Here is a 56879-nt window from a genome sequence, read left to right as displayed (position 1 = left end):
CTTCGCCCTCGGTCTCGCCCTGCACCGCTTCGAGGACAAGGCGACCCCGTAGAACGAGGCCATCAGATCCTCCCGAGAGGAGAGGAGCCGGCATGCTCTGTGCATGATCGGAACCGGGCCGAGCGGGAACCACTGGCCTTCTGTATCGTCTTCGGCGGCCGAAGCACCAGCTGAACCGGCCTCTGGCGGTTCACGGGCCGATCGGCATGACACGCGGGGCCGCCGGATTCTCACCTCACCGGCAGGCCGGTCACGGCTCGGCCGATGATCAGGCGCTGGATCTCCGACGTCCCCTCGAAAATCGTGTAGATCTTGGCGTCCCGGTGGAAACGCTCGACCGGATGCTCCCGGGTGTAGCCCGCGCCGCCCAGGATCTGGATCGCCTGCTCGGTCACCCACACCGCGCACTCCCCCGCCACCAGCTTCGACATCGAGCCCTCCGCCTGCGTGAACGGCCGGCCGTTGCGCGCCATCCAGGCCGCCCGCCAGGTCAGCAGGCGGGCCATGTCCACCCGGGTGGCCATCTCGGCCAGCAGGAAGGCGATCGCCTGGTTCTCGCCGATCTTGCGGCCGAACTGCTCGCGCTCGCGGGCGTAGTCCCTGGCGTACTCGAAGGCGGCGCGGGCGATGCCCACCGCCATGGCGGCGACCGACGGGCGGGTGGTCTCGAAGGTGCGCATCGCCGCCTGCTCACCGGCGCGCTCCCCGTTGCGGACGCGCGCCAGGCGGGCGTCCAGTTTCTCCCGGCCGCCGAGCAGGCAGGAGTCCGGTACGCGTACGCCGTCGAGGATGACCTCGGCCGTGTGGGAGGCGCGGATGCCGTGCTTGCGGAACTTCTGGCCCATGGACAGGCCCGGCGTGCCGGGCGGCACGACGAAGGTCGCCTGGCCCCGCGTGCCGAGCGACGGGTCGACCGAGGCCACGACGACGTGGACGTCGGCGATGCCACCGTTGGTGGCCCAGGACTTGACGCCGTCCAGGATCCAGTCGCTCCCGTCGGGGACGGCACGGGTGCGGATGGCGCCGACGTCGGATCCGGCGTCCGGCTCGGAGGCGCAGAAGGCGCCCAGCTTGACGTCGTCCGGCGTGCCGAACATCTGCGGCAGCCACTCCCCCAGCTGCTCCGGCGTGCCGCTCGAGGAGACCGCGGCGGCGGCCAGGCCGGTGCCGACGATGGACAGGCCGATGCCCGCGTCACCCCAGAAGATCTCCTCGAACGCCACGGGCACCGCCAGCCCGCTCTCCTCGAACCACTGGGTGGCGAAGAAGTCGAGGGAGTACAGGCCGATCTTGGCCGCCTCCTGGATGACCGGCCAGGGCGTCTCCTCCCGTTCGTCCCATTCGGCGCCGGCCGGGCGGATCACGTCGCGGGCGAACGCGTGCACCCAGTCGCGCACCTCGGCCACATCGTCGCTGAGCTCCGGGCAGAAGCCGCTCATGTGCGCACTCTCCTCGTACGTGGTTACCGGTGGTAATAAGTTACGCGGCAGCGGGGCTCCCCCCGCCCCTCCACTGTGGGTAACATGGCAGTTACTTTACGTTCACGCCCGCGTCCGGGAGGGGTCCGCTGTGAACCACCGGCTCGTCGCGGTCCTCGCCGCCGTCGCCGTCGCGGCTCTCTGCCTGGCGTTCCGGCCCGCGCCCAGGGGGTTCGTGCCGGAGCTGTTCCCGGGGTCCGGCGCCGCGGCCGTCTCCGACCGGTACATAAGGCTCGCGCCACCGGCAGGTCCGGGCCAGGGCAGCGCGCCCGGCCCGGGCCTCTCGCCGTGCTCGCCGCCCGGCCTCACCTCAGGCGGCCTGCCCGGCTGAGGTGGCGGGCTCCGCCGCCGGCCTGGCGGCGCTCCCGGCCGGCCTGGCGGAGATCAGTACGGCCAGCGCCGCCAGTCCCATGCCGATCGCGAGGCCGTACATCAGCGGGGTGAATCCCCCGAACGCGGCGGCCACCTGCGGTCCGGCGCTGCCGCCGACGGCGAGCGCGAAGGAGAACAGCGACAGCGCGGTCCCGCGCGCGCGGCCCGCGCCGGCGGAGACGGCCTCGTTCAGGCTGGGCAGCCCGCCGGTGATGGCGGCGACGTAGACGGCGAGCAGCAGGACGAGCACGCTCGCGCCGGTCAGGCCGACGGCCGCGAGCGCGAGGGCGCCGGCCGCCAGGAACGCGGCGGTCCTGAGCGTCGTGGCGACACGGGCCAGCCACGGCATGAGGAGCGGCACCAGGACCATCGACGGCAGGCCGGCCGCCCGCAGCATGAGGAGGCCCGAGGACGAGGCCACCCCGTAGATCTGCAGACCCGTGTAAACAGCCACGAAGCCCACCATCAACATGACCGTGGCGAGGTAGCGCAGCCCCAGCACCCGGTGGAACAGCAGACCCGGCAGCGCCCGGTAGACCGACAGCAGCGAGCCCGAGCCCTCGCGCGGCAGGTCGGGCAGCACGACCGCCCGCATCCCCGCGAACGCCACCAGGTAACCGGCCGCCGACAGCAGGAACAGCCCGCGCCAGCCGATCGCGTCCACCAGCACCTGCGCGGCCACCTGGAGCACCACGGCGGAGGCGAGGAACGCGCCGGTCACCGCCGCGATCGCGACCACCCGCCGGCGCGGCTCCACCCGTTCGGCCAGGTACGCCAGGGCCGCGGGCGGGAACATCGCCACCGCGAGCCCCTGCACCGCCCGCAACGCCAGCGCCACCTCGGGAGTCGGGCTCAGCGCCACCGCCACCGACGTCAGCGCGGCCAGCGGCAGTCCGAGCATCAGCAACCTGCGCCGCCCGTAACGGTCGGACAGCGGGCCGAACACCAGGAAGCCGGCGCCGTACCCGATGCCGAACGCGGTCACCAGCCAGGTCAGGCCGCCGGGCGAGGTGCCCCAGCCGGTGGCCATGTCGTGCAGGAGGGGGATCACGATGTACAACTGGCCGCTCGCCAGGACGGCGGTGAGGGCGAAGGCCGTGAGGGTGCGACCGAAGGCGGCCGTGGGGGCAGGTGGGGCGGTCATGGCCTCGGTGGTGCTCACGGCCTTCCCGGTGCTCACGGTCTTCCCGGTGCTCACGGCGTTCGTGGTGGCCATGGCCTCCGGAGTCGATGGGGTCGCCGGCTCGCTGGGGAGCGGCGGGCAAGCATTCGTTATCGCCATGTCCCGGGACGGTAGCCAACCAACCAGTTGGATGTCAACCAGCTAGTTGGAATGCAACCAACTGGTTGGTGGCCTATGATGGGCGGCATGGCACCCAAGGTCTCGACCGCCGCCACGCGCGCCGCCCTGCTGGAGGCCGCGCGGGAGGAGTTCGCCGCGTACGGCGTGGCGGGCGCCCGCGTGGATCGCATCGCCGAGCGCGCCGGCGTCAACAAGGAACGCATCTACGGGCATTTCGGCAGCAAGGAGAAGCTGTTCGACGCGGTCATCGAGGAGGCGCTCGACGACCTGACCCAGCAGATCGCCCTTCCCGGCTCCGATCCGGCGGCGTACGTGTCACGGCTGAGGGACTATTACGACGCGCACCCCGAGCTGGTGCGGCTGCTGATGTGGGAGGCGCTCAACTACCGCGGGCCCGAGCTGCTGCCGGGGCAGGAGGTTCGCGTGGAGCGCTGCGGCCGGAAGGTCCATTCGCTGGCGGATGGGCTGGGGGTGGAGCCTTCCGCGCGGGTGGCGCGGATGGTGTTCCTGCTGACGGGGCTCGCGCTGCTGCCGTCGATGCTGCCGCAGCTGGGGCGCATCATCCTGGGGGAGGCCGCGGAGGACCACGAGGCCATGCGCGACCAGATCGCCGAGATCGTGGCGGCCGGCTTCAAGTAACCGCGCCCGCCTGGGGCCCGCCACCGAGGGTGCCGTCCGGCGCGGGCGCCCGACGAGAGGGCGCGGTGCCGACTGCGAGAGGCGCGTCCCCGGAACGGCGCACGTCCGGGACAGCGCGCCCTCGGAGCGGACGGCGCACCTCCGGGACGGCGCCTCTGGGACGGTGCGCCTCTGGGACGGTGCGCCTCTGGGACGGTGCGCCTCTGGGACGGTGCACCTCTGGGACGGTGCGCGCCTGGATCGCCGGGTCGGGCAGGTTTGCCGGGTGGTTACATGGTGAGGGTGATCATGGGTGGGCGTTCGCCGATGCCGACGTCGCGTAGCAGCACGTCGTGCCCCTCCGCCCCTCTCCGGAACTGCGTCAACCGTACGGAGGGCTCGTGGGAGGCGTGGATCTTGCCCTGGCGGCGCAGCCGTGACCAGGCGGCCAGCATGATCTGGGACGCCATCCCCCCGAGCGCCTCGGTCGACTGCGGGGCGTGCTCGCGCGAGCCCAGGTCCACCTGCGCGAACGCGTCCAGCCCCGCCAGTTCCAGCAGGTCGATCAGGAGCCCGAGCTCCACGCCGTACCCCGTGAGGAAGGGCACGCGTTCCAGGGCCGAGCGGCGGCCGGCGTACTCGCCGGCCAGGGGCTGGACGAAGCCGGCCAGTTGCGGCCAGTGGAGGTTGATCAGCGGTCGGGCCACGAGTTCCGTGACGCGGCCGCCTCCGTTGGAGGTGCCGTACAGCGGGCGGTCATAGCATCCCTTGGCGTACACCACGGAGGGATCCGCGAGAAGCGGTCCGAGCAGGCCGAATATCAAGGAAGCGCGAAATTTCCGGATGTCGGCGTCGGCGAACACCACCACGTCGCCCGACGTCACCGCCAGCGACTTCCACAGCGCCTCGCCCTTGCCGTCCAGCGGCTTGAGCTGCGGCAGGATCTCGTCCTGGGCGTGCACGCAGGCGCCCGCGCGGGCGGCCACCAGCGCCGTGTCGTCGGTGGAGCGCGAGTCGATCACCACGATCTCGTCGACGAGCCCGTCGAGCTCGCGCCGGATGACCCCGACGATCTCGCCCACGGTCTCCCGCTCGTCGCGGGCGGGCAGCACCACGCTCACCGTGGTCCGGCCCTTGGCTGCCTTCAGGTCTTGGAGCGGCCAGTCGGCGGCGGACGACGTACGGCGCCGCAACCATCCGCGCACTTCAGGGAGCATGCCACCCCTCCCCCCGTATCCCCACATGTCAGCTTATGTGGTGATGGCGTGCCGCTCCAGGAACGTGTAGACGTCGGCCTCGTCCACCCCGGGGAACGACCCGGGCGGCAGCGCGGCCAGGACGTGGGAGTTGGCGCGGGCGGACGGCCAGGCGTACCCCTCCCAGCGCTCGGCCAGCTCGGCGGGCGGGCGGCGGCAGCAGTCGCCGTTGGGGCAGTCGGACTTGGTGCGGTTGGTGGTCTCGCGCCCCCTGAACCAGCGCGACTCCCGGTACGGCACCCCGAGCGTGATGGCGAAGTCCCGCTCGCGCGACGGATCCACGTGGGCCACGCAGAAGTAGGTCCCGGTGGGCGAGTCGGAGTACTGGTAGTACACCGAGAACCGGTCGGGCGAGGCGAACACCTGCCGCCCCGACCACTGCAGGCACATCCGCTGCCCCTCGATCGCGCCCTGCTCGTCGGCCGGGAAGACGATGCCGTCGTTCTCGTACGCCTTGTAGATGGTGCCGCCGGCGTCGTTGCGCACGAAGTGGCAGACGAGGCCCAGGTGGTGGGTGGCGAGGTTGGTGAAGCGGTGGGCGGCCATCTCGTACGAGACCGCGAAGACGTCGCGCAGGTCCTCCACCGACAGCGCCCGCGCGGCCTTGGCCTCCTCCAGGTAGAGGGCGGCGGCCCGCTCGGGGACGAGCACGGCGGCGGCGAAGTAGTTGGCCTCGGTGCGCTGGCGCAGGAAGTCGGCGAAGTCGCGCGGCTTGTCGTGGCCGAGCGCGAGGTGGCCGAGCGTCTGGAGCAGGATCGTGCGCGGGGTGTGCATGCCGAGCTGCTCGTGCTTGACGTAGATGCGGCGGTTGCGCAGGTCCGTGATGGACCGTACGGACCGGGGCAGGTCCTGGGCGGTGTGCACGGTGTAGCCGAAATGCGTGACGAGGCTCTGGATCATGCTCTGCGACAGCGCGCCCGTACGGTAGCCGACCGCGTCGAGCGCCTTGGCGGCGGCCTGCTCGATCTCGCCGAAGTAGTTTCCCGCCTCGCGCTGCCTGCGCCGCAGCTCGGCGTTGGCGGCCCTGGCCTCCTCAGGGGTGGCGGTGCCGCGGGCCTGCCTGGCGCGCAGCTCGCCGTACAGGCCGAGGATGTGTTCGAGCACGTCGTTCGGCACGCGGGCGGAGACCTTGAGCCGCGGCAGCCCGAGCCCGGCGTAGATGGGGTCGCGCTGCGCCTCCTCCAGCGCGATCTCGAGCTGGGCGCGGCGGTTGGGCGCCTGGCGGCGCAGCAGCTCCTCCACGGGGACGCCCAGGGCGGCGGCCAGCCCCTTGAGCAGCGAGAGCTTGGGCTCGCGCTTGCCGTTCTCCAGCAGCGACAGCTGGCTGGGCGCCCTGCCGACGCGCGATCCGAGGTCGGACAGGGTGAGGCCGCGCTGCTTGCGCAAGTGGCGGAGGCGCTGGCCGAACGCGATCAGATCGAGCTCCTGCGTCAAAGACAGCGGTTGTTCACCCAGCAACGGCGCCATGCGGGCATCATAGGCAGAAATTCAGCCCATTTTCTAGCCTTCGGATCCAGCCCCGGTGACGATGGATTGGTCTAGGCCAACGGGAAAACTATCGAATTCTTCACACCTGAATACCCGCGAGTAATAGCTAGACAGGAAAAATCGGCGATTCTTCTGCCCGCTCTCGACTATGGGCGGGCTCCGCCAGGGCAGAGACTCGGCGTGAGCCCAGGGGACGAGAAGGAGTGAACGATGATCGATCGCCTCAAGGGAGCTGCCGAGCAGCTGCAGGACGAGTGGGACAACGACCCTCGCTGGGACGGCACGGAGCGCACGTACCGGGCGGAAGACGTCATCAGGTTGCGCGGCAGCGTCCAGGAGGAGCACACGCTGGCCCGGCTCGGCGCCGAACGGCTGTGGGACCTGCTGCACACCGAGGACTACGTGAACTCCCTCGGCGCGCTGACCGGCAACCAGGCGGTCCAGCAGGTGAAGGCGGGCCTGAAGGCGATCTACCTGTCCGGCTGGCAGGTGGCCGCGGACGCGAACCTGGGCGGGCAGACGTACCCGGACCAGAGCCTGTATCCGGCCAACTCCGTCCCCGCCGTCGTGCGCCGCCTCAACAACGCGCTGCTGCGCGCCGACCAGATCGCCTGGTCGGAGGGCGACTTCGACGCGCCGTACTGGCTGGCGCCGATCGTGGCCGACGCCGAGGCCGGCTTCGGCGGGGTGCTCAACGCGTTCGAGCTCATGAAGGGCATGATCGCGGCGGGCGCCGCGGGCGTGCACTGGGAGGACCAGCTCGCCTCCGAGAAGAAGTGCGGCCACCTGGGCGGCAAGGTGCTCATCCCGACCGGCCAGCACATCAAGACGCTCAACGCCGCCCGCCTCGCCGCGGACGTCGCCGGAGTCCCCACGCTGGTCATCGCGCGGACCGACGCCCAGGCCGCGACGCTGCTGACCAGCGACGTCGACCCGCGCGACCAGAAGTTCACCACCGGCGAGCGCACCGCGGAGGGCTTCTACCGGGTCAGGAACGGGCTGGAGGCGTGCGTCGCCCGCGGCCTGGCGTACGCGCCGTACTCCGACCTGCTCTGGATGGAGACCGGCACGCCCGACCTGGACGTGGCCCGCGCGTTCGCCGAGGCGATCAAGGCCGAGTATCCCGACCAGATGCTCGCCTACAACTGCTCGCCGTCGTTCAACTGGAAGAAGCACCTGGACGACTCCACCATCGCCAAGTTCCAGCGCGAGCTGGGGCACATGGGGTACAAGTTCCAGTTCATCACGCTCGCCGGGTTCCACTCGCTGAACCACTCCATGTTCACCCTGGCCCAGGGGTACGCCGCCGAGGGCATGCCGGCGTACGTGGAGCTGCAGGAGTCGGAGTTCGCGGCCGAGTCGCGCGGCTACACCGCCACCCGGCACCAGCGCGAGGTCGGGACCGGCTACTTCGACCTGGTCAGCACCGCCGTGGCGCCGGACTCCTCGACGACCGCGTACAAGGGCTCGACCGAAGAGGAGCAGTTCACCCACTGAGCCCCCGAGCTCGCCGGACCGCCCCGGGCATGCGGCGGTCCCCGGCGACGGGCCGCGCCGGCCTCCCCAGCCGCCGGCGCGGCCCCTGTCATGCCACGGGTCATGCAACGGGTCATGCAACAGTTCTCGCGCCTTGTACCTCTCGGAGGTGAAGGAACGACGAAGGGCGAGGACCGTTGGAAGTTGATCCCCGTTTCGCGGAGTTCGTCGCGCAACGCGGCGACGCGCTGCTGCGCTACGGCTACGTGCTGGCCGGAAACCCGCACGACGCCGCGGACCTGGTCCAGGAGGCGCTGCTGAAGCTGCGCGGCGCCTGGCCTCGCCTGCGCTCGAAGGAGAATCCGGAGAGCTACGCGAGGACCACGATGGCCAGGCTGCACATCGCCGCCTGGCGCCGGCGCAGGCGCGAGCTGCTCGCCTGGGACCTGCCGGAGAGCGAGCACCACGACCCGCTGCCGAGCGGCGACGAGCGCAGGATGTGGCAGGCGCTGGCCGGCCTGCCGCGCAAGCAGCGCGCGGTGCTGGTGCTGCGTTATTACGAGCAGCTCGACGACGCGGAGATCGCCGCCGTGCTCGGGATCTCGCGCGGCACGGTCCGCAGCCAGGCGTCGCGCGCGCTCGGCAAACTCCGCGACGCCGTCCCGGCCGAGCCCATGACGAGGGGGCCCATGACGAGGGGGAACGTACGATGACCGAGATCGAGGAGACCCTCCGCAGGACGTTCGGCGAGGCAGCGGGACAGGCGCCGCGCCTGCCCGACCTGCTGCCCGAGCGGCTGGAGCGGATCCACCGGCGCAGGAGGCGGCGCTCCCGGGTGGTGCTGGCCGCGGCGGCGGCCGTGCTGGTCGCGGGCGGGACGGTGGCCGTGGTCCGCGGCGGCGACACCATCACGGCCGTGCCCGCGACGCAGGCGCGGACGCGGGCGGAACGGCCGGCCGCGCCCGTGGAGCAGGTCTGGCCGGACGCGGTGCGGAAGATTCCGGCGAAGGGGCCCGGCGCCGCGCCGTGGCGGCCTGTCACCCTCATCGACGAGCGCACGCTGCTGATGGCGGCGTCGTCCGGGTTCGAGCGGGCGGCCGCTGTCTACGCCTACGACCTCGGCAGCGGCACGGAACGGGAGATCGCCGCCGTCCCGGAACCGGAGGGCACCGTGGCCTTCGCTAGCGGCTTCGCCGTGGGGAGCGGTCACGTGGCGTGGTGGACGGCGACGAAGGACTCCGTCGCGCACTTCTGGGCGGCGCCGCTGGACGGCGGCACGGCGAGGATCGTCGCCGACCAGCCGCTCGGGCCGGTCGACGACGGCTCCGGGATCGACGGACTCGCCGTGGCCGGTGACGAGATCGTGTTCTCCCTGAACGCCGGGGGCGTCTTCACCGTTCCCCTCGGGGGCGGGACGGTGAAGCCGGTCGAGGGGGGTGCCGGGATGCACCTCCTGGCCTGGCCGTGGATCGGCACGCCGGGCGCGAGGAGCGAGCCGGGCGGCACCGGGTTCGCGCGCATCCGGAACGCCGAGACCGGCGAGACCAGGACCGCCGTCACCCACCCGGGCGAGGAGCTCCACCAGTGCGGCGTGACCGTCTGCGTCGGCAGGAGCTCCGACGGCCGGACCTTCTTCCGGCACCGCGACGGCTCGTCGCAGAAGGACGTGCCCGGTAGCGGGTACCAGGGCCGCACGCCGGCCCAGGACCGCTTCTACGCCTCGGCGTACGGGGACGCGGCACCGGAGGGAGTGGGGCTGTACGACCTGGACACCGGCAGGTCGGGCGACCTGGGCATCCAGGCGAAGGGCAGGTCCGTCTCGCTGCCGACCTTCGACACGACCGGCAGGTTCCTCAGCTACCTCGCCGGGGACGAGCTCCATTTGATCGACCTGACGGAGATCCGGTAGGGGACGGCGTCCCGGAGACGGTCACGGAGGGGTCCGGCGACTCGCCGGGCCCCTCCTGAGGGATCTGGGTGATCGTCCGCGAGGGGCGCGGGCAGCCCGGCCGGCCCGCGCGGCCGCGCGCGCAGCCGCCGGGACCGCCCGTGGCCGGTGGGCGGTACGTGTTCTCGGGCGGCGGACTCTCCACGGTGTACCGGCTCGTCGCGGCGTGCGGGCTGTCCGGGGTGTACGGGCTCGTCAGCGTGTCCGGCGTGGTCTTCGTCCGCGTCCGGGTGACGAAGACCGTGGGCGTCGCGGGCGCGGTCGTCCGTGCCCGCGTGGCGGGACCCGAGCCGGCGGGCATGGCCGACGGGCGCACGGTGGAGCCGGCGCTGCCCTGGGGCCGCACGACCGGCGGGTCGCCCGGCAGCAGCGAGCCGCCGCCCGTCCCCGTGCCGCCGCCGCTCGCCGCCGCGATCACCGTGAGGGCCGCGACGGAGACGGTGGCGAGGGCGGCGAAGGTGGCGTGCGACAGCTGCGCCCCGGCCTTCGCCCTGCGCCTGCGCGCCCCGGAACGCTCGGGAGTCCCGGAATGCCCCGGAGACCCGAAATGCTCCGCAGTCCCGGAACGCTCCATTTCCGGCGGCACACCCGACGGCCCGGCATACGCGCCGCCCGGCGGTGGCGCGAGGCGTACGCGGCCCCCGCCCGGCGGGTAGGGCACGGGCGTCCAGATCTCCTCCAGCACCCCCGCCACCGCCTGCCGCAGGTCCCACGGCTCGCCCACGCCCCCGGCCGCCAGCAGCGCCCGCAGCAGGTCGGCCGCCCCGGGGCGGCCGGCGGGGTCCTTGGCCAGCGCCGCCTCCACGGCCGGCCGGAGCATGGCGGGCAGCCCCGCCAGGCGCGGCGGGTCGAACAGGATGCGGCGGGTCAGCACGTCCGCCTCACCGCCGCCGAACGGGTGGTGCCCCGAGGCGGCGAACGCGACCAGGCATCCCCACGCGAACACGTCCGACGCCGGCAGCGCGGCCCCGCCCGTCAGCCGCTCCGGCGCCACCCAGCCGGGACTGCCCATGACCTGCCCGGCCTGGGTGTGGGCGCTCAGCGTGTCGACGTCGCGGGCGATGCCGAAGTCGATGACCCGCGGCCCGAGCGTGGACAGCAGCACGTTGCCCGGTTTGAGGTCCCGGTGCACCAGCCCGGCCTCGTGCACCGCCACCAGGGCCGCGGCCGCGCCCAGGGCCACGCCGTACGCCAGGTCAGGCGTGAGCGGGCCTCTGGCGGCGACGACCTGGGAGAGCGCGGGGCCCGGGATGTACTCGGTGACCAGGTAGGGGCGGTCCTGGTCGGTGCCGTCCTCCACGACGGCCGCCGTACAGAAAGGCACCAATCTTCGCGAGAATGCCACTTCCTCGGCGAAGCGCGCGCGTAACGTGGCATCGTTGAGATGCACCACATGCGGCGTCTTGAGGGCGACCAGGCCACCCTGAGGGTGTTCGGCCAGATACACCACTCCCATCCCGCCTGTGCCGAGGCGGCCCAGGAGCAGGTACCGGCCGATGATGACCGGGTCGCCCACCGTAAGCGGTCGCACGCCGGCAGGCATGCCGCTTCCCCCACGCGCCATCCGGTTCGCCTCTCCTGATCTGGACCACGGCACAGCACACTGTGGCCGGATCGGCGGAGGCTTTCCGCATGTCTGTCATAAGGGGTATCGGAGGTAAGGCGGTCATTCCTCTTTGGTAAGCGGGGTCAGGAAGCGAGCGCCGCTTCCTCCTCGGCCTCCACCTGCCGGTTCCAGTCGCGCTTGACCGCGCGCCACGCCTCGTCGTCGGCCCCGGTCCGCCAGTAGCCGGAGATGGACAGCCGGTCCATCCCGATCCCTCGCTCGATCCGCAGGTGACGCCGCAGCTCCTTGACGAAACCGGCCTCCCCGTGCACGAACGCGTGCACCTGGCCCTCGGGGAACTCCAGCGCCCGCACCGCCTCGACGAGCCGCTCCCCCACGGGCCGGTCGCCCCGGTAGATCCACGTGATGCGCGCGTCGCCGGCCGTTTCGAGCTTCTGCTCGTCCTCGGGCGCGTCCACCTCCACCAGCACGTGCGCCGTCACGCGGTCGGCCAGTCGCTCCAGCGAGGCCGCGATGGCCGGCAGCGCGCTCTCGTCGCCGACCAGGAGGTGCCAGTCGGCCGCGGGGTCGGGCGCGTAGCCGCCGCCTGGGCCGAGCATGAGCAGCTCGTCGCCGGGCACGGCGCGCTCGGCCCACGGCCCGGCCAGCCCCTCGTCGCCGTGCACCACGAAGTCGAGGGTCAGCTCGCGGGTGTCGGGGTCCCAGGCGCGCACGGTGTAGGTGCGCAGCCGCGGCCAGGTCTCGCGCGGCATCGTCTCGCGGCAGGTCTTCACGCTGAACGGCTCGGGGTAGTCGACCCCTTCGTACGGGAAGACGAGCTTGACGTAGTGGTCGGTCATGCCCGCGGTGGCGAAGTCGGCCAGCCCGTCGCCCCCGACCACGACGCGGACCATGTGCCGGGAGATCCGCTCGGTCCGCAGGACGACGCCTTTATGATGATCCGTCGGCTTCTCAGCCATCGAACAGCCCCCTGCTATAAGTTAGGTATACCTAACCTTACACATTGTGGAGACGCCGGCGTAAGCCGATCGCCGCAAATAGGCGGGCCCCGTGGTCATGCCGCCGCGGCGCCCCCCGCGGAGTCGCGGTGCGCGGCCACCGCCCGCAGGAAGTTCCCGATGTGCCGGAACGCCAGCCGCGCCTCGGGCAGCACGTCCGCCAGGATCGGGAAGACGTGCGGCATCCGGTTCCACTCCTCGTACCTGACCTGGACCCCGGCCTGGCGCGCCCGCTCGGCCACCTTCCTGGCCTCGTCGCGCAGCACCTCGGTCGACCCCGTCACGATCATCAGCGGCGGCAGCCCCGTGAAGTCCCCGAGCACCGGCGAGACGAGGGGGTCGCGCGGGTCGAGGCCGTCGGTCCACCGGCGGGCCAGCCACCGCACCCGGCCGGCCGGCAGCATGGGGTCCTGCCAGCGGTTCGCCGTACGCGGGCCGTCGGTCAGATCGGCCCACGGCGACAGGCAGATCGCCGCCGCCGGCAGCGGCAACTCGCGGTCGCGCAGCGCCAGCAGCGTCGCCAGCGTGAGGTGGCCGCCCGCCGAGTCGCCCGCCAGGATGATGTTCTCGGGCGCGTACTCGCGCCCCAGCAGGCAGTCGTACGCGTCGAGCGCGTCGGCCAGCGAGTCCGACAGCTTGTGCACGGGCCCCTGCCGGTAGTCGAGCGCCAGCACCGGGCGCTTGGCCGCCGCCGACAGCCGCCACGTGATGGACCGGTGGGTACGCGGCGAGCACGAGAAGTAGCCGCCCCCGTGGAAATAGAGCACGACCTTGCGCTCGTCGACCCCTGCCCGGCCGCGCACCCACTCGCCCTCGCACGCCGAGAACGCCTCGGTCGTGATCGTGACCTGCTCCGGCTGGGGCACCCGGACCAGCCGCCCGAGGTTGCCGATGCGGGCCGCGCAGACCAGCGCCAGGGGATGGCGCATGAGGATGGTCGAGGCCGGCTTCAGCGTGCCGTACATCAGGCCGGTGAGCGCGCGGGCCTGCCAGCTCAAGGGGTACTCCGGCACCACGTCTCTGTCGATCCGCATATAGACCCTCCGCTTAATCTCCTTCCCCGTACGAGATGCCTCCTACCGGCCGGTAGGTGTCTCTCCACTGTCTTCTGCCCCGGCATCGCCCTCCTTCACGGGGCCACCGGGTCCGTCGCTTATTGCGTTGCGGCGGCTACGGAACCGGACGCATAATGCCGTGCTCCCCATAAGGCAGACCCGTGCGCGGGTCCACGCACGGTGCGTAACCGTGCCCTCACCCCCCGGAGGTGCAAAACCATACCGCTCTATGCCCGGCTCGTCCGGTACGGTTTCCGCAAACACGCCACCTACGTCTGGGCGTCGCTCGCCGGAGCGTTCACCAACAGCGTGTTCGGCGTGCTGCGCGCCTACATCCTCATCGCGCTCTGGCAGGCCCGCCCCGGGCTGGCCGGCTACGACATCACCGACGCCATCACGTTCTGCTTCATCACGCAGGCGTTCATCGGCCCGATGCAGCTGTTCGGCGGCGGGCTCGGCATCCCCGAGCGCATCCGCAGCGGCGACATCGCGCTCGACCTGGTCCGTCCCGCCTCGCTGCAGCTCTGGACGCTGTCAGAGGACCTGGGCAGGGCGGCATACCTGTTCCTGATCCGTGGCCTGCCGCCCATGCTGGTCGGCGCGGCGGTGTTCGGCATCAGGGTCCCCACCGATCTTGTGCAGTGGCTGGCGTTCCTGGCCGGTTTCACCGCCGCCGTGGTCGTCAGCTTCGGCTGGCGCTACCTGGTGGCGCTGTCGGTCTGCTGGCTCGTCGACGACCGTGGCGTCGCGGTCGCCTCGATGATCCTGACGACGTTCTTCTCCGGGATGATGCTGCCGCTGCACCTGTTCCCCGGCTGGCTCGGCGACCTGGCGTTCGCGCTGCCCTGGGCGGCGATGGTGCAACTGCCCGTCGACCTCTTCCTCGGCAAGGCGCCGGCGCCGGACACGTTCGCGGTCCAGCTGTTCTGGGCGGCGGTCCTGCTCGGGCTGGGCGCGCTCGGCACCCGGGCGATCCGCCACAAGGTGGTGATCCAGGGTGGTTAGGACGTACTTCCTGCTGATCTGGACCTGGACCCGCGCGGCGGCGGCGTACCCGGTGTCGTTCACGCTGATGATCCTGTTCGGCATCATCACGTCCGGGCTCGACGTCGCCGTGATCCTGGTCGTCTTCGCCAACACCACCACCCTCGCGGGCTTCTCCCGCGACGAGGTGCTCTTCCTGTACGGCGCCGCCAGCGTGTCGTTCGCGATCTGCGACATGTTCATCAGCAACATCGACCGGGTCAGCCAGCACATCAAGGCGGGCACGCTCGACACGATCCTGATCAGGCCGGTGGGCGCCTGGATCCAGCTCGCCGCCGACCGCTTCACCCCCAACAGGCTCGGCCGGGTCCTCCAGTCGGCGGTGGTGCTCGGCTACGCCGTCGGCGCGCTCGACCTCGACTGGCGGCGGGCCTGGATGATCCCGGTGATGCTGGTCACCGGGATCGTCATCTTCACGGCGGTCTGGACGCTGGGCGGCGCGATGCAGTTCGTGCTGATCGACGCGCCCGAGATATCCAACGCCCTGACGTACGGCAGCCACCAGCTCAACCAGTACCCGCTCAGCATCTACGCCCGCGACCTGGTCAAGGGCGTGACGTACGTGCTCCCGCTGGCCTTCGTCAACTGGCAGCCCGGCCTGTACGTGCTGGGCAGGGACGACCCGTTCGGCACGCCGGAGTTCCTGCGCTTCGCCGGGCCGGTCGCCGCCCTGGCCCTCGCCCTGCTGGCCGCGCTGGCCTGGCGGCAGGGCGTCAGACACTACCGATCCACGGGGAGTTAGACATGATCGAACTGGACGGGGCCGGACGCTCGTTCAAGGTCAGGAGAAGGGTCGTGCACGCCGTACGCGACCTGTCGTTCACCGTGTCGCCGGGAGAGTTCGTCGGCTACCTCGGGCCCAACGGCGCGGGCAAGTCGACCACGATCAAGATGCTCTGCGGCATCCTGACGCCCACGTCGGGCCGGGTCCGGGTGGCCGGGCTCGACCCGTCGCGCAGGCGCACGACGCTGGCGCGGCGGATCGGGGTGGTGTTCGGCCAGCGCACGACGCTCTGGTGGGACCTGCCGCTCACCGACAGCTTCGAGCTGATCCGCCACCTGTACAAGGTCGACCGCGCCACGTTCAGGTCGCGCCTGGACGAGCTGGCCGAGACGCTCGATCTCGGCACGTTCATGCGCACGCCGGTGCGCCAGCTCAGCCTGGGCCAGCGCATGCGGGGCGACCTCACGGCGGCGCTGCTGCACGCGCCGGACGTGCTGGTGCTCGACGAGCCGACGATCGGGCTCGACGTGGTGAGCAAGGCCAGCATCAGGGACTTCCTGCGGCGGCTCAACGCCGAACAGGGCACGACCGTGCTGCTGACCACTCACGACCTGGGCGACATCGAGCGGTTGTGCCGCCGGGTCATGCTGATCGACCACGGGCGGCTGGCGTTCGACGGCACGCTGGACGACCTCATGGCGACGGCGCCCGAGCAGTCGAGCCTGGAGGAGGTGGTCACCCGCCTCTACACCGGCGCCGCACCCGCCCAGTAGCGGCCCAGTAGCGGCCCGGTGGCGCCGTCAGTAGTAGCTGCCCTCCGGCGTGGTCTCGTAGTCCTCGTCCAACTCGTCGTGCGGGCGCGACCAGCGCGACGGCATGAGCACGGGGATGAACAGCGCCACGCCGAGCAGGGCGTACACGCCTGTCGTGAGCAGCGTCTTGGCGCCGAAACCGGCGTCCCTGATGATCTGGTTGACGGAGGGCTCGCTCGGGATGAGGGAGATCGCCCTGTTGACGTCGAGGGCGTAGACGACGGTCCAGGCCAGCAGGACCATCGACGGCACGAACGTCGCCACCGGCGACACCCGGCCCGCCACCACCAGCCCGACGACGAGGCCGATCGCGGCCATCGCGCCGAGCGCGATCCACATCTTCTGATTGTCGGGGGTGCTCGCCTCCGCGTTGCCGACGACCTGCTGGACGGCCCATCCGCCGCCACCCAGGACGGCCGCCGTCACCACGAGCCCGATGAGGAAACCAGCTAAGTGCCGCAACGTTCTCACCTCTATGTCAACGTGATCGGCACGACCCTAGCCGCAAATGCCATTTTCGGACCAGGCATGGAGCAGCTTCGAACTCTGGGTCTCATTGCTCACTGCCCCGTGAGAGCATGGGACACACCCATGCGAGCGCAACTCCCCTTCAGGCTCGCGCGGACGGCCGCCTTCACCGCTGTCTGCGTGACCCTGGCCGCCCTCGCCCACGTGGTGGGCGGCGGCTCCGCGCCCACGCCGCAGGCCACCGGTCTGGGGCTCGCGGGCGTGTCCGCGCTGGGGCTGGCGCTGTGCGGCCGGGAGCGCTCACCCGCGGCGATCAACGTCGTGCTCATGGGGGCCCAGCTCGGGCTGCACGAGCTGTTCGCGGGCGAGGGCGCGGGCTACTTCACGCTGCACGGCCTGTTCTCCTCCCCCGGCGCCGCCGCTGTGCACACGCACGCCCAGGGCGGCCTGGCCGTCTCCAGCGGGATGCTGCTCACGCACATGACGGCCACCCTGATCACCGGCCTGTGGCTGGCGCGCGGCGAGGCCGCTCTCTGGTCGCTGCTGCGCCTCATCGGCCGGCGGCTCGTGCCGGCGCTGCCGGCGGCGGTCTCCATGCCCGCCGTCCTTGTCGCCGCGCCCGTCGTCATGGCCCGGGTCGTGCCCGTCCAGCCGGACTTCCGGCACCGTGTCGCCAGGCGTGGTCCTCCACTTCCCGCCTGACCCTCTGACACCCCTTTCCCTTTTCCTTCACCAAGTGGAGTTCTCGACATGTCCTTCGTACGCCGTGCGGCCACCGTCATCGCCGCCGCCACCGCCCTCACCGCCGGCCTCGCCCTCCCGGCGCTGGCCCACGTCACCATCCAACCGGGCAGCGCCGAGCAGGGCGGCTTCACCAAGGTCGCCTTCCGGGTGCCCAACGAGCGCGACAACGCCTCGACCGTCAAGGTCGAGGTCAGCTTCCCCACCGACCACCCGCTGGCGTTCGTGTCGGTCAAGCCCGTGCCCGGCTGGGACGTCAAGGTCACCGAGGGCAAGCTGCCCAAGCCGGTCCAGACCGAGTACGGCGAGCTCGACGAGGCCGTGACCAAGGTCGTGTGGTCGGGCGGCAAGATCAACCCTGGGGAGTTCCAGGAGTTCGAGGTGTCCATGGGCAAGCTGCCCACCGACACCGACACGCTGACCTTCCCGACGAAGCAGACCTACTCGGGCGGTGAGGTGGTGGACTGGGCCGACCCGGCCAAGGCCGACGGGACCGAGGCCGAGCACCCGGCGCCCACGCTCAAGCTGGTGCCGGCCGGAGGCGACGACGCCCACGGCTCCGCCGCCTCCGCCTCCGCCTCCGCCGCCCCGGCCGCTGCCACGCCCTCGGTGAGCCCGGTGGCGGCCTCGTCGTCCGCGTCCGACGGCACGGCCCGGCTCCTGGGCGGGGCCGGGCTGGTGGTGGGCGTCATCGGCATCGTGGTCGGCGCCCTCGGCCTCCGCCGCCGCCCCACCTCCTGACCTTTTCCGGCGCGGGCATCCCACCCCCCGGGCCCGGGGCGCCCGCGCCGGGAACGCCCAGTTTTCGGACGTGCTGAGGCGGTGCCCGAACGCAGCGCGCCCGCGCGGCCTGCACGCCCGCCGCCTGAGGTGGCGCGCCCCTCATGGCCACGCCACCGGCGGTCAGCGGCGGAGTGGCGTGGTCAGGAGGTGATGTCCTTGCCGGAGAAGCGGGCCCAGGCGATCGAGCCGAACAGCACGATGTACGCCCCGAACGCCAGCAGCCCCTCCCTCAGCGCCCCCGTGTCGATCGGGCTGCGCAGCACCGCGTCGAAGTTCGTGAACCTGGTCGGCAGCAGGTACGGCGTGATCGAGCCCAGTTCCGGGATCGCCCGGAGCACCTGGCAGACGATGACCAGCACCAGGGTGGCCGCGATGGCGCCGATGGACACCTCGGTGAACGTCGACAGCGCCAGCGCGATCGCGGCCAGGGCGGCCATCGCGGCGCCGACGTACCCGACCGTGATGAGGATGCGCAGCAGGCCGTCGGCGACGGAGACCGTGGTGCCCGACAGCAGCGTCACCGGCCCGGCGGGGAAGAGGATCAGGCCCGTCAGCAGGGCCGACAGCGCCACCACCGCGGTGACCGCGTACGCGAAGACGACCGCGTTGAGGTATTTGACCAGGAGCAGGCGGGTGCGTCCGGCCGGGGCGGCCAGGAGGTAGCGCAGGGTGCCGGCCCCGGCCTCGCCCGCGATCGAGTCGCCCGCCACCACGCTGACCGCGACCGGCATGAGCAGCAGCACGAGGAACGAGAACGAGACGAACGTCAGCATCAGGCTGTTGCCGGCGACGTCCTGGATCATCCCGCCCATCTGCCCGTCGGAGGCGACGACGCGCAGCGCGATGCCGATGATGACGGGCACGGCGCCGAGCACGGCCAGCATCACGAGGTTGCGCGGCCGGCGGAAGGTCAGGCCCAGCTCCGAGCCGAGCAGCCGCCAGAACGCCCACGGCCGGCCCGCCCCCGCGGGAACGGCGCCGGACGGCTCCGGCGGGTGACGTTCGGTGGTGCGCATGGTCTCCGCTACGGGTACGAGGCCGGGGGTGCGCCGCGCCGCGTCCGTCCCCGCCTCCGGGTCCCCGGTGGCCGCGCGCGTGTCAGCCTTCTCAGCCGTCGACATCGAAGCCCTCCCCGGTCAGTCCGACGAACACGTCCTCCAGGCTCGGCCGCACCACGGCCAGCCCCCGTACGGCCACGCCCTCCCCCACGAGCGCGGCGTTGATCCGCTCCGGCGCGTGCCCGCCCAGCTCCGCCGTCACGTCCCCGTCCCCGGGCCGCACGTCGGCCAGGCCGAGTGTGCCGAGCACCCGCGCGGCGTCGGCGGCGTCCGGCGTCTCCACCCTCACGCGCGCCACGAGCCCGGCGCTCAGCGAAGCGATCGTGCCCTGCGCGACGAGCCTGCCGGCACGCATGATCGCCGCGTGCGTGCACATCTGCTCGACCTCGGCCAGCAGGTGGGAGGAGACGAAGACGGTGGTGCCGTCGGCGGCGATCTCCTTGACGAGGGCGCGGACCTCGCGGGTGCCCTGCGGGTCGAGGCCGTTGGTCGGCTCGTCCAGGATCAGCAGCTCGCGCGGCCCCAGCAGGGCAGCGGCGATGGCGAGGCGCTGGCGCATGCCGAGCGAGTAGTTGCGGTAGCGCTTGCCCGCCGCGGCCGACAGGCCCACGCGCTCCAGCGCCTCGGCGATCCGCCGCCCGGCGGTGCCGCGCGCGGCGGTGGGGTCGGCGGCGTCGAAGCGCGCCAGGTTGGCCGTGCCCGACAGGTACGGGTAGAAGGCCGGTCCCTCGACCAGCGCCCCCACCCGGGGCAGGGCCTGGGCCTGGGGCAGGCCGAGCACGGAGTACTCGCCCGACGTCGGCGCGACGAGGCCGAGCAGCATGCGGATCGTGGTCGTCTTGCCCGAGCCGTTCGGGCCCAGGAAGCCGAACACCGAGCCGCGCGGCACGGTCAGGTCCAGCGCGTCCACGGCGACCTGGCCGCCGCGGAACCGCTTGGTCAGGCCCTCCGTGACGATGGCGGGGCCCCCGGAGGGCAGGGCCGCCCCGAAGGGCGCCCCCGCTTCCTGCATGACGGCGGTCACTTGACGCCCGCCGCCTTGGTGATCTCCTCCGGGGTGACCGCGCCGACCAGGAGCCGGCCGTCGTCGGTCAGGAGGGCGGTGACGAGCTTGGTCCTGATCAGCTTGCCGGAGCCCCACGTGCCGCTCACCGGGGTGGCGGACTTCAGCACGCTGTCGACCAGCGCGCCCGGGTCGGCGCCCCGCTCCTGGCCGGCCGGCGCCTCGGTCTTCAGGTTCTCCAGGGAGAACGGCACGACCGCCACGGCCGCCCAGCCCTCACCGACGACCTTCGCCTGGCCGGCGACGTCCTTGGCGTGCTCGGCGCGCTGCTCCTCGTTCTCGGCGAAGTCCGCGCCGATCGTCTGCTCCTCCACCTTGGCGCCCGCGGGCGGGGTGAAGGTGAAGTTCTCGGCCGCGGGCGGCGTGAACGTCACCTGCGTGAACCCGACCTGGAACGCCGGCTCGGCCGACCCCTTGGCGTAGACCTGCACCTGCAGCGGGACGTACGTCTCGCCGTCGAGGGCGATGCGGATCTCCTGCACCAGCGAGCCCTCGGCCTTGGGCGCCAGCACCAGCTGGTAGACCGGCCGGCCCGCCACCTCGGCCGTGTTGATCACGCGGACGGCGGTGTGCTGGTCGACGTTGGCCAGCAGCCGCTCGGCCACCTGCTGCGGCGTCAGGTCGGTCGGGCGCGGCGTGGGAAGCTCGTGCTCCTTCCGCGCCCCGGCCTTGATGGTCAGCTTGGTCGCGGTGTTGGTCGAGCTGTCCCAGTACCAGGCCTGGCCGCCGTTGACGATCAGGTTGGTCTCGTTCAGCTGGGTCGGCATGGCGACCCGCAGCTTGTCGGCCGCTCCGTACCAGACCTTCACCTCATGGGAGCCGGACAGCAGGCTCAGCGGCGACGCCTCCCCGGCCTGCGGCAGCGCCGGCAGGCCGAGCGAGGCAGTCTGCTGCACCGTGCCCGACATCGGCGGCAGGCCGCCATCCTTGCTGTTGGCCGCCACGGCGTCGGCCAGCAGTTGCTGGGCCGAGCGCTCCGGCAGCACGGGTTCGCCGCTGACGGCGGCGATGACGGGACCGGCGCCGATCGCGCCCCCGATGACGGCGGCGGCCGCGATCGGGACTCCCCACCTCACGAACGTGCCTCTGCGCATCTCACTCCTTTACGGTATGTCGATGCTCAGAGCCTGCGTGATGCATCCTTAGGCGGACCTGAGACTGTCTGAGACGGCTCTCAGCCTTCTCAGCGTTGTCTCAGGCCGGGAACAGGAGAATCGCCACATGAGAGTACTTGTCGTCGAGGACGAGCGGCGGATGGCCGCCGCGCTCCAGCGGGGACTCCAGGCTGAGGGGTTCGCGGTGGACCTCGCCCACGACGGCGAGGAGGGGTTGTACGCGGCCCGGCACGGCGACTACGACGTCGTGGTGCTCGACATCATGTTGCCCCGGCTGTCGGGCTACAACGTGTGCAAGCAGTTGCGCGCGGAGGAGAACTGGGTGCCGATCCTCATGTTGTCCGCCAAGGACGGCGAGTACGACATGGCGGACGGGCTCGACCTGGGCGCCGACGACTACCTGACCAAGCCGTTCTCGTACGTGGTGCTGGTGGCCAGGCTGCGGGCGCTGCTGCGGCGCGACTCGGGGCGGCGGCCGTCGGTGCTGGCGGCGGGCGACCTGTCGCTGGACCCGGCGCGGCGCAGGGTCGAGCGGGGCGGGAGCGCGATCGAGCTGACGCCGAGGGAGTTCGCGCTGCTGGAGTACCTGATCCGGCGGCGCGACGAGGTCGTGTCGAAGTCGGAGATCCTCGAGCACGTGTGGGACACCTTCGACACCGACCCCAACGTGGTCGAGGTCTACGTCGGCTACCTGCGGCGCAAGATCGACGCGCCCTTCGGCAGGAACGCGCTCCAGACGGTGCGCGGCGCGGGCTACCGGCTGGCGGGCGACGGTGGCTGACTCCCCGCTGGTGTGGTGGCGGCGCCAGGGGCTGCGGTTCAGGCTCACGGTGGCGGCCGCCGCGGTGCTCGCGCTGGCGCTGGCCGTGTCGGCGTCGGTGCTGCTCAGCGTGCTGGACCGGGCGCTCATCGACACGGTGGACGAGTCCACCAGGCAGCAGGCGCAGGCCGTGCGCGTGGCGGCCGACGCGGGCACGCTGACCAGCCCGATCACCACCCACGACGGCACGATCGTGCAGGTCATCGACGCCCAGGGGCGGATCACGCACGTCACGTACGGCACCGACCGGCTGGTTCCGCTGCTGGACGAGCGGGCCAGGGCCAAGGTGCTGAGCCACGGCCAGGCCACGCTCGTGGACGGGCGGCCGTACGCGATCCCGGGCTTCCTGCGGGTGATCGTGCTGCGCGCCGACCACGGGCAGACGGTGATCGCGGCCCGGCCCATCAGCGAGATCCAGACCAGCCTCGGCACGGCCGGCCGGGTGCTGCTGGTCGGCACGCCCGCGCTGATCGTGCTGCTCGCGGTGGCGAGCTGGCTGATGATCGGCCGCACGCTGCGCCCGATCACGGCGCTGCGCAGGGGCGCGGCGGACATCACGCACACGGCCCGGTCGCGCCGGCTCCCGGTGCCGCAGTCGCGTGACGAGGTGCACTCGCTGGCCACCACGCTCAACGACATGCTGGCCCGGCTGGAGGACGCCGAGCAGCGCCAGCGGGCGCTGGTCTCCGACGCCGCGCACGAGCTGCGCAGCCCGCTGGCGAGCATCCGGCTGCAACTGGAGGTCGCGCTCGGGCACCCCGACGGGCAGGACTGGCAGGAGACCGCGGAAGGCGTCCTGGAGGACACGATGCGGCTGTCCAGGCTGGCCGAGGACCTGCTGGCCCTGGCCAGGCTGGACGAGCGCGGCGGCGTGCCCGCCAGGCGCGAGCCCGTCGATCTGGATGAGGTGGTGCGCCAGACCGTCGACAGGTACGCCGAGGCGCGCCTGACGGTGTGCGACCCGGTCGTGGTGCGCGGGGACGCCCTCGACCTGAGCCGGGTGCTGACGAACCTGATGGACAACGCGGCGCGTCACACGACGTCGAAGGTCGAGGTGGCGCTGACCGCGGACGGCGTGCTGACGGTCACCGACGACGGGCCCGGCATCCCTGAGCAGGATCGCGAGCGCGTCTTCAACCGCTTCACCAGGCTGGACTCGGGGCGCAGCCGTGATGAGGGCGGCACCGGGCTGGGGCTGGCCATCGTGCGCGAGACCGTGCGGGCGCACGGTGGCACGGTCGTCCTGGAGGACGCGGCGCCTGGACTGAGAGCGGTGGTACGGCTGCCCGTCTCCCCCTGATCCCCGTTGTGGTGGTACGGCCGGCCGTCTCCATGGCGGGGAGGTGGACCGTTCCCAATCGGGTCAGGCGGCTGTCCCCTTTTCCGCGGTCGCCAGGAAGTCCTGGGCGATCAGCGGCAGGCGGCGGCGGGCGTGCACGACGGCGATGACCCGCCTGACGGCCGGTTCGAGCGAGCGGACGATCAGGCCCGCGCGGGCGGCCTGCTCGGCCATGGCGCGGTACCAGAGCAACGACGCCTTGCCGGCGCGGACCGCGTTGAGCCAGCCGTTGCGCTCGTCGGTCTCGAGCACGACCACGGGACTCACCGCGTACTTGCCGAACATCGCGTCCAGTTCCCTGCGCCGCATGCTGCCGCGGGCCGGGAGCGCCAGGCGCATGCCGTGGAGCCTGCCCATCGGCACCGGGTTGGGGAGTTCGAGCCCGGGCGGGGAGATCAGCACGATCTCCTGGCGCTCGAGCGGGTGGGTGATCAGGTCGGTGGGGACGGGCAGATCGGTGAGCCCGAGGTCGGCCCGCTGGTCCCTGATGGCGCTGACGACGGCGTCTCTTCCGTCGCAGCGGACGATGTGCACGCGTACTCCCGGGTGGTCTGCCGTGTAGGCGGGGAGCAGCCGCCCGGCGAGGCCGGGTTCGAGGCTGGGCGTGGAGGCGATGCGGAGTTCCGCGTCCGTGGCGCTGCCGTGGTTGGCCAGCCCCTCGATCTCGTGAACCGCGTCGAGTGCCTCCCTCGCCAGCTTGACCACCCGGCGGCCGTGGGCGGTGACGACCACGCCACGGCCGGAGCGAGCGAAGAGCGTCATGCCGAGCTCCCGCTCGAGATCGCGGATCGCGCGAGACAGCGCAGGCTGCGCGATGTACAGCGATCTGGCCGCGTCGGTCATGGTGCGGTGCTCCGCAGTCGCGACCACATAGCGGAGCTGCTGGAGATTCATGCCAAAGAAGCTAGGGCAACGCCCGCCCCGCGGACCGGGAGATAACCGAGATCACCTCGAATGATTTCGGACTGTAACCGAGCACTGCTACATCCGTGACGGGTGATAAATCAGTATGCTTCTGCCCAAAATTTGGCAAGGCTCCGATAGATCGGCACGCAAAGCCATCCATTCCAGACAACCGGGTGAACGGGGAGACACGGTGCCAGGGAACGGACAATATCCACCCCCGCCACAGGGGCCAGAGCAGCCACGCCGGCCGCCCTCGCTGCCGTGGCCGCCGCCGAACTACCGCCAGCCGCAGCCTCAGGGCGGCAGGCAACCCTACCCGCCCGCGCCACCGCCCCAAGGCCCCCCGCAGGGCCCGCCCCAGGGACCCCCGCCGGGGCCCCCTCAGAGACCGCCGCAGCGCCCGTCTCAGGGCCCGCCCCAGGGCCCGCCTCAAGGCCCGCCCCAGGGGCCGCCGCAGTGGCAGCAGGGGCAGCAGTACCCGCCGTCGCCGCCTCCCCCCTACGGCCAGCCGCAGCCGCCCTTCCGGCAGCCGCCGCCACCCCCTCCTCCCCCTCCGGTCCTGCCGCCGGCGCAATGGGGGCCGCCGCAGCGCAGGAAGTCGGGCATGGGCGCCATCGGAGTGGTCGCCTCCGTGCTCGGGTCGCTCGCGGCCCTGTTCGTGCTGCTGGTCGTCGGCTCGGCGATGCTGAAGGGCGCCTCGCGGTCGGAGACGTCGACGCCGGTGGCGAACCCGACGTACGAGAGCGACCACGACTTCGACAGCCGCTCCGACGACGACTCCGACGAGCCGTCGCGCCCCTCGACCCGGCGTCCCACCCCGACGGAGTCGGACTCGCCGTCGCGCACGCCCACCCAGCGCGAGACCGAGGAGCCGGAGCCCGAGCCCGAGCAGCCCAGGGTCACCCTCAACACGAGCCTGAAGAACAACACGGTGTACCGGGCCGGCATCCTGCCGCGGCTGAGCTGCCGGGGCGGCAGCACGAGCATCTTCAACCACAGCCAGCTCAAGGCGCTGATCCTCAAGACCGGCAAGTGCATGGACCGGGCGTGGGAGTCGATCCTGGAGAAGCAGGGCATCGAGTTCAGCCCGCCCCACTACGCCATCGCCGCCAGAGGGGGCAGGGGCGCGTGCGGCGACTACCCGTCGCCGGGCAGCATGGTGCCGTACTACTGCCCGCGCAACAACACGATCTACGCCTCCACCTCGGCCATGGCCAGGGGCAACGGCAACGCTCGCGGGTACGGGCAGATCCTCTCCTGGAACGGCGGCATCATCAGCATGATGGCCCACGAGTACGGTCACCACGTCCAGAACCTCACCGGCCTGATGGACTCCTGGTGGCGGGCCACCCTCGACTCCTCCAGCCAGAGCGGCAAGCTCGCACTGAGCCGAAAGTTGGAGCTCCAGGCCACCTGTTTCGCCGGCATGTGGATGCGGTCGGTGGCGTCGTCGTACCCGGTCAGCACGTCCATGCGCTCGCGCCTGTACTGGTTCCACAGCCAGGTGGGCGACTGGCCGGGCCGGCCGCGCGACCACGGCAGCCCGCCCAACAACGGCCGGTGGTTCAGGCAGGGCTGGGAGCGCAGCAAGGCGTACCAGTGCAACACGTGGGCGGCGCCGTCCTCGTCGACCTCCTGACGCCCGCGACGGCCCCCCGACGTGCACGTGGTGTTCATCTCAGCTTGGGCACATGTCTCCGATGTCCCGATATGGGGACTAGAATCCTGGCAATCTTGTGCCCAATGGGGGGCAAACATCAGTTTTGCCTGGTAGGCGTGTAAGGAGCCGGGTGTGGACAATCGCGATGGGGCAGAAACCGTGCCAGGAGGCAGGAAACGGCGAACCACCCGCCGCCCTCGTCCTGGCTCCGGCACCTCCGCCCCTCGCTCTGGCTCCGGCACCTCCGCCCCACGCTTCGCCAAGCCCCTGACCCCCGCCTCCGTCCTCGGCTGGACCGCCCTGTCCGCCATCGCGCCCGGCGCCGCTCATCTGCGCGCCGGGCGCCGTCGTACGGGGCTGATCCTCCTCGGCGCGTACGCGGTGCTGCTGCTGGCGGCGCTGGCCTTCGGGCTGACCAGGAACCTGGAGAACCTCGCCGCGTTCGCCGGTGAAGGGGCGCAGGTGTCGGTGATCGTCGGGGCCACGATCCTCGCGCTGGCCTGGTTCGCGGTGCTGGTGACCTCGTACGTCGTGCTCGGCCCCAACAAGCTGAACCAGCAGGGCCAGGTGCTGACCGGCATCGTGGTGGGGGTGCTGTGCGTGGCGGTGATGTCGCCGTTCGCCCTGACCGCGACGACCGTGATGAGCGCCCGGGACGCGATCGACGACATCTTCCCCACGCAGACCGACCCCGACGCCCCGCCGCCGCCCAAGGAGGGCGAGGACCCGTGGGGCGGCCAGGACCGGGTGAACTTCCTGCTGATCGGCGGCGACGCGGCCGGCAACCGCACCGGCGTGCGGACCGACAGCATGAACGTGGCCAGCGTGGACCTCAAGACCGGCAACACCGTGCTGTTCAGCCTTCCCCGCAACCTCCAGCACGTGCGCTTCCCGCCGAACTCGCCGCTGCGCAAGCAGTTCCCGAACGGCTACATGGCCGAGCTGCCCAACGGCGGCCTCCTCAACGAGGTCTGGCAGTACGCCAACGACCACCCCGAGCTCATGGGCGGCCACAACAAGGGACCGCGGGCGCTGATGGACGCCATCGGCTACACGCTGAACCTCAAGATCGACTACTACATGCTGATGAACATGTACGGCTTCGCGGACCTCGTGGACGCCATCGGCGGCCTGAAGATCCGCGTCGAGCGGGACGTCAAGTGGGGCGGCCACTACGGCACGGCGGGCACCATCAAGGCCGGCTACCGGAAGCTGACCGGCGAGCAGGCCCTCTGGTACGGCCGCTCCCGGGTCGACAGCGACGACTTCTCGCGCATGGCCCGCCAGCGCTGCGTCATCGGCGCCTTCGCCCAGCAGGCCACGCCCACCAAGATCCTCACCAACTTCACCAAGATCGCCGGGGCGGCCAAGCGGCTGGCCCAGACCAACATCCCGAAGCACCTGGTGCAGCCGCTGGTGGAGCTGGCCGTCAAGGTGAAGGACGCGCGGATCACCAGCCTGCAGTTCGTCCCGCCGGAGTTCTGGTCGGGCAGCCCCGACTGGGTGAAGATCCGCCGGGCCACGAAGAAGGCGCTCAGCGACTCGGAGCGGGCCGCCCGGCGGGCACAGACGGCGAACGTGAGCGCGTCCCCGAGCGTCACGTCCTCGTCCGCGCCGACGCGCGCCTCGACCCCGACGCAGACGCCGACCAGGAACAGCCAGAAGGCCGACGCGAAGTCGCTCGACGAGCTCTGCGGCCTGTAGACCCCCTCGCCGGGTCTGTGACTGCAGCCCTCGCACCGGGTCGTCAGGTGGCGGCGGATCTCCCTCTCGGCAGCAGCACCATCGCGCCGAGGTAGAGGACCGCCGCCACGATGAGCAGCCCCTTGTAGCCGATCACCAGGGCCGCGTATTCGAGGCACCCGCCGACCATGGCGCCCAGCAGGTTGGCGCCGAACGACGTGGTCGCGTCGGCCGTGTCGGCGAAGCGCTTGGCGAAGACGACGTTCGCGGCGAAGATCGGCAGGAACGCCACCGTCACGGCCGCCACCGCGCGCAGCGGCAGGGGCAGCGACAGGAGCCACGAGTTGGGCACCAGCCAGGCGAGCAGCAGGCCGGCGAAGAGCACGCCGTACATGACGGGCAGCGGCGGGGTGCGGAAGCGGCGGGTGACCTCGACGGCGGCGAGGACCGCGACCAGGACGCCGGCGAAGACGATCGCGTTGACGACCCACGTGGTGCCGAACAGCAGCGCGAACCCGGTCACGCTCTTGGTCTCCAGCAGCATGAACGCCACACCCAGCAGGAACAGGTCGGCGTACGGGCGCATGCGCTGGTAGGGGCCGGCCACGACGCGGACGGCGAGGAGGCTGACGATGAGGATCAGGCCGAGCGTGATGATGTAGATCGACGGGATCGTGGCGTCCTTGAGGTAGAGGAACGGCCGGTCGTCGTCGGCGGGCTCGGGGGTGCCGGCGGCGGCGCCCGGCCACTCGGCGGCGCAGCGCTGGTCGGCGTCCGTCAGCCCCGCCGTGATCACGGCCTGCTGGCCCGCCGTGCTCACCACGTCGACGCACGGCTTGTGGCCGAAGGCGCGCTGCATCGTGGACGCCAGGCGGTCGACGAGCCAGCTCTCGCGGTAGTAGTTGTACATCGAGAAGGTGCCGCCCGGGTTGAGGTGGGCGCGGGCGGCCTTCATGGCCTCCTCGGTGAACAGGTAGCTCTCCAGGCGCAGCGAGGAGGCGCCGGAGACGAGCGTGAGCGAGTCGGGCAGGGCGAAGAGGATCAGGTCGTACTTCTCGTCCGTGCGCTCCAGGTAGGCGCGCCCGTCGGTGACGTGGGTGGTGACCCGGGGGTCGTCGTAGGGCCGGTCGGGGTGGACGGAGCCGCCCAGCTCGCGCAGCTTGGGGTCGATCTCCACGGCGTCGACCCGGCTGGCGCCCTTGGACAGCGCGATGGCCACGTCGGTGCCGCTGCCCGCGCCGACGATGAGCACGTCTCGGGGCGGCTTGGTGGTGCGCTCGTACGGCAGGCCGTACTGGGCCTCCCACTGCAGGCGGGCGACGGCGGGCACGGCCTGCTGGTGCGGGATGCCGTTGACCGCGATGTCGGTGACGAGCACGCCGAGCTGGCTGAGCTGCCTCGTGGTGACCTTGTAGTACGGCGACCAGATCGCCCCGGCGGTCAGCGTCTCGGCCAGCAGCAGCACCACGACGCCCAGCGAGGGCACGGTCACCAGCCCCGCGTAGAGCACGCGCGGCCGGGGCACGAGCAGCAGGCCGTAGCAGATGGCCGCGATCAGCCCCCAGAACACCGGCGGGGCGCTCAGGAACGACAGCGCGGTGAACGCCGCGATCCCGCTCAGGCTGCCGATCAGGTCGTAGCGGTAGGCCTCCAGGCGCGGCAGCTCGGGGAAGCAGCGCCCGACGAGCTCGGCGGGGCCCATGAGCACCAGCGCGGCGGCGCAGAAGATCACCGGCAGGATCAGCCAGGCGGGCGGGCCGGTGGTGGACAGGCTCGTCCAGTACAGGACGCCCTCGGTGTTCCTGTCGACGGTCACGGGGAAGGTCAGCACGACGGCGACCAGGACGAGCAGCACGACGGGCGAGTAGTACGGCTGGCGCCGCGAGCGCCCCACGCGCAGGAAGCCGAGCCCGATCCCCAGGAACGAGCCGAGCAGCACGAAGTTCGTGAAATAGCTGAGGTGGACGATGTTGGAGCCGGTCCACCGGATCAGCGCCAGCTCGAGGAAGAGCATGAACGCGCTGGAGAGAATGAGCCTCGGCCGCACCGCCAGCCAGTGGGCACCTTCTCCGTCCTCGACCGGCTTCTGCGCCTGGAGCGTCATGCTGCCTCACCGTAGTGAACGCGGCGGGAACAAGGAAGCCTGACGCCCCGGCGGAATTGCCGCCCGCTTTGCGAGGAATACGGTGTTTACGCAGGTCAGCGGCACAAAAGACGCTGGACGCGGGCCCGCGGATAGAGGAATCTTGGTGCGTCCCTTCCCTCCGCGTCCTTCGGTGGTGAGCCATGCGTGTTCTGATCCAGCTCCGTCCCTCCCCGGATCTCGTCTCGGCGGTCGCCGACCCGGGCCAGAGCGCCGGAGCGGCCGACGTGGCCGACGGCCTGCCGGGAGTCGAGCTCGACCAGGCGTTCGTCCCCGTCGCCGTGGCGCGGCCGGTGCCCGCGGCCGGCGGCGATCCGCTCTCGCTCAACCAGCCGCTCGACTTCTCGCTGGCCGCCCACGACGCCTCGGTGCTCGTGCGCGGCACGGTCTCGGACGACGAGCTGGCCTCGCGGATCACGATGCTGCCCACGATCAGGCCGGACGTGGTCGGGATCTTCGCCGACCCGGTCATCGAGTCCACGCGCCCGTGCGGGGGCGATCCGCCGGTCGGCGACTGGCACGACGTGGAGCGGCTGCTCAACGTGCCCGCCCTGCACGCCGAGGGGCTCGACGGCACCGGGGTGGCGCTGGCGGTGGTGGACACCGGGATCAACGCCGCCCACACGGCCAGGCAGCTCGGCAGGGGCGTCACGCTCGACGCCGCGCGCTCCTGGAGCCCGCAGGGCGTGCCGGGCAGGCCGGGCGACTTCGAGGTCGACCACGGCACGATGTGCGCGTTCGACGCCCTCATCGCCGCTCCGCAGGCGTCGCTGATCGACATCCCGGTCCTGCTGTCCACCCGGCCGGGCGGCTCGGCGATGGACGGCCTGCTGTCGGACGCGATCTCGGCGTTCGCGCACCTGCGTGACGTGCTCGCCGCCCAGCCGGCCGCCTCGCGGGCGCTGGTGGTGAGCAACTCGTGGGGGTCGTTCTCCCCCGAATGGGACTTCCCGGTCGGGCATCCCGGCAACTACTCCGACAACGCGGCCCACCCGTTCAACCTGATGGTGGCCGAGCTCGACCAGGCGGGCGCGGACATCCTGTTCGCGGCGGGCAACTGCGGGCTGCCCTGCCCCGACGGCCGCTGCGCCTTCGCCAACCGGCCCATCGCGGGCGCCAACTCCCACCCGAAGGTCCTGTCGATCGGCGGCGTCGACGTCAACGGCGAGCGGGTCGGCTACTCCTCGCAGGGGCCGGGCCGGCTGACCGCCCGCAAGCCCGACCTGTGCGCCTACACCCATTTCTCCGGGTCCAAGGCGTTCGGCGACGGCGAGCCCGACTCGGGCACCTCGGCGGCGACACCGGTGGCCGCCGGGCTCGTCGCCGCCGTGCGCACCCTGTGGCCGTCGACCCGGCTGTCGCCCGCCCAGCTGCGGGCGCTGCTGCGGCGCACCGCCGAGGACCGCAGCAAGGTGGGCTTCGACTACGACTACGGCTACGGCAACGTCGATCCGGCCGGGATCATCGCCGCGCTCCAGCGGCGCTCCAAGAGCGCCGCCTGACCCGCGTGAGCCCCTGTGAGCCGCCCTGGAGTGTCAGGCGTTCTCCCGGTTGAACACGCGGGTCCCGACCGCGAGGCCGACCACGGCGAGGGCGGCGGTCACCGCCACGCCCAGGCCCACGGTTCCCGTCAGGTAGTGCCCCCCGAACAGGTCGCGCAGCGCCTCCAGCACGTATCTGAAGGGGCTGACGTGCGAGATGGCGTCGAGCCAGCCCGGCGCCATCGACATCGGCAGGAACGAGCCGGACAGCAGCACCAGCGGCACCACCGCCGTGGACATGACGGGCGCGAACAGGTGCTCGTCGATGGTCAGCGCGATGGCGTACGACAGCGCGGCCAGGCTCGCGCCCAGCACGAGCACGAGCGCCACCCCGGCCGCGAGCCCCGCCACCGGGGCGCGCAGCCCCAGCGCGAAGGCGACCGCGAGCAGCAGCGCCAGCTGGAGGACCAGCGTGAGCGTGTTGTTGAGCACGCGGCCGAGCAGCAGCGCCAGGCGGCTGGCGGGGGTCACCCGCATGCGCTCCAGCACGCCGAAGCGCTTCTCGAACACCACCCCGAACCCGGCCATGCCGGTGCTCATGAGGCCGAGCTGGATGATCAGGCCGGGCACGAGCGTCTCCCACGTGCCGAACGTGGCGAAGATCGGCCCGAACAGCACGAGGAAGAGCAGCGGCTGGACGGCGCCGAAGACGATGCCGGCCTTCTGCCGCAGCGTGACGCCCACGCCGTGGCGGAACAGCACCCAGGTGTCGCGCACCATCAGACGCCCGCCTCCTCGCGCAGCGACCTGCCGGTGATGTCGAGGAACACGTCGTCGAGGGTGCGCCCGCCGGTCTTGAGCTCGGCCGGGGCGCCCTCGGCCACGATCCGGCCGTGGTCGATGATCAGGATCCGGTCACACAGGGCGTCGGCCTCGTCCAGGTAGTGGGTGGTGAGGAAGACCGTCATGCCCTGCTCGTCCCGCAACGAGCGGATGTGCCCCCAGAGGTTGGCCCGGCTCTGCGGGTCGAGCCCGGTGGTCGGCTCGTCGAGGAACAGCAGCACCGGGTCGTGCAGCAGGGCGAACGCGATGTCGAAGCGACGGCGCTGCCCGCCTGACAGCGCGGCGGCCGGTTTGCCCTCCAGCCCGGACAGCCCGAGCCGCTCCACGGCCTCGCGCGTCCTGGCCGCCGACTCACGGCGGCTCAGCCCGTACAGCATGCCTTGCAGCTCCAGCTCCCCCTTCAGCGGCACCCCTGGGGACGTGCCGCTGCTCTGGGACACGTAACCGATGCGCCTGCGCACCTCCCGCGCGTCGCCGAGCAGGTCACGGCCGGCCACCGTGGCGCTGCCCGCGGTGGGGCGCAGCAGGGTCGTCAGCATGCGCATGGTCGTGGTCTTGCCGGCGCCGTTCGGGCCGAGGAAGCCGGCGATCTCGCCGGGTCCGACCGAGATGTCGACGCCTTTGACGGCCTCCACGCCGCCACCGAAGGTCTTGCTCAGACCTGAAGTACTGATCATTTCATCGCCTCCAAATTTAGAGTAGCCATAATTTTGGTGTCACTGCAAACTTGGTACGATGAGGGCATGGAAGAAGGGCTGCGCGAGCGGAAGAAGCGCCAGACCAGGCAGCGCATCGCGGACATCGCGATGGGGCTGTTCATGGCGCGGGGGTTCGACAACGTGACCGTGGCCGAGGTCGCGCGGGCCGCCGACGTGTCGGTCAACACGGTCTTCAACTACTTCACCACCAAGGAAGACCTGTTCGCCGACCGGCAGGACGTGGCCGTCGACCTGGCTCCCCGGGTGCTGCGCGAGCGGCGGCCCGGCGAGAGCGTGGTGCGGGCCTTCCGCCGCGACTTCCTCGACGCGCTCGACACCCGCGACTGGCGCTACGGGCTCAACGCGGGGGCCGACGTGTTCGCCAGGATCGTCGAGGACGCCCCGTCACTGGTGGCCAAGCTGCGCGAGCTGCACGAGCGGCGTGAGGAGGCGCTGGCACAGGCGCTGGCCGACGAGCTCGGCGCGGACGCCGACGACCTCACGCCCCGCCTGGTCGCCACCCACATCCTCAGCACGACGCGCATCCTCACCCGGTCGTCGGTGCGCAGGCTGCTCGCCGGGGAGGACTGGGAGAGCATCGAGCCCGGCCTGCGCGCGCAGGCGGAGCAGGCCTTTCGCCTACTGGAGTCGGGCCTCGGCGGCCTGCCGGCGCTAGAGGCTGGTGAGCCCCACCATGGCGAAGGCGAAGAAGACGAACGCGAGCGTGAGCATCATCATGACTGAGCTGACGATGCCGCAGATGCGGCCGGCCTGCACCATGCCGCGGTTCTCGTAGTAGTAGCCGCTCTCGTCGATCTCGCGCAGCGCCCTGGTGCCCAGCGACCAGGCGAACGGGCCGATGAACGTGCACACCACCAGGCTCAGGATGCCCAGCACCAGGATGGTGGTGCCCTGCGGATGGCTCTGCGGCGGCGGCCCGTAGGGAGAGGGGCCGTAGGACGGATAGGACACGGACGGCTCCTGGCCTCTTCCCCGGCTGCGGTCAGGTCGGTTTATACCACAGTCATCCCCTTGATCATGATGCGTCATCATGGTGAGGCACATGATCGTCCCCCTAGGAGCCTGTCCCCGTGCGTGACCGCACCGCCGCCTTCCTCGCCCGCCGGAGCTTCCAGCGGTTCATCGTCGGCGTGATCCTCATCAACGCCGGCACGCTCGGCCTGGAGACCTTCCCGGCCGTCGTGGCCAGCCACGGCCACCTGCTCACCGTGGTCGACCACATCGCGCTCTACGTCTTCGCCGCCGAACTGGCGGCCAAGATCTACGTCGAGCGCTCGCGGTTCCCGCGCGACCCGTGGAACGTCTTCGACACGCTGATCGTCACCATCGCCTTCGTGCCCTCGACGGGCGGCCTGTCGGTGCTGCGCTCGCTGCGCATCCTGCGCGCCCTGCGACTGCTGTCGGTGGTGCCCAGCCTGCGCCGCGTGGTCTCCGCGCTGCTGCGCGCGATGCCCGGGATGAGCTCGATCGTGGTGCTGCTGGGCCTGGTGCTCTACGTGGGCGCCGTCATGGCCACCAAGCTCTACGGCGCCACCGCCCCCGAGCGCTTCGGCAGCCTGCCGACCTCGCTGTTCACCCTCTACCAGACCATGACGGGCGACGACTGGGGCAACATCGCCCGGGAGGTGATGACCCGGCACCCGTCGGCCTGGATCTTCTTCACGATCTTCATCCTGGTGTGCACGTTCGTGATCCTGAACCTCTTCATGGCCGTCGTGGTCAGCGCCATGGACGAGGAGAGCGCGGAGGAGCGCGCCGCCCTGGAGGGAGCCACGGCGCGCGCCCAGCATGCCCAGCACGCCGAGCACACCCAGCGCATCCTCGACGAGCTGGCCGCGCTCCGCAAGGAGGTCGCCGAGCTGCGCGGGCTGGACCCGCGAGCCGAGCCGCACCCGCTGGACCGCTGAGCCGGGCCACCCCGGCCGGACCGCTGAGCCGGGCCGCCACGCCCGCTGGATCGCCGAGCCGGGCCGCTATGCCTGCCTACGCCGGCTGGACCGCCGAGCCACCGCCGCCGCGCGGGCGGTACACGACCCGCCACAGGCAGACGGCGAGCAGCAGGGCGACCACGGCCCAGCCCGCGACGAGCCCGGACAGCGCGGCCACCGCCACCGGCGCGAGCACCGAGGGCAGCGCCCAGCCCCAGATCCACCGCCGCTCGGCGCCCGTGGCCACGCCGAGCACGGCGGAGGCGGCGAAGTAGACGGCCAGGCCCACGCCCAGCACCCAGCCGACGCCGCCGTGCGGGTGCTCGGCCGGCGCGGCGGTGACCGCGCCGAGCCCGGCCGCCGTCGCGGTGATGCCCGCCGTCATGGCGAAGTGCGCGGGCAGCGCCACGTAGGCCGGCAGCCCGCGCTCGGCCGCCCCTGGCACCGCGCTCACCCCGTACTGCAGCGTCAGCCACCACAGCGAGACGATCAGCCCGAACCCGGCCGCCGCCGCGAGGCCGAGCCCCATGTCCCACGAGTGCCCGGAGGAGGCCATGACGACCTGCATGACCGCCTCGCCGAGCACGATGATGACGAACAGGCCCAGCCGCTCCCCCAGGTGCGCCGGGTCCAGCACGGCGACCTTGAACTCCTCGAACAGCCGCGGCACGCGCGCGAGGCGCGCCCGGTGCTCCTCGCGCTCCTGCCTCCGCCGCGCCTGCTCGCGCATCTCGCTGACCAGGCGCTCCGGCCGGCGGCTCTGGAGCAACGAGAAGATCATGTCGAGGACGGCGCCCAGCCCCCAGAGCCCGTAACGCCACGGCCCCTCGACCGCGATGGAGGCGACCCACGGGACCAGGCCCGCACCGAGCTGGGCCGCCGGCCAGGCCGTCAGGATCGTCCCGGAGCGCTGCAGGGTCCGCGAGGCGGCGACCCTGGCGACGATGTACGCGGCGATGAACCAGCCGTCGTGCGTGTCGCCGGTGTCGGCCAGCACGTGGGCCACGTCCGGAGCGGCGGCGGCCATCACGGCGATGCAGAACATGCCGATCAGCATGCCGCGCGTGCGCGTGCGCTCGGCCTGCACGTTCGAGTAGAGCGTCAGCGTCGTCCAGACGCTCCACACCGCGTAGTAGAGCACCACGAAGAGCGCGACGTTCTCCCACGTCGGGTGGGCGAGGCGGTGCGCCAGCTGCGCCACCGCCACGACCACGACCAGGTCGAAGAACAGCTCTAACCAGCTCGCGTGGCGCTCTCCCGCTTGAGTCACGGCTAACGAGAATAGAACTCCACCACGAGCTGCTCGTCCACGGGTATCGCTATCTGCTCGCGCTCGGGCCGCTGCGTCAGCGTGAAGCGCAGCTCCGCGTGGTCCACGGAGAGGTAGGGAGCGGTGCGCTCGTCGGCGTGCACGCCCTCGGCCGCGGCCACGAACGGCTGCATCCGGCGGGACCGCTCCCGGACCGTGATGACCTGTCCGGGCTTGACAAGGTAGCTGGGGATGTCGACCTTGCGGCCGTCCACGGCGATGTGTCCGTGGTTGACGTACTGCCTGGCGGCGTAGATCGACGGCGCGAACCCGGCCCGCAGGACGAGCGAGGCCAGGCGGCTCTCGAGCAGCGCGACGAGCTCGGCCCCCGAGGCGCCCGACCTGCGCACGGCGAGATCCCAGTAGCGGCGCAGCTGCCGCTCCGACACGTCGTAGTACCAGCGCAGCTTCTGCTTCTCCATCAGCCGCAGCCCGTAGTCGCCGGTGCTGCGGCGGTTGGTCTTGCGGCCGTGCTCGCCCGGCGGGTAGGGGCGCTGCTCGAAGTAGCGCACGGCTTTCCTGGTCAGCGGGACGCCCGCGCGACGCGACAGTCGCACCTTGGGGCCGGTGTAGCGCACGTTCACCTCAATGTGATTAGGTAACCCTTACTTAGGCAAGGCTAACCTAGCATTGAAACGGAGGGCCCATGCTGCCGATCCCCGAGCGGGTCCGCACCCTCGCCGCGACCGCGAGCGTCGCCAAGCTGTCCGTCGACGGCGCCCCGTCGCCCGCCCGCGGCGGCGTGGACGAGCGGGGCAGGCCCGTGCTGCTGGTGCTGCGCGGGGAGCCGCTGCACCGCCAGAGGGAGGACGCCGTCGTGGCGGTGAACCTGACCGCGATGCGGCAGCTCGGCACGGTCACGCATCCGCGCGGGCTCCTCGAGGTGCAGGGGTGGACGCAAGCCGTGCCGCGGGAGGAGGCTCGCGCGGCGGCGGTCGCGGTGGCCGCCCACAGCGCCGACGAGAGCCTGTTCGAGGCGCTCGAACGCTTCGGCGAGCCGGGCGCGCCGCGGCTGCTGCGGCTGGACGTGGGGCAGGTCGTCTACCTCACCGGGCAGGAGTCGGGGCTGCTGGACGCCGACGACTACCTGGGCGCGGCGCCCGACCCGCTGGCGGAGACGGCCGAGCGGGTGCTCGCGCACGTCAACGCCTCGCACCGGCAGCAACTCGCCGCGGGCGTGTCCAGGCAGCTCGGGGAGCGGGTGGGCGAGGTGTGGCTGTGGGAGCTGGACCGGTTCGGCGCGACGGTCCGCGTGGACGAGTCGCTGGTGCGCTTCCCGTGGCCCACGCCCGCGCAGTCCGACCTGTGCCTGGAGACGGCGCTGCGGGGCCTGCTCTGCACGTGTTGATGATCACAATCTTTTAGCCTTTTGTCCGGATCACTCCAGGCTTCGCCGCCGTCTCTCTAGCATGTGAGAAATGAGCGAATCCGAGCGAGCGGCCGACCTCTACGACGGAAACGGGCGCCTGGGACGGGCGCTGATGGTCTCGGGTGTCCTGCTCGGCACGCTCATGCTGGCGGCGGCGGCCATCCTGGTGGGCGGCGCCTCCCCCGGCAGGCGGCTCGACGCCGTCCCCGCGCCGCCGTACACGCCCCGCAGGCTCGTCTCCCCTTCCACCGCGTCCCCCGCCTTGTCGCGCTCCGCCTCCCCTTCCGCGCCGGCCTCCTCCCGATCAGCTGCTCGTCCGGTGGCCTCCCCCTCCCGCTTCGCGGCCCCCTCCTCCGGCCCGGCTTCTCCCGGCACGGCTTCTCCCGGCTCGCTGCGCAGGTCTTCGCCGCCCGCCACCAGTCGCACGTCCGGTTCCGCGCCAGTTAGGTCGTCCGCCCTCGTGCCCGCTCCCTCGGCGTCCCGCCGGCCCGTTCGGCGCACCGCCGCTCCGGCGCCCACCGTCTCGCGCGCGTCCGTCCCGCCGCCGCGCGCCGGCGCCACGCGCACGCCTCCCGGGCAGACGCGCCGCCCCCACAAGCCCGGCAAGCCCTGACGTCACGGCTGCGCCGGGGTGACCGCACGCGCCGCACCGGGTTTCCGCCTGTCATGGCCGGTCGTGAAGGCTCGCGGGTCGCTCGCCGTGACGACGCAGCTTCTTGACCGGGTCCGTGGTCTCGCCCCTCGCCGAAGGGCTCGGCGTCCGGACGCCGGCCCTCACGGTGCGCCGGTCCGGCGGTGGAGCGCCTGGTCCATGCCGTCGAGGAGGTAGCCCAGGCCCTCCTCGAAGGTGGCGTCCCAGGCGTGGTCGAGCCCGTGCTCGGCGAGCGAGGGGTAGCGGGCGGCCCGCTCCGCGAGGAAGTCGCCGGTGCCGCCCTCGTCGCGGTCCTGCCAGGTCACCTGCATGACGACCGAGCCCATGACGTAGTTGGACAGGCTGTAGGCGGCGGGCTTGGGGGCGGCGAAGCCGGCGGCCGACAGGGCCGCGTAGAGGAACTCGGTGCGTTCCAGGGCGTTCGGGCCCATGAGCGGGCGGTCGAGGATCGTGGCCGACCAGGGGTGGCGCAGCAGCGCCGCCCGCCAGCCGCCGATCAGCTCGCGGACGGGCCGCTGCCACCCGCCCTCCGGCGGCCGGTCGCGTGAGGGCAGGCGCACCTCGCCGAAGACGGCGTCCAGTGCCAGGTCGAGGACGTCGTCCTTGGTCCTGACGTGCCAGTAGAGGGTGGTCGAGCCGGTGTCGAGCCGCTCGGCCAGGCGGCGCATGGTCAGGCGGGCCACGCCTTCCTCGTCGAGCAGCGCCACCGCCTCGGCCACGATCCGGCCGAGCGTCAGCGTCTGCCTGGGCGCCTTCTTGGGTCGCGACCACACGGAGTCCATCCGGGGATAATACGTTGTGCGAGTGACCGGATCGATGGTCTAGTAAGTCGAACACTGGTCGAGTGGAGGTGGCCGGGATGGGGCACATCGAGGTGAGCGACCTGACGTACCTGCTGCCCGACGGGCGGCCGCTGCTGCTGGAGGCGTCGTTCAAGGTGGGCGACGGCGCCAAGGCCGCGCTGGTCGGGCCGAACGGCGCGGGCAAGACCACGTTGCTGCGGCTGATCGCGGGCGAGCTGGCCCCGGCCGGCGGCCGGATCGCGAGCGGCGGCGGGATCGGCGTGATGCGGCAGTTCCTCGGCACGGGCACCGTCCACGACCTGCTGCTGAACGTCGCGCCCGAGCGTGTCAGGGCGGCGGCCGCGACGCTCGACGCCGCCGAGGCCGCGATCGCCCGGCGGGACGACGAGCCCGCGCAGCTCGCCTACGCCCAGGCCATCGCCGACTACGCCGACGCGGGCGGCTACGAGCTCGAGGTGGTGTGGGACGTGTGCGCCACCGAGGCGCTCGGCCTGCCGTACGAGCAGGTGAAGGACAGAGGGCTGGAGACGCTGTCGGGCGGGGAGCAGAAGCGGCTCATGCTGGAGGCGCTGCTGCGCGGCCCCGACGAGGTGCTGCTGCTCGACGAGCCCGACAACTACCTCGACGTGCGGGCCAAGCAGTGGCTGGAGCGGGCGATCAGGAGCTCTCCCAAGACCGTGCTGCTCGTCTCGCACGACCGGCGGCTGCTGGCCGAGGCGGCCGACCGGATCGTCACCGTGGAGGGGCGCGGGGTGTGGGTGCACGGCGGCGGGTTCGCCGGTTACGCGCGGGCCCGCGAGCAGCGCGCCGAGCGCCTGGAGGAGCGGCGGCGGCGCTGGGAGGACGAGCGGGCCCGGCTGCGCCGGCTGGTCCACACGCTGCGGCAGCGCTCGGCGAACAACGACGCGCTGGCGGGGGCCTACCAGTCGGCCGTCACGAGGCTGGAGCGCTTCGAGCGGGCCGGGCCGCCGCAGCGCGCGCCGAAGGAGCAGAACGTCCGCATGCGGCTGCGCGGCGGGCGCACCGGCAAGCGGGCGGTGGTCTGCGAGGCGCTGGAGCTGACCGGGCTGCTGCGTCCGTTCTCCACCGAGATCAGGTACGGCGAGCGCGTCGGCGTGCTCGGGATGAACGGCACGGGCAAGTCCCACTTCCTGCGCCTGCTGGCGGGCGAGCCCGTCGCGCACGCGGGCGTCGCCCGCCTGGGCGCCCGGGTCCGCCCAGGGCACTTCGCGCAGACCCACGTGCGGCCCGACCTGCACGGGCGCACCGCCGCCGACGTGGTGACGCACGAGCACGCCATGACCCGCAACGAGGCGATGGCGGCGCTGGCCCGCTACGAGCTGGCGCCGGCCGGCGGGCAGGCGTTCGAGACTCTGTCGGGCGGCCAGCAGGCCCGGCTGCAGATCCTGCTGCTGGAGCTGTCGGGGGCCACGCTGCTGCTGCTCGACGAGCCGACGGACAACCTCGACCTGGCGAGCGCGGACGCCCTCCAGCGGGGGCTGGCCGGGTTCGAGGGGACGGTGCTGGCGGTCACGCACGACCGGTGGTTCGCGGACGACCTCGACCGGTATCTGGTGTTCGGGGCGGACGGGCTCGTGAGGGAGAGCGACGAACCTCGCTGGGACCTGTGACCGGCTCGAGCACCACCCCGGAGCCGGCCGAAGACTCGGGAGTCACCACGGAGCCGGCCAAGGATGCGCGTCGTCATGGCGAGCAACCCGTGAGCCTTCACGACCGGCCATGACAGAGGGCACGGGGCGTCGGCGCGTGCGGCCCACCGTGCGGAGCCGTAACGGATGGAGGACGGGAACGCCAGAACGACGGGATGCGACGGACGGCAAGGGGCGTCGGCCCGTGCGGAGCCGTAACGGGCAAAAGGTGGAGACGATCAGAGCGACGGGACGCGGGGGGACGAAACAGGCATGGTCTCGTCCACGGCCTCCGGCGAGAGCACGTGGTCAAGCACCATGACCGCGCACCCGCTGATGCCCGCCCCCGCGCCGAGCCGGCTGGGCTCGATGTGCAGCCGCCGGGTGGCCAGGGCCGTGGAGCGGCGGTAGACGACCTCGCGGATGCTCGACACCAGCGGGCCGAACGCCTCCGCCACGTCGCCGCCCAGCACCACCACCGACGGGTTGAGGATGTTCACCGCTCCGGCCAGCACCTCGCCGATCCTGCGCCCGGCCTCGCGCACCGTGGCCATGGTCTCGGCGTCGCCGGCCCGCACGAGCGCGGTCACGTCCGCGATGGTCTTGACGTCCTTGCCGGCCGCGCGCAGGTCGCGCAGCAGCGCGGTGCCGCTGGCCACGGAGTCGACGCAGCCGGTGTTGCCGCAGCGGCACAGCACGCCGCCGCCGTCCAGCACCGGGATGTGCCCGATCTCCCCGGCCGCGCCGAGCGCGCCGCGCAGGATGCCGCCGCCGGCGATCACGCCCGCGCCGATCCGCGTCGAGATCTTCACGAACATCAGGTCGCCCAGGTCGGGGTAGACGCCGCGGTGCTCGCCGATGGCCAGCACGTTCACGTCGTTGTCCACGAGCACCGGGACGGGGAAGCGAGTACGGATGATCGGCGGGATCACCACGCCGGTCCACGACGCCATCACGCGGGCGCTCTCCGTGCGGCCCTGCGCGAACTCGACCGTGGCGGGCACGCCCATCCCGACACCCCTGATCGTCGAGCGCGGCCGGTCGCCGAGCAGCTCGTCCCAGGTGTCCATGAGCAGCGGCAGGACGACGTCGGGGCCCTCCTCCACGTCCATCGCGAACTCGCGCCCGTCGAGCTCGCGGCCCGCGAGGTCGCAGACGGCCACCCGGGTGCGGCTGGCGCCGAGCGCCGCGACCAGCACCACGCCGCCCGCGGCGTTGAACTCCAGCCGGACCGGCGGCCTGCCGCCCGTGGACGGGGCGTCGTCGCGCTCCACGACCAGGCCGCGTTCCAGCAGCTCACCGACGCGCAGCTGCACCGCGGGGCGCGACAGGCCGGTCACCCGGCCGATGTCGGCGCGGGTCACGGCCTCGCCGGTGCGGATGAGGCGGAGCACCTCACCACTGCTGGCGAGGGTCGCGGCGGTACGTCGAGGCATCGGCTAAGTGAACCACATGTAGTTAGGTCATGAAAAGTACCGACTTTTTCATCTCAAATACCAAAACTCGGCTTGTGTACGACCCAAACTCTCGTTAGTGTCCGTTCTGTCCCTACTTGGTAGATCATCGGAGCCCGTCACCGTGTCCCCCGTGCCGACAACCAGCCCAGCCCACACCGCCGACCTCGTCGTCTTCGGCGGGACCGGCGACCTGTCCATGCGCAAGCTGCTCCCGGCGCTCTACCACAGCGACAGGGACGGCCGGCTGTCCCCGGAGACCCGCGTGATCGCCATGTCCCGTGGCGGGCTGACCGACGCGGACTTCCGCGGCAAGGTGGACGCCGAGGTACGCGACCGCGTCCCGGTCGACGACCCCGCCGTGTGGCAGCGCTTCCTCGGCCGCCTGCGCCACGTGTCGGTGGACGTGGGCGGCGCCGACGCCTCGGGGTGGGAGGCGCTGGCCCGGCTGCTGGCCGAGGACGAGCAGCGTGACCGCGTCTACTACCTGGCCAGCCCGCCCAGGACGTTCGGCCCGTTCTGCCGCGAGCTGCGCGAGGCCGGGCTGGTCACGCCGCGCTCGCGCGTGGTGCTGGAGAAGCCGCTCGGCCACGACCTGCCGAGCGCGCAGCGGATCAACGACGAGGTCGGCGCCATCTTCGACGAGCACCAGATCTTCCGGATCGACCACTACCTGGGCAAGGAGACCGTCCAGAACCTGCTGGTCCTGCGCTTCGCGAACGCCTTCCTGGAGCCGATCTGGAACTCCCTGTGGATCGACCACGTCCAGATCACCGCGGCCGAGACCGTCGGCACGCCCGGCAGGCGCGGCTACTACGACCACGCGGGCGCGCTGCGCGACATGGTGCAGAACCACCTGCTCCAGCTCCTCACGCTGACCGCGATGGAGCCGCCGGCCCGCAACGACCGCGAGGCCATCCGCGACGAGAAGGTCAAGGTCCTGCAGGCGCTGCGGCCGATCGCGGGCACCGAGGTGGAGCGCTTCACCGTGCGGGGCCAGTACACCGAGGCGGACGGCATGCCGGGTTACCTGGACGAGCCCGCCTCCACGCCGCCGACCGAGGCCTCGCGGCGGGTGGAGACGTTCACCGCGATCAGGGCCGAGATCAAGAACTGGCGATGGGCCGGGGTGCCGTTCTACCTGCGGACCGGCAAGCGCATGCCGTACCGCAGGTCGGAGATCGTGGTGCAGTTCAAGGACGTGCCGCACTCCATCTTCCCCGGCGGCGGCCCGAACCGGCTGGTGCTGCGGCTGCAGCCGGAGGAGGGCATCGAGCTGCACATCATGGCCAAGGAGCCGGGCGCGGGCGAGGTGACGCTGAAGCCGGTGCCGCTGTCGCTGAACTTCGGCACGACGTTCACGGCGCGGGTGCCCGAGGCGTACGAGCGGCTGCTGACGGACGTGCTGGCCGGGAACCCGACCCTGTTCATGCGGCGCGACGAGGTGGAGGCGGCCTGGCGCTGGATCGACCCGATCCTGTCGGCCTGGGAGTCCTCGTCCGACCTGCCCGAGCCGTACCCCGCCGGAACCACCGGCCCCGCCGGAGCCCACGAGCTGCTCGGCCGCAGCGGTCGTGCCTGGCACGAGGAGGAAGAAGAGCTGTGAACCCCGTCATTCAGGACGTCACCGACCGGATCGCCGAGCGGAGCGCCGCCAGCCGGGCCGCCTACCTGGAGCGGATCCGCCGCGACGGCGAGGCCGCCAGGGCCAAGGGCCCGGCCCGCGCCCACCTCGGCTGCGCGAACCTGGCGCACGGCTTCGCGGGCGCGTCCGCCGAGGACAAGCCGGCTCTCAGGGGTACGGCCAAGCCGGGCGTGGCCATCGTGACCAGCTACAACGACATGCTGTCGGCGCACCAGCCGTACGAGACGTACCCGCCGGAGCTGAAGGCGGCGGTGCGCAGGGCGGGCGGCGTGGCCCAGGTCGCGGGCGGCGTGCCCGCGATGTGCGACGGCATCACGCAGGGGCGGCCCGGCATGGAGCTGTCCCTCTACAGCCGCGACGTGATCGCGATGGCCACGGCGATCGCGCTGTCGCACGACATGTTCGACGCCACGCTGCTGCTGGGCGTGTGCGACAAGATCGTGCCGGGGCTGTTCATCGGGGCGCTGCACTTCGGGCACCTGCCCGCGATCTTCGTGCCGGCCGGTCCGATGGCCTCCGGCCTGCCGAACAAGGTCAAGGCCCGCACCCGCCAGCTCTTCGCCGAGGGCAAGGTCGGGCGCGAGGAGCTGCTGGACGCCGAGGCCAAGTCGTACCACTCGCCCGGCACCTGCACCTTCTACGGCACCGCCAACTCCAACCAGGCGCTGATGGAGGTCATGGGCCTGCACCTGCCCGGCTCGACCTTCGTCAACCCGCACACCGAGCTGCGCCACGCCCTCACCGAGGCGGCCGGGCGCCGGGCGGTGGAGATCACCGCGCACGGCCAGGAGTACACGCCGATCGGCGAGCTGGTCGACGAGAAGGCCATCGTGAACGCCTGCGTCGCCCTGCTGGCCACCGGCGGCTCCACGAACCACACGATCCACCTGGTCGCCATGGCCGCCGCCGCCGGGATCGTCCTGACCTGGGATGACTTCGCCTGCCTGTCGGGGGCCGTGCCGTCGCTCACCAAGATCTACCCGAACGGCCAGGCGGACGTGAACCACTTCCGCGAGGCCGGCGGCATGCAGGTGCTCATCGGCGACCTGCTCGACGAGGGCCTGCTGCACGCCGACGTCATGACCGTGGCCGGGCCCGGGCTCGACCGCTACCGCGAGGCCCCCACCCTGGTCGACGGCACGCCCGTCTGGGAGCCGGTCGTCGGCGGCAGCTCCGACCTGGACGTGCTGCGCCCGGTCGCGGCACCGTTCTCGCCGGACGGTGGCATCCACATGGTCTCCGGCAACCTGGGCCGGGCCGTCTCCAAGGTGTCCGCGGTCAAGCCGGAGCACCTGGTGATCGAGGCACCGGCCAAGGTGTTCGACGACCAGCTGGACCTGCTGCGGGCGTTCGAGGCGGGCCAGCTGGACGGCCAGGACTTCGTGGCGGTCATCCGCTACCAGGGGCCGAGCGCCAACGGCATGCCCGAGCTGCACAAGCTCACGCCGCCGCTCGCCGTCCTGCTCGACAGGGGGCAGCGGGTGGCGATCGTCACGGACGGGCGGATGTCGGGCGCGTCCGGCAAGGTGCCCGCGGCCATCCACCTGTCGCCCGAGGCCGCCGACGGCGGGCCGATCGCCCTCGTCCGCGACGGCGACGTGATCAGGCTCGACTCGGCGGCGGGCACGCTGGAGCTGCTGGTGCCCGCTCCCGAGCTCGCGCGGCGCGCGCCCGAGGGACGGCCGCTGAGCGACGCGCAGTGGGTGGGCACCGGGCGCGAGCTGTTCGCGGCGTTCCGCCGGATGGCGGGGCACGCGGCGCAGGGCGCCGGGATCTTCGGCGTGAGCGGCGCCGAGTCGCCCCACCACGGCCCGGGGCTCGGCTTCCCCGCCGAGGCCGGCGCCTCCCACCTGGAGACGGGCGCCCCCGTGGGCGCCCAGCACGCCGGACTGGCCCGGTGACGTGACCGCATTCGACCTTCCGTGGCTGGTCGCCGACATCGGCGGGACCAACGCCCGGTTCGGCCTGGTCACCTCGCCGGGCGCGCCGCCGTCGAGCGTCGCCGTCCTGGCCGGGGCCGACTACGCGACCCTCCCCGAAGCCGTAGCCGCCTATCTCGCGGAACACGCGGGCGGAGTTCGACCGGGGGCGGCCTGCCTGGCCGTGGCGGGACCGATCGACGGCGACCACTACCGGCTCACGAACTCGCCGTGGGCCGGCTCCGTACGCGACCTCGGCGTGCCGTACGCGGTGCTGCTCAACGACTTCGAGGCGCTGGCCGTGTCGCTGCCGCACCTGACGGGCGGCGACCTGGTCTCCCTGGGCGGCCCGGAGCCCGGCCACGGCGTCAAGGCCGTGCTGGGGCCGGGCACCGGGCTCGGCGTCGGCGGGCTGGTGCCCGGTGACTGCGGCTGGACGCCGATCCCCGGCGAGGGCGGGCACGTCACCGTTCCGGTGGTGGAGCGGCGCGAGCGGGAGGTCGTCCGGGCGCTCCAGTCGCAGGGGCTGCCGTACGTGGTGGCCGAGCACGTGCTGTCAGGGCCGGGGCTGGTGCGGCTGCACCGGGCGCTCGCCCAGGTGAACGGCGTCGCCGCGCCGGAGCTGGGCGCCTCGGACATCGTGGCCCGGCTGGACGACCCGCTGTGCGCGGAGACGATCGAGGTGTTCTGCGGCCTGCTGGGGAGCTTCGCCGGGAATGTCGCCCTGACCCTCGGGGCCAGGGGCGGGGTGTATCTGGGCGGCGGAGTGCTCCCCCGTATCGTGGAACGCGTGTGCGCCGGCGACTTCCGCGCCCGGTTCACCGCCAATCCCGACATGGCCGACTATCTCGCGGCCATCGGCACGGTGCTGATCGTCGCGCCGCAGCCGGCGCTCACGGGCGCCGCCGCCTGGCTGGCCCAGCGCGCCCGCGCGCGGCTCGTGGGCTGACCCGGTTGGGGCCGACCCCCGGGGGCAGGGCCATGGTCGGCGACCGGTGTGTTGTGTACGTGACTAGACGGCCGGAACGGGCCGATGAGGAGAAGAATCCCATGAGCTTGCTCGATCTCGCTCCGGTGATCCCTGTCGTGGTGATCGAGGACGCCGGGAGCGCCGTACCCATGGCCAGGGCGCTCGTCGCCGGCGGCCTGCCGGCCATCGAGGTGACGCTGCGCACGCCCGCCGCGCGCGAGGCCATCGCCAGGATCGCCGCCGAGGTACCCGAGGCCACGGTGGGCGCCGGGACCATCCGGACCTCGGAGGACATCGCGGCCTCCCTGGCGGCGGGAGCCAAGTTCCTCGTCTCGCCCGGCACGACCCTGTCGCTGGTGGAGGCCATGGACGCGAGCGGCGTCCCGTACCTGCCGGGCGCGGCCACCGTGTCCGAGGCGATGGCGCTGGTCGAGCGGGGGCTCAAGGAGCTGAAGTTCTTCCCCGCCGAGGCGGCGGGCGGCGTCCCCTACCTCAAGGCTCTCGGCGGCCCGCTGCCGGACGTGCGGTTCTGCCCGACCGGGGGCATCCGGCCCGACACGGCGGCCGACTACCTGGCGCTGCCGAACGTGGGGTGCGTCGGCGGCTCCTGGCTGACCCCGGCCGACGCGCTGGCCGCCGGCGACTGGGGCCGCGTGGAGAAACTGGCCTCAGAAGCCGCCGCCCTCCGCTGACCGTCCGACCGCCCCCTGCCGACCGGCCCGACCGTTCTCCCGCCCGGCTGACCGGCCTCCCGCTGACCGGCGGCCGGAGCCGCGCGGCCCGCGGCCGGAGCCGCGCGTGAAGGCCCGCGGCCGGTGTGCCCGCTCATCCCCAGTGGCCGACGGGCAAGCCCTTCCTCCGTTAGAGTCTTGGGTACAAAAAAGCGTGCCGGGCGGAGGAACGGTTCGGATTGAGACGGGATCACGACGGCGAGAGGACGGCGACGTTGGGGCGCTCCGCTGGCACTCCGCTGGAGCCGGAAGATCCGCCGGCGATCGGCCCCTACGAGCTGATCAGCCGTCTCGGCTCCGGCGGCATGGGCGTGGTCTACCTCGCCAAGGCCGCCGACGGCTCGCGGGTGGCGCTCAAGGCGATCCGGCGCGACTTCACCGCTGACCCGGTCTACCGGGCGCGGTTCCACGAAGAGGTGTCCAACGCGCGCAAGGTGGCCTCGTTCTGCACCGCGCGCGTGCTCGACCACGGCGAGGACCGCGGCGTCCTCTACCTCGTCACCGAGTACATCGACGGCATCTCGCTCGAGGACCACCTGATCGAGCACGGCGCGCTCTCGCCGTCCGTGCTGCACTCCGCGGCGGTCGGCGTGGCCGCCGCGCTGACCGCGATCCACGCGGCGGGGCTGGTGCACCGCGATCTCAAGCCGGCCAACGTGATGCTGACGCTGGCCGGGCCGCGGGTGATCGACTTCGGGCTGGCGCGGTCGTCGCACGTCGACTCCCGCCACACGAACGCCGGCATGGTGATGGGCACGCCGGGGTGGATCGCTCCCGAGCAGGTCTTCGAGGGGCGCACCAGCCCGGCGGGTGACGTGTTCGCGTGGGGGTCGCTGATCGCGTACGCGGGGCTCGGCGGGCATCCGTTCGGCGAGGGCGACGCCTACGTGATGGCGGCCAGGGCCCGCACCGCGCCGCCCGACCTGCGGGGGCTGCCCGCGCCGCTCGACCGGCTGGTCGCCGCGGCCATCCACCCCGACCCGGCGCGCCGGCCCGCGGCCAGGCAGCTGCTGCTGGAGCTGGTGGGCGCGGCCGACGAGCCCGCGGCGCAGCTGGCCGCCACCAAGCACCTGACGAACGCGTGGAACCCGTCGGACTTCCCGCTGATGCCGCAGCCGCCGCACCGGATGCCGCCCGACCGCACGGGTCCGGTGCCGGGCGCCGGCCGTCCGCAACCGCCCCACCGCCCTGACAGCCGCGGCCCGCGCCCCGACGCGCCCGCCCGCGCCCCCCAGCCGCCGCCCCCGGCCGACCACCCACCGGCCGGCCCCGGACACGTGCCCCCCGCGGAGCGCACCGGGCCGGGCGTCGGCCGCATGCCGGCCGGACCCGCGCACGTTCCTCCCGCCGACCGCAGCGCGCCCGGTCACCTGCCGCCCGCCGACCGCGTCGGACCGGGGCCCGCTCACGTGCCACCGGCCGAGCGCACCGGGCCGGGCGTGGGCCGCGTACCACCCGTCGACCATCCGCCGGCCGGGCCCGGTCACGTGCCGCCCGCCGAGCGCACCGGGCCGGGCGTGGCGCGTGGGATGCGGCAGCCGCCGCCTGTCGATCGCACGGGGCCCGTGCCCGGCGCCCAGGCGCTCCACCCCGAACGTACGGGCCCCCTGCCGCCGCATCCCGAGCGGGCCGGGTACGGGCCGCGCGGGCCGCACCCCGGCAGGACCGGCAGGACGCCGCTCCCCCTCCCCCAGACCGGTCAGGGCCCGCTGCCCCACCACTCGACCACCGGCCAGGGGCCGCTGCCGGGCTACCCGCCCGTCAAGCGCAAGCGCGGCGTGCTGACGGGCTGCCTGACCGCCCTGGTCATCGTGGTCGTGCTGGTGGTGGCGCTGATCGCCGTGCTGGTGTGGATGTCCCGCTCCCCGGCGGCCGGCGAGGACGGCCCCGTGCAGGACGGCAAGCTGCGCTTCGCCGTGACGAGCACCACGTGCCCCAAGCCGGACAAGTCGGCGGACAAGCGCACGTGCCAGATCGGGGTGCAGATCAGCAACCTCGGCCAGGAGGCCAGGGTGCTCTACCCGGGCCAGCAGAAGCTGATCGACGAGGACGACGAGCTGCACGGCGGCACGAAGCTGCTCGACAAGGACGGCAAGGAGATCACGCCGATCCGCATCGAGGCGGGGCGGTCGTTCACGGGGGCGCTGGTGTTCGAGTTCCCGAAGGGTCTCGACCCGGTGGGGCTCGAGGTGCACGACTCGGGGCTCAGCGCCGGGGCCCGGCTCAGCCTCGACTAGCCACGACCGGCCCCCGCGAGAGCCACCCGGCCTGAAAGGCCTGACGAACTACGAGGTCAGAAGCCCTGGGACGGCGACACGCGGCCCTCCAGCGGCTCGCCGTCGCGGAGGTGCCGCACGTTGGCGGTGACGCGCTCGGCCAGGCCGCGCCAGTAGGCGGGGCGCGGGTTCGCGCTGTGCGGGGTGACGAGCACGTTGTCCATCCCCCACAGCGGGTGCCCGTCGGGCAGCGGCTCGGGGTCGGTGACGTCGAGGGCCGCGCCGCCGATGCGGCCCTCACGCAGCGCCGCCACCAGGTCGTCGGTGACGACGAGGCCGCCTCGGGAGACGTTCACCAGCCAGGCGTCCTCGCGCATCAGGTCGAACTCGCGCTTGCCGAACATGCCCTTCGTCTCGGGCGTGGCGGGCGCCGCGATCACCACGTAACCGGCCTCGGGCAGGGTCTCACGGAAGCGGGCCCGCGGGAGCACGACGTCGGCGCCGGGCGCCTCGCCGCGGTCGGTGACCGCGAGGATCCGACAGCCGAACGGCTCCAGCATGCGGGTGAGCGCCCGGCCGATGCCGCCGTAGCCGACGATCGCGACCGTCGAGCCGGCGAACTCCCTCGACGTGTTGGGCCCCCACGTCGTGGCCCTGGCCAGCCGGTGCAGGCCGCGCGCCGCCAGTAGCATCAGGGCCAGCGCGTGCTCGGCGACCGGCGGGCCGTACGAGCCGGTGGCGGCGGTGAAGACCGGCTTGTCGGTGATGACCCCGGCCCGCGTCCACCGCTCGACGCCCGCGTGCGGCAGCTGCACCCAGCGGACGCGGTCGTGGATCATGGAGCGCAGCTCGTCGGGGTCGTCGCTGCCGTAGTAGACGATCGCCTCGGCCTGCTCCAGCGGCACGACCTCGCCGCCGGCCCGGCGTACGGCGTCGATGAGGACGGGCACCGGCTCGGGTCCGACGTGGACGGCGACGGTCATCGTTCAGCCTCCTGAGATCGCCACGGATCCCCCAGCGTAGCGGGAGCTCATGAGCATCATGCTGTCCGGTCGGGGTAGGTTGGTGCGGGTGTCCACCGTTCCCGCCCCATCCAGGCTCGCGTGGCTGGACGCGCTGCGCGGGATCGGCGCGATGGCCGTGGTGGCCGAGCACCTGCTGCCGTGGTTCCTGCCGGAGCTCAGGCCGTACTGGTTCAGTCTCGGCATCTACGGCATCCTGGTCTTCTTCCTGGTCAGCGGCTACATCATCCCGGCCTCGCTGGAGCGCCACGGCGACGTGCGCGCGTTCTGGGTCAGCCGGTTCTTCCGCCTCTACCCGCTCTACCTGAGCGTCATCGTGGCCGTGCTCGCCCTGGCCTGGTGGGTGCCGGTACGCGCGGAGGTGCCGAGGGACGGCAGCGCGGTCGCCGCGCACGCGACCATGCTGCTCGACGTCGTGAGCGTGGGCGGGGTCGCCGACACGATGTGGACGCTGTCGTACGAGATGGTGTTCTACCTGCTGGTCACGGCGCTGTTCCTGGTCAAGGGGCACGGGCGCAGCGGGCTGCTGTCGATGTCGTTCGCGGCGGGCGCCGTGGCCGTCGGGCTGGTGGCGTCGGGCGCGGTGCTGGTGGGCGGGCTCCCGGCGTACGTGTCCGGGGCGGTGTTCGTGGCCGGGCTGGCGTGCGTGGTCTGGGGCCGCTTCCGCACGGCCTCGGCCTGCGTGCTGGGCCTGATGGCGCTGGCGCTGCTGGTGCTGAGCAGCCGGGTGCCGTGGCTGGGGGTGGCGGTGGTCGCGGTGATGTTCGCGGGCACGGCCATCCACCGCTGGGAGCGGGGCGACGGGGGGCTGTGGCCGGTGGCGGTCACGGCGGTGCTCGTCGCGGTCGCGCCCCTGCGGGCCGTCGAGGGCGGCTGGTGGTGGGTCCAGGCGGACGTGTGGATCACGACGATCGCGCTGGCCGGCGCCACGTTCGCGGCGGGGATGGCGCTGCGCGGGCGGCGGCTGCCCCGGGTGCTCACCTGGCTGGGGCTGATCAGCTACTCGCTCTACCTGGTGCACCATCCGCTGCTGAAGTACTTCGTGCAGGTCACCGGTGATCTGCGGCAGGCGGCTCTGCCGTACCAGCTCATGATGTCGGCGCTGGCGGTGACCCTGGTGCTGGTCATCAGCGCGCTGACGTTCCGCTACGTCGAGCGGCCCATGCAGGCGCTGGGCCGCCGTCTGTCACGCCGGGGCGCCCGCCGGCTCCAGGGCGCGGGCGATCCGCGGATGCCCGGACAGGGCGCGCGCCACGACGGGGTCCTCGGCCATGAGGAACGCCAGGTGCCTGACCGCGTGCGCGACCACGTTGTCCAGGGTGACGCGGCCGGGTGACGGCGTCGCGGGCGCCTCGCCCCTGGCGATCTCCAGCACGGCCGCCTCGACGGCGGGCAGCCAGGGCGCCGGGTCCGGGCAGACGGCGTAGGTCAGGACGATCTCGCCGTCCGGTTCGTGGCGCCAGCTCGTGGAGTGCACGACGGTGCCGGGATCGCCGGCCGCCACGCCGGCGAGCCGCCGCGCGGCCTCGTCGGGGCTCTCCCCAAGCCCGGGCCGGGTCCGGGCATGCCGGTAGTGCCAGAGGTTTCCCGTGCTCATCCGTAGCATGAGCGTCTCGACCGAGACCACGTGTCGTGCCGTCACCGCCAACAACTTACTGCCAATCATGTGCAAGTACGTCCTCCAAGCAACATGTTCACGCTCTTGAACACCTCGGCCGGTCAGGCTGTAGTCGATGGGGTGCGAGAGGGAGGCCGACACATGCCCGGTTTGCTGGTGTTGATGGGGTCTGGTGAGACGAGCCCGACCATGGTGGAGGTGCACCGAGCGGCGGCGCGGACGCTGCGCGCGGGAGCGCGGGCCGTGCTGCTCGACACGCCCTACGCCTTCCAGGAGAACGCCGCCGACATCTCCGCCCGCGCCCGCCGCTATTTCGCGCGAAGCGTGGGCCTGGACGTCGAGGTGGCCGCCGGGATCACCGGCGCCGGCTGGGTGTTCTCCGGACCCGGCAGTCCCACGTACGCGCTCGACCGGTGGGCGGGCTCGGGCGTGGCGGGTGACCTGCGCGCCCGGGTGCGCTCGCGGCAGGGGGTGACCGTGCTGGCCTCGGCCGCCGCCTGCACCGCCGGCCTGGCCACCGTGCCCGTTTACGAAATCTACAAGGTGGGCGCGGATCCCCATTGGCGCGAGGGCATCGACCTGCTGGAGCCGCTCGGCCTGCGGGCCGTGCTCATCCCCCATTTCGACAACGCCGAGGGCGGCACTCACGACACCCGCTACTGCTATCTCGGGGAGCGCCGGCTGTCGCGCATGGAGCGCGAACTGCCGCCCGGCACCGCCGTCCTCGGCCTCGACGAGCACACCGCCCTGGTGATCGACCTGGAGAGCGAGGCGGTGCACGTGGCGGGGCGGGGCGGCCTGACCGTGCGCCGCCCCGGCTCGCAGGCCGTGCTGCCCACGGGCGCCCGCACCGACCTCGCCGGGCTGCGCCGCCTGGCCGAGGGCGCTTCCGGCCCCGCCACCGTCCCGCCGTCCCCGGCCGAGCCCGCCGCCCCCGAAGTGACGCTGGAGGAGACGATCCAGCGGTGCGAGGAGCGGTTCCGGGCGGCCGTGGCCGGATCCGACATGGTGGGGGCGGCCCAGACGGTGCTCGACCTGGAGGCGGAGCTCGTCAAGTGGGCGGCCGACACGGAGGAGGACGCGGGCGGGGTGGAGCAGGCCAGGGAGCTGATGCGGCTGCTCATCGCCCGCCTCGGCGAGCTCGCCTCGGCCGCCGGCCTCCGTTCCTTCGCCCTGGGCTCCCTCGTGGAACCCCTGCTGGCGCTCCGGGGACGGCTGCGCGAGGAGGGACGGTACGACGTGGCGGACTTGCTCCGGGCCGCGATGCTCACGGGGGGCATCACCGTGGACGACACCCCGGACGGCCCCCGCTGGACCCCCACCTCGTGAGGCTTCGGCCGGACTCCCGACGGAACCTGGTTCGATCCGGCGGTGCTGTCCGGACTCCGGAGGCTCAGAACGCCGTGACGGCGGCCGGCCATGTGCGGGTCAGAGGGCGTCACCCTGGAGGCCCTCGGCCACGTGCGGCGGGTGGGGTCAGACCGGCTCCGCCGTAACAAGAAGGATCAACGGCGGGGAGGGTCGATACGCGCGCCGTCGAGGGTGAAGATCATGACGCGGGAGAGATCCACCGCCACCTTGGCCGCGTCGCCGGCGCGCCAGACGGGCCGGTTGCCGAGGCGGACGATCAGGTCCGAGCGGCGGTGGATGCCGCTGTTGGGGTGCTGCCCCACCTGCTCCTGGTCCTGGTGCTCCTGCTCGTGCGCCGGCGAGGAGAAGAGGCGCCGCACCAGCCCCGCGAGCTTGCCCGACCCGTTCTTCTCGCCGTTGAGGCGCACGCGCGGGTCCGGCGGCTCCGGCACCGGGACGGCCGGCATCCCGCACTCCAGGTACGCCAGCCACTCGTGCCCGTGGTACTCCAGCGTGCGCACCCGCCCGAAGAAGGACGGCCCCTCGTACGACTCCGGCACCGGCGCGAGCCCGTCGGGCCGCATGCCGACCAGCACCTGGCCGCCGGTGTGCTGCGAGATCGCGTACGCCCTCGGATCGCTCCACGGCAGCGTGAGCCGGTGCGGGCCGAAGTCGAGCATGACGTACTGGTTCTGCGGCGTCCTGACGTTGGCCGCGAGCAGGTTCAGCTGCTGGGAGTTGAGGAACGCGGCCACGAACGCCGTGGCTGGATCGTTGTAAATCTGGGCCGGCGTGCCGACGTCCTGCAGGACCCCGCGATTCAGGATCGCGATCCTGTCGGCCAGCGTCAGGGCCTCGACCTGGTCGTGCGTCACGTAGATCGTGGTGACGCCGAGCGACCTGACCAGCGCCGAGATCTCCATGCGCAGTTCGGTGCGCATGCCGGCGTCGAGGTTGGACAGCGGCTCATCCATGAGGAACAGCTTGGGCTGGCGGACGATCGCCCGGCCCATCGCCACGCGCTGCCGCTGCCCGCCGGACAGGGTGCCGGGGCGGCGGTCCAGGGTCTCGTCGATGTGCAGCGCCTTCGACAGCTCGGTCACGCGCTCGCGCACCAGAGCCGGGTCCGACTTGGCGATCTCCAGCGGGAAGGCGATGTTGCCGCGCACGGTCCTGTGCGGGTAGAGGGCGCCGTTCTGGAACACCATGGCGACGTCGCGGTCGCGCGGGGCCAGGTGGTTGGCCAGCTGCCCGTCCAGCCAGAGGTCGCCCTCCGTGATCTCCTCCAGGCCCGCGATCATGCGGAGCAGCGTGGACTTGCCGCAACCGGAGGGACCGAGGAGGACGAGGAACTCGCCGGCCTCCGCCCGAAGGTTCAGCCGGTCGACTGCGAGGTAGTCGCCCGGATACACCTTGGTCACTTTGTCGAGAACGACCGAGCTCATGGGCCTACACCTTGCGCGCGTGTCACCTGTGACGAGGCTGATTGAAGAGGTAGTACATCGCGCCTTAACGCTACATGTCCACCCTTGCCATGAAGAATCTCTTCCGCCGGCGTTTCGGTCGCGTGTTTTGGTGGTCCGTAGCCCCGAATTTCCGTATTGGTGGTGGGTGTAAGGGCTTGCGTAAACTTGCGGCAAGGGATTTCATAGTCGAGACCTTCGGGGGGAGACTATGACCGCATGGTGGCGGGACGCCGCGATCTACCAGGTGTACGTGCGCAGCTTCGCCGACGGTGACGGCGACGGCGTCGGCGACCTGATCGGAGTTCGCGATCGCCTGCCGTACCTGGCGGGCCTGGGCGTTGACGCGGTCTGGCTGACGCCGTTCTACCGCTCCCCCATGGCCGACTTCGGCTACGACGTCGCCGACCACCGTGACGTCGACCCGCTGTTCGGCACGCTCGCCGACGCCAAGGCGCTCATCGACGAGGCGCACGGGCTCGGCCTGCGGGTCATCGTGGACGTCGTCCCCAACCACACCTCCTCCGAGCACCCCTGGTTCCAGCAGGCGCTGCGCGGCGAGCACCGCGAGCGCTACATCTTCCGCGACCGGCCGAACGACTGGGAGTCGATCTTCGGCGGCCCGGCGTGGACGCAGGTCGCCGACGGGCAGTGGTACCTGCACCTGTTCGACTCCACGCAGCCCGACCTCAACTGGGACAACGACGAGGTGCGCGGCGAGTTCGAGTCGACCCTGCGCTTCTGGCTCGACCTGGGCGTCGACGGCTTCCGCGTGGACGTGGCGCACGGCATGGTCAAGCCGCGCGGCCTGCCCGACGCCGGCCGCTCCGGCCAGGCCCGGATGGTCGGCCGTGAGCCGGTGCCGTTCTTCGACCTCGACGGCGTGCACGACATCCACCGCGCGTGGCGGCGGGTGCTCGACTCCTACCCCGGCGAGCGCATCGGCGTGGCCGAGGCGTGGGCGCCGACGGCCGAGCGGCTGGCCCGGTACGTCCGCCCCGACGAGCTGCACCAGGCGTTCAACTTCCACTACCTGTTCGCCCCGTGGGACGCCGCCGAGCTGCGGGCGGTGATCGACTCCTCGCTCGCCACCGCCGCCTCCGTCGGCGCCCCGAGCACCTGGGTGCTGTCGAACCACGACGTCAAGCGGCACGTCACCCGCTACGGCAGCCTCGCCAGGGCGCGCGCCGCCGCGCTGCTGACGCTCGCGCTGCCCGGCTCGGTCTACGTCTACCAGGGCGAGGAGCTGGGCCTGCCCGAGGTGCTCGACCTGCCCGCCGAGGCGTGCCAGGACCCGCAGCGGCTGCGCGACCCCGACAGCGGCCGCGACGGCTGCCGCGTCCCGCTGCCCTGGACCCGCGAGTCCGGCTGGCGCGACCCGTGGCTGCCCATCCCGGCCGGCTGGGCCGAACTGAGCGTGGAGGCGCAGGAAGGGGCGCCCGGCTCGACGCTGGAGCTGTATCGGGCGGCGCTGCGGCTGCGGCGCTCGTTTCGCGGCGGGCTGACCTGGCAGGAGTCGCCGGAGGGCACGCTCGTGTTCTCCAGGGGCCCGTACGTCTGCGCCGTCAACCTCACGCCGGACCCCGTGGACTTCGGGGTGGACGGTGAGCTGCTGCTCGCCTCGGGCGTCCCTGGAGCAGCGGATTCGGCGGCCTGGTGGAAAGTAAAGTGTGGAGCATGAACGGTCACGCTCGCCTAGGTCGTGTTTCATAAGGCGTTGAGCCACTGGTTGATCGCAGCGATGATGACGACGGCTTCGTAGCGTACGGCGAGCTTGTCGTAACGGGTCGCCATGCCGCGGTTGCCTTTGAGCAGGTTGA

The 56879-nt window shown here is 72.3% G+C and carries 51 protein-coding genes (1 of these 51 running past the window's edge); 29 read left to right on the top strand and 22 right to left on the bottom strand.

Translation table 11 applies throughout. From position 1 onward, the window contains the following. Window positions 1-52, top strand: partial view of an MFS transporter gene (locus FH608_RS37730; RefSeq protein WP_139635188.1) — the end only. It extends 1184 nt beyond the left edge of the window; 52 of the gene's 1236 nt are visible here — the last part of the coding sequence; its start codon lies off the left edge, out of view; the stop codon is at window positions 50-52. A gap of 178 nt (window positions 53-230) precedes the next feature. On the opposite strand, the gene FH608_RS37725 is transcribed toward FH608_RS37730, so the two are convergent. Continuing rightward, window positions 231-1439 carry an acyl-CoA dehydrogenase family protein gene (locus tag FH608_RS37725; RefSeq protein WP_139635187.1) on the bottom strand — a complete coding sequence of 403 codons (1209 nt, stop codon included), beginning with the start codon at window positions 1437-1439 and terminating at the stop codon, window positions 231-233. A 130-nt stretch (window positions 1440-1569) separates the two neighbouring features. Here FH608_RS37725 and FH608_RS37720 point away from each other — a divergent pair, with 130 nt between their 5' ends. Continuing rightward, window positions 1570-1809, top strand: a complete 240-nt coding sequence (locus FH608_RS37720) for a hypothetical protein (protein WP_139635186.1) — start codon at window positions 1570-1572, stop codon at window positions 1807-1809. Here FH608_RS37720 and FH608_RS37715 read toward each other — a convergent pair. Then, window positions 1789-3066 carry an MFS transporter gene (locus FH608_RS37715; RefSeq protein WP_193318847.1) on the bottom strand — a complete coding sequence of 426 codons (1278 nt, stop codon included), beginning with the start codon at window positions 3064-3066 and terminating at the stop codon, window positions 1789-1791. The two genes, FH608_RS37720 and FH608_RS37715, sit on opposite strands and share 21 nt — an antisense overlap. A 153-nt stretch (window positions 3067-3219) precedes the next feature. On the opposite strand from FH608_RS37715, the gene FH608_RS37710 reads away from it, so the two are divergent. Beyond that, the gene (locus FH608_RS37710; RefSeq protein ID WP_139635184.1) at window positions 3220-3792 is read left to right on the top strand and encodes a TetR/AcrR family transcriptional regulator; all 573 of its coding nucleotides are present in this window, start codon (window positions 3220-3222) and stop codon (window positions 3790-3792) included. A 269-nt stretch (window positions 3793-4061) separates the two neighbouring features. Here the strand turns inward: FH608_RS37710 and FH608_RS37705 are convergent, their stop codons facing one another. Both FH608_RS37705 and FH608_RS37700 read right to left on the bottom strand, forming a co-directional pair. After that, a complete protein-coding gene (locus tag FH608_RS37705; RefSeq protein ID WP_139635183.1) occupies window positions 4062-4988 on the bottom strand; it encodes a glucosyl-3-phosphoglycerate synthase in 927 nt (308 codons plus the stop codon). A 33-nt stretch (window positions 4989-5021) separates the two neighbouring features. Then, window positions 5022-6494 carry a helix-turn-helix transcriptional regulator gene (locus tag FH608_RS37700; RefSeq protein ID WP_226900246.1) on the bottom strand — a complete coding sequence of 491 codons (1473 nt, stop codon included), beginning with the start codon at window positions 6492-6494 and terminating at the stop codon, window positions 5022-5024. A gap of 231 nt (window positions 6495-6725) precedes the next feature. Between FH608_RS37700 and aceA the strand changes: the two genes are divergently transcribed. The 3 genes from aceA to FH608_RS37685 all read left to right on the top strand — a co-directional run bounded on the left by aceA (window position 6726) and on the right by FH608_RS37685 (window position 9900). After that, window positions 6726-8012: an isocitrate lyase gene (aceA, locus tag FH608_RS37695; protein WP_139635182.1), complete on the top strand. Its 1287-nt coding sequence runs from the start codon at window positions 6726-6728 to the stop codon at window positions 8010-8012. A gap of 176 nt (window positions 8013-8188) precedes the next feature. Continuing rightward, window positions 8189-8704 carry a SigE family RNA polymerase sigma factor gene (locus tag FH608_RS37690; RefSeq protein ID WP_139635181.1) on the top strand — a complete coding sequence of 172 codons (516 nt, stop codon included), beginning with the start codon at window positions 8189-8191 and terminating at the stop codon, window positions 8702-8704. Next, on the top strand, window positions 8701-9900 hold the full coding sequence (locus tag FH608_RS37685) for a hypothetical protein (RefSeq protein ID WP_139635180.1): 1200 nt from the start codon (window positions 8701-8703) through the stop codon (window positions 9898-9900). The genes FH608_RS37690 and FH608_RS37685 overlap by 4 nt, the downstream gene beginning before the upstream one ends. On the opposite strand, the gene FH608_RS37680 is transcribed toward FH608_RS37685, so the two are convergent. From FH608_RS37680 to FH608_RS37670, 3 genes are all read right to left on the bottom strand, one after another. Continuing rightward, window positions 9845-11470 (bottom strand): protein kinase domain-containing protein, encoded by a 1626-nt coding sequence (locus FH608_RS37680; RefSeq protein WP_193318846.1) that lies wholly within the window; start codon window positions 11468-11470, stop codon window positions 9845-9847. The two genes, FH608_RS37685 and FH608_RS37680, sit on opposite strands and share 56 nt — an antisense overlap. 158 nt (window positions 11471-11628) lie before the next feature. Beyond that, window positions 11629-12465, bottom strand: a complete 837-nt coding sequence (locus FH608_RS37675) for a siderophore-interacting protein (RefSeq protein WP_139635178.1) — start codon at window positions 12463-12465, stop codon at window positions 11629-11631. Window positions 12466-12560: 95 nt separating this feature from the next. Further along, the gene (locus FH608_RS37670) at window positions 12561-13538 is read right to left on the bottom strand and encodes an alpha/beta hydrolase (protein WP_226900245.1); all 978 of its coding nucleotides are present in this window, start codon (window positions 13536-13538) and stop codon (window positions 12561-12563) included. Window positions 13539-13739: 201 nt separating this feature from the next. Here FH608_RS37670 and FH608_RS37665 point away from each other — a divergent pair, with 201 nt between their 5' ends. Genes FH608_RS37665 through FH608_RS37655 form a run of 3 tightly spaced genes read left to right on the top strand, consistent with a single transcriptional unit; the run spans window position 13740 to window position 16100 of the window. After that, window positions 13740-14564 carry an ABC transporter permease gene (locus tag FH608_RS37665; protein WP_139635177.1) on the top strand — a complete coding sequence of 275 codons (825 nt, stop codon included), beginning with the start codon at window positions 13740-13742 and terminating at the stop codon, window positions 14562-14564. Continuing rightward, window positions 14557-15345, top strand: coding sequence for an ABC transporter permease (locus tag FH608_RS37660; RefSeq protein ID WP_193318845.1), 789 nt, complete (start codon window positions 14557-14559; stop codon window positions 15343-15345). Before FH608_RS37665 ends, FH608_RS37660 begins: the two co-directional genes overlap by 8 nt. Before the next feature lie 2 nt (window positions 15346-15347). Beyond that, window positions 15348-16100 (top strand): ABC transporter ATP-binding protein, encoded by a 753-nt coding sequence (locus FH608_RS37655; protein ID WP_139635176.1) that lies wholly within the window; start codon window positions 15348-15350, stop codon window positions 16098-16100. 27 nt (window positions 16101-16127) lie between these two features. Here the strand turns inward: FH608_RS37655 and FH608_RS37650 are convergent, their stop codons facing one another. Beyond that, the gene (locus tag FH608_RS37650) at window positions 16128-16610 is read right to left on the bottom strand and encodes a hypothetical protein (RefSeq protein WP_226900244.1); all 483 of its coding nucleotides are present in this window, start codon (window positions 16608-16610) and stop codon (window positions 16128-16130) included. A 120-nt stretch (window positions 16611-16730) separates the two neighbouring features. Between FH608_RS37650 and FH608_RS37645 the strand changes: the two genes are divergently transcribed. Together FH608_RS37645 and FH608_RS37640 are read left to right on the top strand one after the other, a co-directional pair. After that, a complete protein-coding gene (locus tag FH608_RS37645; protein WP_139635174.1) occupies window positions 16731-17309 on the top strand; it encodes an MFS transporter in 579 nt (192 codons plus the stop codon). 48 nt (window positions 17310-17357) lie between these two features. After that, the gene (locus tag FH608_RS37640; RefSeq protein WP_139635173.1) at window positions 17358-18089 is read left to right on the top strand and encodes a YcnI family copper-binding membrane protein; all 732 of its coding nucleotides are present in this window, start codon (window positions 17358-17360) and stop codon (window positions 18087-18089) included. A gap of 182 nt (window positions 18090-18271) precedes the next feature. On the opposite strand, the gene FH608_RS37635 is transcribed toward FH608_RS37640, so the two are convergent. The 3 genes from FH608_RS37635 to FH608_RS37625 are packed head-to-tail and all read right to left on the bottom strand — an operon-like array spanning window position 18272 to window position 21346. After that, window positions 18272-19252 carry an ABC transporter permease gene (locus tag FH608_RS37635; RefSeq protein WP_139635172.1) on the bottom strand — a complete coding sequence of 327 codons (981 nt, stop codon included), beginning with the start codon at window positions 19250-19252 and terminating at the stop codon, window positions 18272-18274. Beyond that, entirely contained in the window at window positions 19239-20213 is a 975-nt protein-coding gene (locus tag FH608_RS37630; RefSeq protein ID WP_226900243.1) for an ABC transporter ATP-binding protein, read from the bottom strand. Before FH608_RS37630 ends, FH608_RS37635 begins: the two co-directional genes overlap by 14 nt. Then, window positions 20210-21346 (bottom strand): LolA family protein, encoded by a 1137-nt coding sequence (locus FH608_RS37625; protein WP_139635171.1) that lies wholly within the window; start codon window positions 21344-21346, stop codon window positions 20210-20212. The genes FH608_RS37630 and FH608_RS37625 overlap by 4 nt, the downstream gene beginning before the upstream one ends. Window positions 21347-21473: 127 nt before the next feature. On the opposite strand from FH608_RS37625, the gene FH608_RS37620 reads away from it, so the two are divergent. Both FH608_RS37620 and FH608_RS37615 read left to right on the top strand, forming a co-directional pair. Continuing rightward, on the top strand, window positions 21474-22148 hold the full coding sequence (locus tag FH608_RS37620; protein ID WP_139635170.1) for a response regulator transcription factor: 675 nt from the start codon (window positions 21474-21476) through the stop codon (window positions 22146-22148). Further along, window positions 22141-23487, top strand: coding sequence for a sensor histidine kinase (locus FH608_RS37615; protein WP_139635169.1), 1347 nt, complete (start codon window positions 22141-22143; stop codon window positions 23485-23487). The genes FH608_RS37620 and FH608_RS37615 overlap by 8 nt, the downstream gene beginning before the upstream one ends. A 63-nt stretch (window positions 23488-23550) precedes the next feature. Here the strand turns inward: FH608_RS37615 and FH608_RS37610 are convergent, their stop codons facing one another. Next, window positions 23551-24420, bottom strand: coding sequence for a LysR family transcriptional regulator (locus FH608_RS37610; RefSeq protein ID WP_139635168.1), 870 nt, complete (start codon window positions 24418-24420; stop codon window positions 23551-23553). 616 nt (window positions 24421-25036) lie between these two features. Here FH608_RS37610 and FH608_RS37605 point away from each other — a divergent pair. Then, window positions 25037-26071: a neutral zinc metallopeptidase gene (locus tag FH608_RS37605; protein ID WP_226900242.1), complete on the top strand. Its 1035-nt coding sequence runs from the start codon at window positions 25037-25039 to the stop codon at window positions 26069-26071. 153 nt (window positions 26072-26224) lie between these two features. Then, a complete protein-coding gene (locus FH608_RS37600) occupies window positions 26225-27796 on the top strand; it encodes an LCP family protein (RefSeq protein WP_139635167.1) in 1572 nt (523 codons plus the stop codon). Between the two features lie 43 nt (window positions 27797-27839). Here FH608_RS37600 and FH608_RS37595 read toward each other — a convergent pair whose 3' ends face one another. After that, a complete protein-coding gene (locus FH608_RS37595) occupies window positions 27840-29879 on the bottom strand; it encodes a spermidine synthase (RefSeq protein ID WP_139635166.1) in 2040 nt (679 codons plus the stop codon). A gap of 182 nt (window positions 29880-30061) precedes the next feature. Between FH608_RS37595 and FH608_RS37590 the strand changes: the two genes are divergently transcribed. After that, window positions 30062-31420 (top strand): S8 family serine peptidase, encoded by a 1359-nt coding sequence (locus FH608_RS37590; RefSeq protein WP_139635165.1) that lies wholly within the window; start codon window positions 30062-30064, stop codon window positions 31418-31420. A 33-nt stretch (window positions 31421-31453) separates the two neighbouring features. Here FH608_RS37590 and FH608_RS37585 read toward each other — a convergent pair whose 3' ends face one another. Together FH608_RS37585 and FH608_RS37580 are read right to left on the bottom strand one after the other, a co-directional pair. Further along, window positions 31454-32179, bottom strand: coding sequence for an ABC transporter permease (locus FH608_RS37585; protein WP_139635164.1), 726 nt, complete (start codon window positions 32177-32179; stop codon window positions 31454-31456). Continuing rightward, the gene (locus tag FH608_RS37580) at window positions 32179-32919 is read right to left on the bottom strand and encodes an ABC transporter ATP-binding protein (protein WP_139635163.1); all 741 of its coding nucleotides are present in this window, start codon (window positions 32917-32919) and stop codon (window positions 32179-32181) included. Before FH608_RS37580 ends, FH608_RS37585 begins: the two co-directional genes overlap by 1 nt. Window positions 32920-32985: 66 nt before the next feature. Between FH608_RS37580 and FH608_RS37575 the strand changes: the two genes are divergently transcribed. Next, window positions 32986-33684 (top strand): TetR/AcrR family transcriptional regulator, encoded by a 699-nt coding sequence (locus FH608_RS37575; RefSeq protein ID WP_139635162.1) that lies wholly within the window; start codon window positions 32986-32988, stop codon window positions 33682-33684. On the opposite strand, the gene FH608_RS37570 is transcribed toward FH608_RS37575, so the two are convergent. Further along, window positions 33613-33912, bottom strand: coding sequence for a DUF4190 domain-containing protein (locus tag FH608_RS37570; protein WP_139635161.1), 300 nt, complete (start codon window positions 33910-33912; stop codon window positions 33613-33615). The genes FH608_RS37575 and FH608_RS37570 overlap by 72 nt on opposite strands. Before the next feature lie 119 nt (window positions 33913-34031). On the opposite strand from FH608_RS37570, the gene FH608_RS37565 reads away from it, so the two are divergent. Beyond that, window positions 34032-34868, top strand: a complete 837-nt coding sequence (locus FH608_RS37565; protein ID WP_139635160.1) for an ion transporter — start codon at window positions 34032-34034, stop codon at window positions 34866-34868. A gap of 76 nt (window positions 34869-34944) precedes the next feature. Here FH608_RS37565 and FH608_RS37560 read toward each other — a convergent pair whose 3' ends face one another. Together FH608_RS37560 and rpsD are read right to left on the bottom strand one after the other, a co-directional pair. Beyond that, window positions 34945-36159: a low temperature requirement protein A gene (locus FH608_RS37560; protein ID WP_139635159.1), complete on the bottom strand. Its 1215-nt coding sequence runs from the start codon at window positions 36157-36159 to the stop codon at window positions 34945-34947. Between the two features lie 2 nt (window positions 36160-36161). Further along, window positions 36162-36776, bottom strand: a complete 615-nt coding sequence (gene rpsD / locus FH608_RS37555; protein ID WP_139635323.1) for a 30S ribosomal protein S4 — start codon at window positions 36774-36776, stop codon at window positions 36162-36164. Between the two features lie 68 nt (window positions 36777-36844). Here rpsD and FH608_RS37550 point away from each other — a divergent pair, with 68 nt between their 5' ends. Both FH608_RS37550 and FH608_RS51880 read left to right on the top strand, forming a co-directional pair. Beyond that, window positions 36845-37546: a DUF2470 domain-containing protein gene (locus FH608_RS37550; protein ID WP_139635158.1), complete on the top strand. Its 702-nt coding sequence runs from the start codon at window positions 36845-36847 to the stop codon at window positions 37544-37546. Window positions 37547-37616: 70 nt separating this feature from the next. After that, a complete protein-coding gene (locus tag FH608_RS51880) occupies window positions 37617-38180 on the top strand; it encodes a hypothetical protein (protein ID WP_193318844.1) in 564 nt (187 codons plus the stop codon). Between the two features lie 161 nt (window positions 38181-38341). On the opposite strand, the gene FH608_RS37545 is transcribed toward FH608_RS51880, so the two are convergent. Beyond that, a complete protein-coding gene (locus tag FH608_RS37545) occupies window positions 38342-39001 on the bottom strand; it encodes a TetR/AcrR family transcriptional regulator (RefSeq protein ID WP_139635157.1) in 660 nt (219 codons plus the stop codon). Window positions 39002-39078: 77 nt separating this feature from the next. Between FH608_RS37545 and FH608_RS37540 the strand changes: the two genes are divergently transcribed. Further along, window positions 39079-40653, top strand: coding sequence for an ABC-F family ATP-binding cassette domain-containing protein (locus tag FH608_RS37540; protein WP_139635156.1), 1575 nt, complete (start codon window positions 39079-39081; stop codon window positions 40651-40653). A gap of 257 nt (window positions 40654-40910) precedes the next feature. Here the strand turns inward: FH608_RS37540 and FH608_RS37535 are convergent, their stop codons facing one another. Then, window positions 40911-42107: an ROK family transcriptional regulator gene (locus tag FH608_RS37535; protein ID WP_139635155.1), complete on the bottom strand. Its 1197-nt coding sequence runs from the start codon at window positions 42105-42107 to the stop codon at window positions 40911-40913. 151 nt (window positions 42108-42258) lie between these two features. On the opposite strand from FH608_RS37535, the gene zwf reads away from it, so the two are divergent. The 5 genes from zwf (at window position 42259) to FH608_RS37510 (ending at window position 49627) form a co-directional block, all read left to right on the top strand. Then, entirely contained in the window at window positions 42259-43731 is a 1473-nt protein-coding gene (gene zwf, locus FH608_RS37530; protein ID WP_139635154.1) for a glucose-6-phosphate dehydrogenase, read from the top strand. Further along, a complete protein-coding gene (gene edd, locus FH608_RS37525) occupies window positions 43728-45671 on the top strand; it encodes a phosphogluconate dehydratase (RefSeq protein WP_193318843.1) in 1944 nt (647 codons plus the stop codon). The genes zwf and edd overlap by 4 nt, the downstream gene beginning before the upstream one ends. Before the next feature lies 1 nt (window position 45672). Next, window positions 45673-46638, top strand: coding sequence for a glucokinase (locus FH608_RS37520; RefSeq protein WP_139635153.1), 966 nt, complete (start codon window positions 45673-45675; stop codon window positions 46636-46638). Window positions 46639-46739: 101 nt separating this feature from the next. After that, on the top strand, window positions 46740-47351 hold the full coding sequence (gene eda / locus FH608_RS37515) for a bifunctional 4-hydroxy-2-oxoglutarate aldolase/2-dehydro-3-deoxy-phosphogluconate aldolase (protein WP_139635152.1): 612 nt from the start codon (window positions 46740-46742) through the stop codon (window positions 47349-47351). Between the two features lie 254 nt (window positions 47352-47605). Continuing rightward, complete coding sequence (locus tag FH608_RS37510) at window positions 47606-49627, top strand: serine/threonine-protein kinase (RefSeq protein WP_139635151.1); 2022 nt, start codon at window positions 47606-47608, stop codon at window positions 49625-49627. A gap of 56 nt (window positions 49628-49683) precedes the next feature. Here the strand turns inward: FH608_RS37510 and FH608_RS37505 are convergent, their stop codons facing one another. After that, window positions 49684-50589, bottom strand: coding sequence for a D-isomer specific 2-hydroxyacid dehydrogenase family protein (locus FH608_RS37505; protein WP_139635150.1), 906 nt, complete (start codon window positions 50587-50589; stop codon window positions 49684-49686). 88 nt (window positions 50590-50677) lie between these two features. Here FH608_RS37505 and FH608_RS37500 point away from each other — a divergent pair, with 88 nt between their 5' ends. Together FH608_RS37500 and FH608_RS37495 are read left to right on the top strand one after the other, a co-directional pair. Then, window positions 50678-51964, top strand: coding sequence for an acyltransferase family protein (locus FH608_RS37500; protein WP_226900241.1), 1287 nt, complete (start codon window positions 50678-50680; stop codon window positions 51962-51964). A 423-nt stretch (window positions 51965-52387) separates the two neighbouring features. Beyond that, complete coding sequence (locus FH608_RS37495) at window positions 52388-53575, top strand: hypothetical protein (RefSeq protein ID WP_139635149.1); 1188 nt, start codon at window positions 52388-52390, stop codon at window positions 53573-53575. A gap of 176 nt (window positions 53576-53751) precedes the next feature. Here FH608_RS37495 and FH608_RS37490 read toward each other — a convergent pair whose 3' ends face one another. Then, window positions 53752-55041: an ABC transporter ATP-binding protein gene (locus FH608_RS37490; RefSeq protein ID WP_139635148.1), complete on the bottom strand. Its 1290-nt coding sequence runs from the start codon at window positions 55039-55041 to the stop codon at window positions 53752-53754. A gap of 229 nt (window positions 55042-55270) precedes the next feature. On the opposite strand from FH608_RS37490, the gene FH608_RS37485 reads away from it, so the two are divergent. Next, window positions 55271-56740 carry a glycoside hydrolase family 13 protein gene (locus FH608_RS37485; RefSeq protein WP_139635147.1) on the top strand — a complete coding sequence of 490 codons (1470 nt, stop codon included), beginning with the start codon at window positions 55271-55273 and terminating at the stop codon, window positions 56738-56740. Window positions 56741-56879: the final 139 nt, after the last annotated feature.

Source organism: Nonomuraea phyllanthi, from assembly GCF_006334985.2.
In the GTDB taxonomy this organism is placed as follows: Bacteria; Actinomycetota; Actinomycetes; order Streptosporangiales; family Streptosporangiaceae; genus Nonomuraea; species Nonomuraea phyllanthi.
The sequence above is the reverse complement of the archived record's forward strand: the minus strand, read 5'-3'. Positions and strand labels throughout refer to the sequence as shown.

Excerpts from the sequence above, each read along its gene's own strand:
- FH608_RS37725 (WP_139635187.1), bottom strand. The coding sequence starts at position 1,439 with ATGAGCGGCTTCTGCCCGGAGCTCAGCGACGATGTGGCCGAGGTGCGC.
- aceA (WP_139635182.1), top strand. The coding sequence starts at position 6,726 with ATGATCGATCGCCTCAAGGGAGCTGCCGAGCAGCTGCAGGACGAGTGG.
- FH608_RS37655 (WP_139635176.1), top strand. The coding sequence starts at position 15,348 with ATGATCGAACTGGACGGGGCCGGACGCTCGTTCAAGGTCAGGAGAAGG.
- FH608_RS37670 (WP_226900245.1), bottom strand. The coding sequence starts at position 13,538 with ATGCGGATCGACAGAGACGTGGTGCCGGAGTACCCCTTGAGCTGGCAG.
- FH608_RS37635 (WP_139635172.1), bottom strand. The coding sequence starts at position 19,252 with ATGTCGACGGCTGAGAAGGCTGACACGCGCGCGGCCACCGGGGACCCG.
- eda (WP_139635152.1), top strand. The coding sequence starts at position 46,740 with ATGAGCTTGCTCGATCTCGCTCCGGTGATCCCTGTCGTGGTGATCGAG.
- FH608_RS37495 (WP_139635149.1), top strand. The coding sequence starts at position 52,388 with ATGCCCGGTTTGCTGGTGTTGATGGGGTCTGGTGAGACGAGCCCGACC.
- FH608_RS37645 (WP_139635174.1), top strand. The coding sequence starts at position 16,731 with ATGCGAGCGCAACTCCCCTTCAGGCTCGCGCGGACGGCCGCCTTCACC.
- FH608_RS37705 (WP_139635183.1), bottom strand. The coding sequence starts at position 4,988 with ATGCTCCCTGAAGTGCGCGGATGGTTGCGGCGCCGTACGTCGTCCGCC.
- FH608_RS37605 (WP_226900242.1), top strand. The coding sequence starts at position 25,037 with ATGGGCGCCATCGGAGTGGTCGCCTCCGTGCTCGGGTCGCTCGCGGCC.
- FH608_RS37490 (WP_139635148.1), bottom strand. The coding sequence starts at position 55,041 with ATGAGCTCGGTCGTTCTCGACAAAGTGACCAAGGTGTATCCGGGCGAC.
- FH608_RS51880 (WP_193318844.1), top strand. The coding sequence starts at position 37,617 with ATGAGCGAATCCGAGCGAGCGGCCGACCTCTACGACGGAAACGGGCGC.
- FH608_RS37640 (WP_139635173.1), top strand. The coding sequence starts at position 17,358 with ATGTCCTTCGTACGCCGTGCGGCCACCGTCATCGCCGCCGCCACCGCC.
- FH608_RS37610 (WP_139635168.1), bottom strand. The coding sequence starts at position 24,420 with ATGAATCTCCAGCAGCTCCGCTATGTGGTCGCGACTGCGGAGCACCGC.
- FH608_RS37575 (WP_139635162.1), top strand. The coding sequence starts at position 32,986 with ATGGAAGAAGGGCTGCGCGAGCGGAAGAAGCGCCAGACCAGGCAGCGC.
- FH608_RS37700 (WP_226900246.1), bottom strand. The coding sequence starts at position 6,494 with ATGGCGCCGTTGCTGGGTGAACAACCGCTGTCTTTGACGCAGGAGCTC.
- FH608_RS37485 (WP_139635147.1), top strand. The coding sequence starts at position 55,271 with ATGACCGCATGGTGGCGGGACGCCGCGATCTACCAGGTGTACGTGCGC.
- FH608_RS37550 (WP_139635158.1), top strand. The coding sequence starts at position 36,845 with ATGCTGCCGATCCCCGAGCGGGTCCGCACCCTCGCCGCGACCGCGAGC.
- FH608_RS37675 (WP_139635178.1), bottom strand. The coding sequence starts at position 12,465 with ATGGCTGAGAAGCCGACGGATCATCATAAAGGCGTCGTCCTGCGGACC.
- FH608_RS37685 (WP_139635180.1), top strand. The coding sequence starts at position 8,701 with ATGACCGAGATCGAGGAGACCCTCCGCAGGACGTTCGGCGAGGCAGCG.
- FH608_RS37625 (WP_139635171.1), bottom strand. The coding sequence starts at position 21,346 with ATGCGCAGAGGCACGTTCGTGAGGTGGGGAGTCCCGATCGCGGCCGCC.
- FH608_RS37710 (WP_139635184.1), top strand. The coding sequence starts at position 3,220 with ATGGCACCCAAGGTCTCGACCGCCGCCACGCGCGCCGCCCTGCTGGAG.
- FH608_RS37585 (WP_139635164.1), bottom strand. The coding sequence starts at position 32,179 with ATGGTGCGCGACACCTGGGTGCTGTTCCGCCACGGCGTGGGCGTCACG.
- FH608_RS37620 (WP_139635170.1), top strand. The coding sequence starts at position 21,474 with ATGAGAGTACTTGTCGTCGAGGACGAGCGGCGGATGGCCGCCGCGCTC.
- FH608_RS37590 (WP_139635165.1), top strand. The coding sequence starts at position 30,062 with ATGCGTGTTCTGATCCAGCTCCGTCCCTCCCCGGATCTCGTCTCGGCG.
- FH608_RS37580 (WP_139635163.1), bottom strand. The coding sequence starts at position 32,919 with ATGATCAGTACTTCAGGTCTGAGCAAGACCTTCGGTGGCGGCGTGGAG.
- FH608_RS37535 (WP_139635155.1), bottom strand. The coding sequence starts at position 42,107 with ATGCCTCGACGTACCGCCGCGACCCTCGCCAGCAGTGGTGAGGTGCTC.
- FH608_RS37545 (WP_139635157.1), bottom strand. The coding sequence starts at position 39,001 with ATGGACTCCGTGTGGTCGCGACCCAAGAAGGCGCCCAGGCAGACGCTG.
- FH608_RS37505 (WP_139635150.1), bottom strand. The coding sequence starts at position 50,589 with ATGACCGTCGCCGTCCACGTCGGACCCGAGCCGGTGCCCGTCCTCATC.
- FH608_RS37540 (WP_139635156.1), top strand. The coding sequence starts at position 39,079 with ATGGGGCACATCGAGGTGAGCGACCTGACGTACCTGCTGCCCGACGGG.
- FH608_RS37715 (WP_193318847.1), bottom strand. The coding sequence starts at position 3,066 with ATGGCCACCACGAACGCCGTGAGCACCGGGAAGACCGTGAGCACCGGG.
- FH608_RS37595 (WP_139635166.1), bottom strand. The coding sequence starts at position 29,879 with ATGACGCTCCAGGCGCAGAAGCCGGTCGAGGACGGAGAAGGTGCCCAC.